The following is a 55,822-nucleotide window of genomic DNA, read 5'->3' as shown; positions in this document are numbered from 1 at the left end:
GAAGGAGGCCCAAGGGGCACGGCATCGTTCTGGGGCGTCAACAGTGCGCCGCCGAGCGGAAGCAGTCCGAAATCGAGGAGCGGCAAGAGGTCCGGCGGCCGATGTCCTCGAACCGCACTTCCTGATACCCGCGTCCTGCCAGCGTCCCGAATCTACGGTTCCGGGCGTCTGTTGGCCGCTCGCGGCGACTCACCTCGACAGTGGTTCGCGGTATCTGGGCAGGTCAGGCGAGTGTCAGGCGCTTGGCCCGCTCTGCAGTCGAACTCCCGAACAGCGGATTCGGTCCGTTGAACCGGAGTTGACGCTCCAACACCTCGGAAGGAACGTTTCCGCAGGTCAGGGCATGTCTGTTGTGGGGCGGGTGGGACTCGAACCCACGACCGACGGATTATGAGTCCGCTGCTCTAACCGGCTGAGCTACCGCCCCGTACGACAGTCTTACGCGCCGTCTGCCGCAGCATAGCCGCTCATACGATCTGTCGCCCTCGCGGGTCACAGACGCATCACTGAGTGGACTTCGATCAGGGGCCGGGTGGTTCCCGGAATGCGAAAGAGGACCCCAACGGGGTCCTCTTGTCGTTGGCTCCCCCGACTGGACTCGAACCAGTAACCCTCCGGTTAACAGCCGAATGCTCTGCCAATTGAGCTACAGGGGACCGCGCTCCCCCGACTGGACTCGAACCAGTAACCTGCCGGTTAACAGCCGGCTGCTCTGCCAATTGAGCTACAGGGGATTGCGCTGTGTGCATCGAGGAACGCCCACGTCCGGACCAACCGGACGGCGCGCGCTCGCTGCGAGACATACATTAGCGCAAGTGGGGGGGTGCTCCGCCAACCCCTATCGCCGGGGTTGTCGTCCGGCTACAGCGGGTAGGCGCGAAGCACAGTCCACAGGACGGCCCGCCGGGCCGGACTCGCTACGAGTACGAGGAAGGGTGGAGCCCATGCGCTACCGGCTGTCGTTCATCACCGGAGCCGTCGTCGGGTACGTGCTGGGAGCGCGGGCCGGGCGGGAGCGGTACGAGCAGCTGCGCAAGAGCGCCCAGCGGATCGCGCAGAACCCGGCGGTGCGCAACGCCGCCGAGAGCGCCGCCCAGACCGGCCGCGGGGTCGCGGTGAAGGCCGCCGACGCCGTCGGGTCCAAGGTCGGCGACAAGATGCCCGAGTCCGTGACCGCGCGGGTCAAGGCGCTGCGCGAGCGGGGTCACTCCGAGGACGACTGGGGTACCTCGAACACCTGACGGTGCCGTGCGGCATCATCTCCCCCTATGGGGAAAGTCGCGGGCATCGACAGCTCGACCGCAGGGACCACCGTCGTCGTGTGCGACACGGACACCGGTGAGGTGCTCCGGCAGGGGTACGCGCCCCATCCCGTCGAGGGCGAGGCCGCGACGTCGGGGAAACCGACCGAGAGCGACCCGCAGTCCTGGCTGCTGTCGCTCGGTGAGGCGGCCAAGGACGGCCTGCTCGAGGGTGTCCAGGCGATCGGTATATCCGGGCAGCAGCAGGGCCTGCTGGCGCTCGACGCCGGTGGGGTGCTGGTCCGCCCGGCGCTCCTGCGAGGTGACAAGCGGGCCCAGCCGCAGGCCGCGGATCTGACGGCGGAGCTCGGCGGGCCGGCGAAGTGGGCGCAAGCCGTCCAGTCGGTGCCGCAGGCCTCGTACCCGGTGGCGAAACTGCGCTGGCTGGCGCAGCACGAACCGGCGACGGCGCAGCGCACCGCCGAGGTGCTGCTGCCGCACGACTGGCTGGTCTGGCAGCTGCTGGGCCGGCCGCAGCGGCGCACGACCGACCGCGGTGACGTGTCCGGCACGGGGTACTGGTCGGCCGCGGCAGGGGAGTACCGGCACGATCTGGTGGAGCTGGCGCTCGGCCACCGGGTGGCACTGCCGCACGTACTGGGTCCGGCGGAGCCGGCCGGCCAGACCCCCGAGGGGCTGCTGATCTCGGCCGGGACCGGCGACACGATGGCGGCCGCGCTCGGCCTGGGCGTCGGCCCTGGTGACGCGGTGGTCTCGCTGGGCGCCGCCAGCACCGTCTTCGCGGTGCACGGCGAACCGCTGACGGACCTCTCCGGGACCATCACCTCCTTCGCGGACGCCACCGGGCGTCATCTTCCGCTGCTCAGGACCCGCAACGCGGTGCGCGTGCTGCGCGCGACCGCCGAGCTGCTCGGCACGGACCTCGCGGGCCTGTCGGACCTGGCCCTGAGCTCCACCCCGGGCGCGTACGGCCTGGTGCTGCTGCCGTACCTGGAGGGCGAGAGCACTCCGAACCTGCCGCACTCCGCCGGCACCCTGACCGGGCTGCGGCGCGAGAGCATGAAGCCGGAGCACCTGGCGCGGGCCGCGTTCGAGGGCATGCTGTGCGGGCTCGCGGACGCGCTGGACGTGCTGCGCGGGCGCGGGGTCGCGGTGCGGCGGGTCTTCCTGCTGGGAGCCGCCGCCGAGCTGCCCGCCGTGCGGGTGATCGCACCGGCGCTCTTCGAGGCGCAGGTGGTCGTGCCGGAGCCGGGGGACTACGCCGCGGTGGGCGCGGCCCGGCAGGCCGCGTGGTCGCTGGGCGTGGTGCTCGGCTCCGAGACGGCGCAGGCGCCGCCGGCCTGGCGCGGTGGCGCGCACCAGGTGCTGGAACCGGGCGACGACCAGCCCGTGGGGCAGGCGATACGCCAGCAGTACACAACTGTTCGGGAGCAGACCCACCCCGGGGCCTTTGCCGAGGTTTAAACGAATGCGGACGTCGGATGTCGGAAGATAGGATCGCTCGCCGATCAAGCCGACTCTGAGAGATTCCGTGTGCTGATCCGAATCCTGCGCAGTCATCTGCGCCCGTACCAGCGGCCCATCACCCTGCTCGTGCTGCTCCAGCTCGTGCAGACCATCGCCACGCTCTACCTCCCCACCCTCAACGCCGACATCATTGACAACGGTGTCGTCAAGGGCGATACCGGATACATCCTGCGGCTCGGCGGCATCATGATCGCGGTGACCGTGCTCCAGGTGGTGTGCGCGGTCGGCGCCGTGTTCTACGGCGCCAGGACGGCCATGGCCGTCGGGCGGGACCTCCGGGCGTCCATCTTCGACCGGGTGCAGAGCTTCTCCGCACGCGAGGTCGGGCACTTCGGCGCCCCCTCGCTGATCACCCGCACCACCAATGACGTCCAGCAGGTCCAGATGCTGGTGCTGATGACGTTCACCCTGATGGTGTCGGCGCCGATCATGTGCGTCGGCGGGATCATCATGGCGCTCGGCCAGGACGTGCCGCTGTCCTCACTGCTGCTGGCCGTGGTGCCGGTGCTCGGCGTCCTCATCGGGCTGATCGTCCGCCGGATGCGGCCGCTGTTCCGCACCATGCAGGTCCGCGTCGACACGGTGAACCGCGTACTGCGCGAGCAGATCACCGGCATCCGGGTGATCCGGGCGTTCGTGAAGGACGACTACGAGAAGCGGCGCTTCGCCGCCGCGAACGACGAGCTGACGGATGTGTCGCTGCAGACCGGACGGCTGATGGCACTGATGTTCCCCGTCGTCATGACGGTGGTGAACGTCTCCAGCGTCGCGGTGATGTGGTTCGGCGCACACCGGATCGCGAGCGGCAGCATGCAGATCGGCGCCCTGACCGCGTTCCTCAGCTATCTGATGCAGATCCTGATGTCCGTCATGATGGCCACCTTCATGTTCATGATGGTGCCGCGCGCCGAGGTCTGCGCCGAGCGCATCGAGGAGGTGCTCGCGACCGACTCCAGCGTCGTTCCGCCGCTCACCCCCGTGACGAAGCTGCTCCGGCACGGCCATCTGGAGCTGCGCGGCGCCGACTTCAGCTACCCGGGCGCCGAGGCGGCGGTGCTGCGCGGTGTCGACCTGGTCGCCAGGCCCGGGGAGACGACCGCGGTGATCGGGTCGACCGGCAGCGGCAAGAGCACCCTGCTGGGGCTCGTCCCACGGCTCTACGACGCGACCGGCGGCGAGGTGCTCGTCGACGGTGCTTCCGTCCGGGACCTGGCCCCGGCCCTGCTCGCCGAGACCGTCGGTCTCGTGCCGCAGCGGCCGTACCTGTTCTCCGGGACCGTCGCGAGCAACCTGCGCTACGGCAAGCCCGACGCGACCGACGAGGAGCTGTGGCACGCGCTGGAGGTCGCGCAGGCCCGCGACTTCGTGGAGAACCTGGACGGCGGCCTGGACGCCCCGATCGCGCAGGGCGGCACCAACGTCTCCGGCGGGCAGCGCCAACGGCTCGCCATCGCGCGGGTGCTGGTGCGCCGGCCCGAGATCTACCTCTTCGACGACTCCTTCTCCGCGCTCGACTACGCGACGGACGCGGCGCTGCGCGCGGCGCTCGGCCGGGAGACCGCCGAGGCCACCGTCGTGATCGTCGCGCAGCGGGTGAGCACCATCCGGGACGCCGACCGCATCATCGTCCTCGACGAGGGCCAGGTGGTGGGCACCGGAACGCACAGCGAACTCATGGCCGAGAACCCGACCTACCGGGAGATCGTGCTCTCCCAGCTCACCGAGCAGGAGGCAGCATGACCACCCCGGCGAAATCCGCGCCCCGCCGCGGTCCCGCCCCGATGGCCGGGCCCGCGCGCTTCATGGGCGGCGGGCCGGTCGAACGGTCGATGGACTTCAAGGGCTCGTTCCGGCGGCTGATCCGCCTGATGCGCCCGGACCGGCTCTTCCTCTCCCTGGTGCTGCTGCTGGGCACCGCGAGCGTGACGCTCTCCGTGCTGGGCCCCAAGATCCTGGGCCACGCCACCGACCTGATCTTCGCCGGGGTGATCGGCGAGCGGTACGAGGCCGGCACCACCAAGGCGCAGGCGATCGAGAACCTGCGGCAGCACGGCCAGGGCCAGGTCGCCGACCTGCTGTCGGCGGTGGACTTCACCCCGGGCCAGGGCATCGACTTCGGGGCGGTGGGCAGCGTGCTGCTGACCGTCCTGGGCATCTACGTGGCCGCGGGGCTCTTCAGCCTCGTGCAGATGCGCACCGCCACCGGCATCATCCAGCGCACCGTCTACCGGCTGCGCGAGGACATCGAGGCGAAGCTGTCGCGGCTGCCGCTGTCGTACTTCGACCAGCAGCCGCGCGGTGAGGTGCTCAGCCGGGCCACCAACGACATCGACAACATAGCTCAGACGCTGCAGCAGACCATGGGCCAGATCGTGAACTCGCTGCTCACCATCGTCGGTGTGCTGGTGATGATGTTCTGGATCTCGCCGCTGCTGGCGCTGGTCGCGCTGGTGACGGTGCCGGTCTCGGTGGTCGTGGCGACCGCGGTCGGCAAGCGCGCGCAGCCGCAGTTCGTCCAGCAGTGGAAGACCACCGGCAAACTCAACGCGCACATCGAGGAGATGTACACCGGCCACTCGCTGGTGAAGGTGTTCGGACGGCAGGACGAGTCGGCCGAGGCGTTCCGGGAGCAGAACGAGGCGCTCTACCGGACCGGTTTCAAGGCGCAGTTCATCAGCGGGATCATCCAGCCCGCGATGATGTTCATCGGGAACATCAACTACGTGCTGGTGGCGGTCGTCGGAGGGTTGCGGGTCGCGAGCGGGGCGCTGTCCATCGGCGACGTCCAGGCGTTCATCCAGTACTCCCGGCAGTTCAGCCAGCCGCTCACGCAGGTGGCGAGCATGTCCAACCTGGTGCAGTCCGGGGTCGCTTCGGCCGAGCGGGTCTTCGAACTGCTGGACGCGCCCGAGCAGGGCCCGGACCCGGTCGACGCCGTCCGGCCGGAGGAGCAGCTCGGCCGGGTCGCGCTGGAGAAGGTCGCCTTCCGGTACGAGCCGGACAAGCCGCTGATCGAGGACCTGTCGCTGTGCGTGGAGCCCGGCCACACCGTCGCGATCGTCGGTCCGACCGGCGCCGGCAAGACCACGCTGGTCAACCTGTTGATGCGGTTCTACGAGGTGACCTCCGGCCGGATCACCGTGGACGGGGTCGACATCGCCGCGATGTCCCGCGAGGACCTGCGCTCCGGCATCGGCATGGTGCTGCAGGACACCTGGCTCTTCGGCGGCACCATCGCGGAGAACATCGCCTACGGCTCCGAGGGCCGTACCCAGGAGCAGATCGAGGAGGCGGCGCGCGCCGCGCACGCCGACCGGTTCATCCGCACCCTCCCGGACGGCTACGACACGGTGATCGACGACGAGGGCTCGGGGGTCAGCGCGGGGGAGAAGCAGCTCATCACCATCGCGCGCGCGTTCCTGTCCGACCCGGTGATCCTCGTCCTGGACGAGGCGACCAGTTCGGTCGACACCCGTACCGAGGTGCTGATCCAGCGCGCCATGGCGACCTTGGCGCACGGCAGGACCAGCTTCGTCATCGCCCACCGGCTGTCCACGATCCGCGACGCGGACGTGATCCTGGTGATGGAGTCCGGCTCGATCGTGGAGCAGGGCACGCACAGTGAACTGCTGGCCGCCGAGGGCGCTTATGCGCGGTTGTACGCGGCGCAGTTCGCCCAGGCGGTGGCGGAGGTCGACTGACCCGGCACACCTCCGCAGGAGGGTCCGGTGTCCCGCCCGCGGCTGCCCGGTACCGGCCGGGCGGCCGCGAAGGGGACCGGATTGTCCGGCAACGCCCCTGCGGGGCCGCGATCTTCCCAGAAGTTTCACATGATCGCATTCACCCGTGACCTGTGGGCCGCATAACGTCCCAACCACAATGGACTACTGCTACTCATGCCGTCGGCACCTCAACGGCGCCCTGTCGTGTCCCGGGTGCGGCACCCCCGTGGACCAGCTCGCCGCCCCCGTGGAACCCGCGCCGGTGACGGGCGCACCGACCGCCCCGCCGGAGCCGGACGCCACGGGAGGCCGGGCAGCCCGCCGCCGGCCACCGCGCCGGGCGCGGCGGCGCGGCGGCAAGCGACTGGTGACGGGAGTCGGCGTCGGCATCGTCCTGATCGCCTGCACGGCCGCGGCCCTGGCGTCGGGGACCTTCGCGAGCGGTCCCGGGGCGGACACCGGACCGACGCGGGCGCCCGCCGCCGATTCCGCGCCGCAGGTCGCCGAGGCCAGCCCGACCCCGCGGCGCACCACCACCCGGCCCGCGCACTCGTCGCCGTCCACCACCGTGAGCACGTCCGGCACCCCCTCGGGTTCGCCGTCGGCGACCCCGTCGGGCTCCAGGACGCCGACGCGGTCGGCCTCGCCGACCACCCGGTCCCCGACGGCGCCGACGACCTCGAAACCACCCACGCCGACGAGGACGCCGAAGCCGTCGCACAGCCCGACCTGCAAGCCCGTCCTGTGGTGGTGCGAGTAACGCGCTTCGTGTGCGGGGCCGCCCGTCAGGTGAGCATGCGCTGGAGCAGATCGCGCAGCGAGGTGCGCTCCGCCTCGGACAGGCCGGCGAGCGGCGCGCGGGCGAAGTGGAGCGCACCACGCAGCCGGGCCGCCGTCTCGCGTCCCTCGTCGGTGGCCGCGGCCAGCTTGATGCGGCGGTCGGCCGGGTCGGTCCGGCGTTCCGCGAGTCCGCGGGCCTCCAGCCGGTCGACGATCCCGGTGACGTTGGAGGGCTCACACTTCAACTGCTGGGCGATGTGCCGCATGGGCAGCGGCTCACGGGACAGGAGCGCCAGAACGCGGGCCTGCGCGCCGGTGAGCTGGTGGCTGGCGGCGGCCTCCTCGTACTCCTCGTGATAGCGCGCCACCACGGTGGCTATGAGGTCGACCACCTCGAGGGTCAGGGGGTCGGTACGGTGCGGCGCGGATGGCGGCGTGGGGGACATGGAGACCAGCGTACCCCCGGTTACTTGACAACCTCAAACATCAAGGTCCATCGTTATTTGAGGAAATCAATCTTTGCCATAGTGAAGCTATGGCGGACGGAGGCATCCCTCATGCCGAAGAGCCGTGAATGGCACCTGGTGGCCCGCCCCCACGGGTGGCCGACCAACGACGACGTCGCCCTGCGCGAGGTCGGGACGGCGGAGCCGGGCCCCGGCCAGATCGTCGTCCGCAACCTGCACCTGTCGGTGGACCCGTACATGCGCGGCCGGATGAACGACGTGAAGTCGTACTCGCCGCCGTACGCCCTGAACGAGCCGATGGGCGGCGGCGCGGTCGGCCGCGTCACCGCTTCCAACGCCGACGGCTTCGCGGTCGGCGACCACGTGCTGCACTGGCTCGGCTGGCGCGAGTACGCGGTGCTGGACGCCAAGCACGCCGTCAAGGTCGACCCGGACGCGGCGCCGCTCAGCGCCTACCTGGGCGCGCTCGGCATGCCGGGCCTGACCGCCTACGCGGGCCTGCTGGAGGTCGCCTCGTTCACCGAGGGCGACGCGGTCTTCGTCTCGGGCGCGGCCGGCGCGGTCGGCAGCCAGGTGGGCCAGATCGCGAAGCTCAAGGGCGCCTCCCGGGTGATCGGCAGCGCCGGCTCGGACGAGAAGGTCAAGCTCCTCGTCGAGGAGTACGGCTTCGACGCCGCCTTCAACTACAAGAACGGCCCGGTGGCCGAGCAGCTGAAGAAGGCCGCCCCCGACGGCATCGACGTCTACTTCGACAACGTCGGCGGCGAGCACCTGGAAGCCGCGATCAGCTCCTTGAACCTGCGCGGGCGCGCGGTGCTGTGCGGCGCCATCGCCCAGTACAACGACACCGAGGCCTCGGGCGGCCCGCGCAACCTGGCGCAGATCATCGGCAAGCGGCTGCGGCTGCAGGGCATGCTCGTGGGCGACCACGCCGCGCTGCAGGGGCAGTTCGTGCAGGAGGTCGGCGGCTGGATCCGGGACGGCAAGCTGCACTACCGGGAGACGGTCGTCGAGGGCATCGAGAAGAACTTCGAGGCGTTCCTCGGCGTGCTGCGCGGCGACAACACCGGAAAGATGATCGTCACCCTCCCGGAGTAAGCTTCAACAAATTGTTGCGATCGTGGGCGCGAGTCGCGGCGATGCACGCCAGTGCACCTACCAGGAGGGGTTCTTTTCATGACCATCCAGTCCGTAGAGGTCCTGTACACCGCCGTCGCCACCGCCGAGAACGGCCGTGACGGCCGGGTCGCCACCGACGACGGCAAGCTCGACGTCGTCGTCAACCCGCCGAAGGAGCTGGGCGGCAACGGTGCGGGCACCAACCCGGAGCAGCTCTTCGCCGCCGGCTACAGCGCCTGCTTCCAGGGCGCCCTCGGTGTGGTGGCCCGCCAGGAGAAGGCGGACATCTCCGGCTCGCGGGTGACCGCCAAGGTCGGCCTCGGCAAGACCCCGGCCGGCGGCTTCGGCCTCAAGGTCGAGCTCGCGGTCTCGATACCGAACGTGGACGCGGCCACCGCGCAGTCGCTCGTGGAGAAGGCGCACCAGGTGTGCCCGTACTCCAACGCGACGCGCGGCAACATCGACGTGGCGCTGACGGTCGTCTGACCGCATCCTGATCGCCGTCTGACCGCCGTTCGTGAGGGCCGCACCCCTGGGGGGTGCGGCCCTCACGCGTTCAGCCGCTCTCCGGCGCCGTGCCGCCCACCAGGGCGACGAAGTCGCGGAACGCCGCCGCCATGTCCACCGCCTGCGGATCCAGCAGCCACTGCACCTGCAGCCCGTCCATGACGGCGACGAGCAGCGGGGCCGCCCGCTCCGGGGTGAGCCCGCCCGGCAGCCGGTCGCCGAACTCCGCGCGCAGCATGTCGACCGCGCCCGCGCGCACCCACCGGTAGCGCTCCTCGAAGTACGCGCGGGCCGGATGGCCCTCGGTGACGCTGTCGCCCGCGAGGACCGTGAAGGTCTGCACGATGCCGGGCCGGGTCGCGTTGTACTCCACCAGGGAGGTCAGCATCTCCAGCGGCCAGGCCGTCCCGTGCAGCGCCGTGGAGCCCACGTCCCACTGGTCGCGCGCCGCCAGCACCGCGACCAGCAGCGCCTCCTTCGTCGGGAAGTAGTGCAGCAGCCCCTGCTGGGTCAGCCCCACCCGCTCGGCCACCGAGCCGAGGGATGCCCCGCGGTAGCCGCGTTCGGCGATCACTTCCACCGCGGCCTGGATGATCTCCGCCCGCCGGTCCCCGGTCGTTCTGGACACCGTGCCCCCTTCGTTCGGCCGTGAGCCTAATCGAACCGGCCATCGGAAGATTTAGATAACGTATACATAACTTACCCTACCGATCTACAGGTAGGTGGCGCGAGGATGGGCGCGGGACGACACCGAGGGACGACAAGGAGCAGACGATGACGGAGACCGGGCGCACGGCCATCGAGGACGCGGTGGAGACCGCGCTGGGCAAGCTGGATCCGGACGCCAAGGCGCGGCTGCTGTCCGGACAGGACATGTGGACGCTGCCCGCGCTGCCGGAGATCGGCCTCGGCTCGCTGGTGATGTCGGACGGGCCGATCGGCGTGCGCGGGGTGCGGTGGAGCGCCGACGACCCGTCGGTCGCGCTGCCCAGCCCGACCGCGCTCGCCGCGACCTGGGACCCGGAGCTGGCCCGCAGGGCCGGCAACCTGCTCGCCCAGGAGGCCCGCCGCAAGGGCGTGCACGTACTGCTGGCGCCCACGGTGAACCTGCACCGCTCCCCGCTGGGCGGACGGCACTTCGAGGCGTACTCCGAGGACCCGTACCTCACCGGGGCGATCGGCACCGGCTACGTGGCGGGCGTCCAGGCCGGCGGCGTCGCCACCACGGTCAAGCACTTCGTGGGCAACGACGCCGAGACCGAGCGCTTCACCGTCGACAACGTGATCGGTGCACGGGCGCTGCGCGAGCTGTACCTGGCGCCGTTCGAGGCCATCGTCAAGAACGCCCACCCGTGGGGCATCATGTGCGCCTACAACCGCGTCAACGGCACCACGATGAGCGAGCACCAGTACCTGCAGAACGCGGTGCTGCGCGGTGAGTGGGGCTTCGACGGCTGCGTCGTCTCCGACTGGATGGCGGCCCGCGACACCGTCGGCACCATCAACGGCGGCATGGACGTGGCGATGCCCGGCCCGCGGACCGTCTACGGCGAGGCGCTGGCCGCCGCCGTCCGCGACGGCCGCGTCGAGGAGGCCGTGGTGGACGAGGCCGTCCGCAACGTGCTGCGGCTCGCCGCCCGCGTCGGCATCCTGGAGGGCGTCCCGGCCGCCGTCGCGGCCGCGGACCGCCCGGCCGGGATCGACGGCGACGCGCTGGCCCGCGAGCTCGCCCGCCGCGCCTTCGTCCTGGTGCGCAACGAGACCGTCGCAGGCGGCGGCCGCGCCCTGCCCGTCGACGCCTCGGCCGTCCGCTCCATCGCCCTGATCGGCGCCGCGGCCCGCGACGCCCGGGTGCTCGGCGGCGGCTCCGCGCAGGTCTTCCCCGACCACGTCGTCTCCCCGCTCGACGGCCTGCGCGCCGCGCTGCCCGAGGGCTGCGCGCTCAGCTACGCGGTCGGCGCCGACCCCAGCGACGAACTCTCCGTCGCCGGCCAGGGCTTCACCCTGCGCGCGGTCGCCCGCGACGCCGAGGGCCGTGAGCTCGGCTCCGAGCGGATGCCCAACGGCATGGTGCAGTGGCTCGGCGACCTGCCGGAGGGCGTCAGCTACGACGCGGTCACCACCGTCGAGGCCACCGGTACCTTCACCCCCCGCGAGAGCGGCGCGCACGCCTTCGGCACCCGCGGTCTGGGCGGCTTCCGGCTGGTCGTCGCCGGGACCGTGCTCTTCGACGGCGAGCAGTCCGCCGACCACGCCGACCCGTTCGAGGCGTTCTTCGGCTCCCCGGTGCCGCGCGGCACGGTGGAACTCGACGAAGGCCGGACCGTCGAGGTCAGCCTCACCTACACCGTCGCGAAGTTCGCCGACGCCCCGATCCAGGCGATCGGCTTCTCCCTCGTGCACGGCGAACCGGCGCGCGACCCCGGCCAGTTGATCGAGGAGGCCGTCGCGGCGGCCGCGGCGGCCGACACGGCGATCGTGGTGGTCGCGACGACCGAGCGTGTCGAGAGCGAGGGCTTCGACCGCACCGATCTGCGGCTGCCCGGCCGCCAGGACGAACTCGTCGCCCGGGTCGCCGCCGTGAACCCGCGCACCGTCGTCATCGTGAACTCCGGCTCCCCGGTGGAGATGCCGTGGCGCGAGGACGTCGCCGCGGTGCTGCTCGGCTGGGTCCCCGGCCAGGAGGCGGGCGCCGCGCTCGCCGACGTCCTGCTCGGCGACGAGGAGCCGGGCGGGCGGCTGCCGACCACCTGGCCGGTCGCCCTGGCGGACGTGCCCGTCACCCAGGTCACCCCGCAGGACGGCACGCTCTCCTACGACGAGGGCGTCTTCATCGGCTACCGCGCCTGGGACAAGGCCGGCGCCACCCCCGCGTACGCCTTCGGCCACGGCCTCGGATACACCGACTGGGCCTACGAATCGGCCGGGTTCGAGCGCGGTGAGGGCGAGGGCGACGCGCTGGGCACGCTCACCGTCCGCGTCCGCAACACCGGCTCGCGCGCCGGACGGGAAGTCGTCCAGGTCTATCTCGCGCCCGCCTCCGACGCCGTCGAGCGGCCCGCCCGATGGCTGGCCGGCTTCGCCACGGTCCAGGCGGGACCGGGGGAGAGCGTCGAGGCCGTCGTCGAACTCCCGCGCAGGGCCGCCGAGGTGTGGGACGAGGCGGCCGGCGACTGGCTGCTGGTCCCCGGCCACTACGGGATCGAGGCCGGCCGCTCGGTCGCCGACCTCCGGGTGAGCGCCCCGCTCGACCTCCCGTGACGCCTGAGCTGAACGGGACGGGAACCCCCTGACCGGGGGCGGGGCGCCCTGACGCGCCCCGCCCCCGCACCCCGTCCGGCCGAGTCGTTAAGGTGACGCCCATGCGTGATCTCACGACCGGCGTGAAGTACTTCCTCGAAGGCCAGCGCTGGGTGGCGCGGCACCGGAGGTGGTGGGGATTCGGGCTGCTGCCCGGCCTGATCGCCCTGGTCCTCTACATCGCCGCGCTCGTCGCCCTCGGCTACTGGGCGGACGACCTGTCGGCGTGGGCGACGCCGTTCGCGGACGACTGGAACGGCTCCTTCCGGACGCTGCTGCGCGGGACGCTGACCGCGATCGTCTTCTGTGGCGGGCTGCTGCTGGCGATGATCTCCTTCACCGCCGTGGCGCTGCTGATCGGTGACCCGTTCTACGAGTCGCTGTCGGAACGCATCGAGGAGATGGAAGGCGGCGCCCCGCCCAAGCCCGACATCCCGCTCTGGCGCGAGATCCTGACCTCGATCCGGGACAGCCTCTCCGTCCTGGTGCGGGTGGTGGCCTTCGGGTTGGTGCTCTTCGCCTGCGGTTTCATCCCGGTCGTCGGCCAGACCGTCGTCCCGGTCGTGGGCTTCTGCGTCTCCGGCTTCTTCCTCACCGCCGAGCTGACCTCGGTGGCCATGCAGCGCCGTTCGATCCCGCTGCGGACCCGGCTGCGGCTGCTGCGCGGCCGGCTCCCGCTGGCCCTGGGATTCGGCGTGCCGGTGGTCCTGCTGTTCCTGGTGCCGGTCGTCGCCGTCTTCGCGATGCCGGGCGCCGTCGCGGGCGCGACGCTGCTGGTGCGTGAACTCGTCCCGGTACCGGACCCCGGTCCGGAACCCGACGAGGAAATCGACGAGAACGAAGATGATGCGACGGGTGCGGCGGGAACCCTTCCGACCTCCTAGACAGCCGTGCGTGCCGGGCGGGCTGGAGGTTCCAGCCCGCCCGGCACGTGAGGACACGGTCGTTCAGACGAGCGCGAGCTCGCGGACGGCCGTCGCGTCCTCCTCCGGCGCCGCGCCGTCCTCCTCCGCGGAGCGGACCGTCCTCGGCAGGAAGAAGCCGAGCGCGAAGGCCAGCGCGATCAGGCCCACCGTGCACAGCGCGGTCGTCCCCGCGGCGTCCAGCGCGGCGTCGATGTGCCCGGCGGGACCCGGCCGGGCGTCGCTGAGGATGTTGAAGAAGACGGTGCCGAGCACGGCGAAGCCGAGCGTCATGCCGAGCTGTTGCAGCGCCTGCAGGGTGCCGGAGGCGGAGCCGATCTCGTGGCCGTCGACGCCGTTGAGGATGATGTCGAAGAGCGGGACGAAGATCATGCCCATCCCGGCGCCGCCGACCAGCAGCGGAGCGGCGAAGTCCCAGTCCGTGATGTCCGCGCCGGCCCACTGGAAGACGCCGTAGAGGGCGAGCAGTCCGCCGCCCATCAGGAGCAGGCCGAGGTGCAGGATGCGGCGGCCGAGCCGGGCCATCATGATGCCGCCGAACGCGGAGCCGAAGAGCGCGCCCAGCGCCCAGGGCGCCGTGGTCAGGCTGGAGTGCAGGGCCGTGTAGCCGAGGCCGAGTTGCAGGAAGATGCCGAGGGTCAGGATCATGCCGCCCATGGACGCGGTGAAGGCGATGGCGAACGCGACCCCGGAGACGTAGGCCCGCTTGCGGAAGACGCTCGGCTCCACCAGCGGCGTGCGGCCGGAGCGCTTGCGCACCACCTGGTAGCGGGCGAAGACGGCCAGCACCGGCAGCGAGGCGACGAGCATCACCAGCACCCAGGTGGGCCAGCCCAGTTCACGGCCCTGCACCAGGGGGAAGACCAGCAGGAAGGCGCCGGCTCCGGCGAGCAGCACCCCGGGGAGGTCGAGCCGCGCACCGCGGGCGGTCGGAACTGCGTCGTCCGGCAGGTACTTCCAGCCCATCACGAACGCGAACGCGCCGATCGGCAGGTTGATGCCGAAGATCATGCGCCAGCCGGTGCCGAAGAGGTCCGCGTGGATCAGCACGCCGGCGATGATCGGTCCCATCACCGCGGACAGTCCCATCAGCGGGCCGAAGATGCCCCACGCCTTCTTCATCTCGGCGGCGGGGAACAGGTCCCGGGTCAACCCGAAGCCCTGCGGCAGCATCACCGCGCCGCACACCCCCTGCGCGATCCGCGCCACGATCAGCATCTCCGGGGACTGCGCTGTCGCGCACAGCATGGAGGTGAGCGTGAACCCGGCGATCCCGGCCAGCAGGACCCGCTTGCGCCCGTACATGTCGCCCAGCCGCCCGCCGGTGAGCAGCGCGACCGCCATGGCGAGGGTGTAGCCCGCCGCGATCCACTGGAGGTCGGCGTACGAGCCGCCGAGTCCGGTGCGGATCGCGGGCGCCGCCACATTGGCGACGGTCGAGTCCAGCAGGTCCATGACGCTCGCCGCGAGGACGGCGGTGTACCCGAGCCAGCGGTACCGGTGAAGTGCGTTCTTCGTGTCCATGAGCAGTACGTTACGGACCCTTGCGGTCAGCTTCTGTCCGCAAGGAAACGTTGATTCCAGGGGGAGTTGGAGCCGTTTCCTAAGGCTTGGTGAAAGCCGCGGCGTAGAGGATCCGGGCGAGCTGCGCCTGGCCCTGGGCGTTGGGGTGGAACCAGTCCCAGCTGCTCAACTCGTTCGACGTGAAGCGGTAGTCGAAGACCGCTCCGCTGTCGTGGCGGCAGTGCTCGTACTTCGCGCAGACCTCCCTGAGGACCCGGTTGTACGCCACCACCCGCGTCCGGACCGCGTCCCGCCGGGTCTGCGCGCTCCGGCTCACCGAGTCCGGGTCGCGCAGCATCGAGGGGCAGATGCCGAGCTTCCAGATCTGCTTGCCCAGCGGGTTCTCCTTGCCCACCTCCCAGAGCCGCTTGAGGTCGGGGATGCTCGCCACGAACACCTGCGACTTCGGCAGCGCGGTGTGCAGTCCGGCCATCGCCCGGGTGAAGTCGGCGCGGAAGTCGGCCACCGGCGTCATGTCGTCGACGGAGTCCCGGCAGGCGTCGTTGGAGCCCATCAGGACCGTCACCAGCGACGGCTTCTTCGCGGCGGCGGCCGCCACCTGGCCGGGCAGGTCCGACATCCGGGCGCCGCTCTCGGCGAGGTTCCAGCTGTTGGCGGCGCCGGCGGCGGCCAGCACCCGCCCGGCGATGCTGTCCACTTGGGCGCGGGTGCCGGTGACCCAGGAGACCTCGGGGCAGTCCTTCAGCAGGGAACAGGCGTCGAAACCGCGGGTGATGGAATCACCCAGCGCGGCGATCGAGGCCGGGTGCGCGTTCCACGTGCGGGTCGGCGTGGGAGCGGGTGCGCGGCTCGCGGAGGCGGACGGGCCCGGGTGCGGCGCCGCCCCCTCGCCCGAGCATCCGGCCAGCAACAGGGAGGCGGCGGCAGCGGCCAGGCAGCCGCGCAGGAACGGTCGCATCCGGTGATCCCCTCCGACGAGTGGGTGACATCTGGTTCGAGCCCGACGGTACGTCACTCCTGTAGAGACGCCGCAGGGTAGCTTTTCCCTGACAGCCGGGAGAATCGTGGGAGGTTTACATAGGCCCAGTTGGCAGAAGTTCACTCTTGTCCTGTTTGTTATCAATGGTGCAGAATATCTAATGTTGCCCCGGAAGCAGCCGGTTCGGGCGTGAGGCCGCTGGGGAAGGCGAACCTCGTCCCACACTGGAGGTACCGGTGACGACACGTGGAGTTCTGTACGTTCACTCCGCACCGCGCGCGCTGTGCCCGCACGTCGAATGGGCCGTCGCGGGCGTCCTCGGCGTGCGCGTAAGCCTCGACTGGATCCGCCAGCCCGTCTCACCGGGCACCTGGCGGGCCGAGTTCTCCTGGCAGGGGGAGCCCGGCACGGCCTCGAAGCTCGCGTCCGCCCTGCGCGGCTGGCACCTGCTGCGCTTCGAAGTCACGGCCGAACCCTGCGCGGCCGCCGAAGGGGAGAGATACAGCTGCACCCCCGAACTCGGCATCTTCCACGCCGTCACGGGCATGCACGGCGACATCCTCATCCCCGAGGACCGGCTGCGCGCCGCGCTTCAGCGCGCCCGTACCGGTGAGGCCGATCTGGAGACCGAGGTCGCCAGACTGCTCGGCAAACCGTGGGACGACGAGCTCGAACCGTTCCGCTACGCGGGCGAGGGCGCGCCGGTGCGCTGGCTGCACCAGGTCGTCTGACGTCCGCTCACGCCGCTGCCCGCGCCCTTGCCGCGGGTCCCGTCGCGGGGACTAACGTGCCGGTATGGACGACACACTTTCCGTAGCGGTGCTCGGCACCGGCCTCATGGGCGCGGGCATGGCGCGCAACCTCGCCGGCGCCGGGTTCGCCGTGCGCGCCTGGAACCGCACCCTCGCCCGTGCCGAGCCGCTGGCCGCCGACGGCGTGCACGTGACCGGCGACGTGGTCGAGGCGGTCCGCGGCGCGGACGCCGTCGTCACCATGCTGCTCGACGGCCCGTCCGTGCTGCGGACGATGCGCGAGGCGTCCCCCGGGCTGCGCGAGGGGGTGGTGTGGACCCAGATGTGCACCGTCGGCCCGGACGCCCTGGCACCGCTGGCGGCGCTGGCCCGCGAACGCGGCGCGCACTTCGTCGACGCGCCGGTGCTCGGCACCCGGTCGGCGGCGGAGGCGGGCCAGTTGACGGTGCTGGCCGCCGGCCCCGAAGCCGCCCGGCCGGTGGCCGACCGGGTCTTCGACGCCGTCGGGCGCAAGGCGCTGTGGCTGGGTGACGACGGCGGACGGGGAACGGCGAGCAGCATCAAGCTCGTTCTCAACAGCTGGGTCCTGGCCGTCACCAACGGAGCTGCCGAGGCCATGGCGCTGGCCGGGGGCCTCGGCGTGGACCCGCAGCACTTCTTCGAGGCGCTCGACGGCGGCCCGCTCGACCTGCCCTACCTGCACCTGAAGTCCGAGGCGATCCTCAACGGCGACTTCGCACCGAACTTCACGGTCGACGGCGCGCTCAAGGACGCCCGCCTCATCGTCGCCGCGGGTGAGGCCCACGGCCTGCGCCTGGACATCGCCGCCGCCGGCGCGGAGCGCTTCAGCCGCGCGGCCGGCCTGGGCCACGGCGGCGAGGACATGGCGGCCACGTACTTCGCGAGCTTCGACACGTAACGGCCGGGCCCGGCCGGCACGCGCGAACGGCCCGCCCCCCGGTCGTCGAACCGAGGAGCGGGCCGTTGTGGCGCGGGGTGCGTCAGACGGTGCGGAACGCCAGGACGACGTTGTGGCCGCCGAAGCCGAACGAGTTGTTGAGGGCGATGACCGGGCCCTCCGGCAGCGGCTTCGCCTCGGTGGAGACCAGCTTCGCGTCGACCTCGTCGTCCAGATCGGTGATGTTGATGGTCGGCGGGGCGAGGCGGTGGTGGAGCGCGAGCACGGTGGCGACGGACTCGATGCCGCCCGCGCCGCCGAGCAGGTGCCCGGTCATCGACTTCGTGGCGGAGATCGCGATGTGCTCCAGCTCGTGGCCCAGCACCTTGGCGAGCGCCTTGACCTCGGCGACGTCACCCTGCGGGGTCGAGGTGGCGTGCGCGTTCAGGTGCGCGATCTCGGAGGTGTCCAGACCGGTGGAGGCGATCAGGTGCTCCAGCGCGGCGGAGATGCCGCGGCCGGTCGGCTCGGGCTGGGCGATGTGGTGGCTGTCCGCGGACAGGCCCTGGCCCAGCGCCTCGCAGTAGACCTTGGCGCCGCGCCGCTCGGCGTGCTCCGCCGACTCCAGGACGATGACGCCCGCGCCCTCACCGAGGACGAAGCCGTCACGGCCCTTGTCGTACGGGCGCGAAGCGCCCTGTGGGTCGTCGTTGTTCTTCGACATCGCCATCATGTTGGCGAAGGCGACGATCGGCAGCGGGTGGATGGCCGCCTCGGTGCCGCCCGCGACGACCACGTCGGCGCGGCCGGTGCGGATCATCTCGATGGCGTAGCCGACCGCCTCGGCGCCGGAGGCGCACGCGCTCACCAACGAGTGAACGCCGGCCCGCGCGTTGACCTCGAGGCCGACGTTGGCGGACGGGCTGTTCGGCATGAGCATGGGAACGGTGTGCGGGGATACCTTGCGGACGCCCTGCTCCTTGAGCACGTCGTACTGGCCCAGCAGCGTCGTGACGCCGCCGATGCCGGAGGCGACGACGGTGCCGAGCCGGTCCGGGTCGATCGAGGAGTCCTCGCCGGCCTTGGCGGTGAAGCCGGCGTCGGCCCACGCCTCACGGGCCGCGATCACGGCGAACTGCGCCGAGCGGTCCAGCTTGCGCAGCAGCGGGCGCGGCAGGATCTCCGAGGGTTCGACGGCGATCTGACCGGCGATGCGGACGGGCAGCTCAGCGGCCCAGTCCTGCTCCAGGGCGCTGATGCCGGACCGTCCGGCGACCAGGCCTTCCCAGGTCGACGCGCTGTCGCCACCCAGCGGTGTGGTTGCGCCGATACCGGTGACGACCACGGTGCGATTGGTCGAGTTCACAGGAATTGTCTCTCCACGTATAGAAGGGCGGGCGACAGACGCGTCGTCCCAGGGGGTGTGTCAGGCCTGGTTCTTGAGGATGTAGTCGACGGCGTCGCCGACGGTCTTCAGGTCCTTGACGGCGTCGTCCGGGATCTTGGTCTCGAAACGCTCTTCAGCGGCCACGACGACCTCGACCATGGACAGGGAGTCGACGTCCAGGTCGTCGGTGAAGGACTTCTCCGTCTGGACGTCCTCGACCGGGATGCCGGCGATCTCGTTCACGATCTCGGCGAGGCCTTCGAGGATCTCTGCCTGGGTGGCGGCCATTACGGCGCTCCTTATGTGTTGCGGGGGGTGCGGCGTGCGGGACTGCGGCGCCGCGAAGGGTTTGTGACTAGGGGAGAGTAACCACAGTTGCGGCGTACACGAGACCCGCCCCGAAGCCGATGAGCAGGGCGGTGTCGCCGCTCTTGGCCTGGCCGGTGGCCAGCAGCCGCTCCATCGCCAGCGGGATGGAGGCCGACGAGGTGTTGCCGGTGGTCTCGATGTCGCGGGCGATCGCGACGTGTTCCGGCAGCTTCAGCGCCTTGATCATCGAGTCGATGATGCGCATGTTCGCCTGGTGCGGGATGAAGACGTCGAGCTCCTGCGCGGTGATGCCCGCCGCGTCCAGCGCCTGCTGGGCCACCTTGGCCATCTCGAACACCGCCCAGCGGAAGACCGTCTGGCCCTCCTGGCGCAGCGCCGGGAACTTCCCCGTCTCCGGCTGGCCGCCCTCGCGGAAGACCTCCCACGAGTCGGTCTGGGCGATCACGTCGGACTTGTCGCCCTCCGAACCCCAGACCGCGGGGCCGATGGCGGGCACGTCGGACGGGCCGACGACGACCGCGCCGGCGCCGTCACCGAACAGGAAGGCGGTCGCCCGGTCGGTCAGGTCGGTCAGGTCGCTCAGCCGCTCGACCCCGATGACCAGCACGTTCTCGGCGCTGCCGTCGGTGACCATGCCCTTGGCGAGGGTCAGCCCGTAGGCGAAGCCGGCGCAGGCCGCGGAGATGTCGAACGCGGCGGCCTTGCCCGCGCCGAGCCGGAACGCGATCTCCGTCGCGATGGCCGGGGTCTGCTTGAAGTGTGAGACGGTCGCGACGACCACGGCGCCGATGTCGTCGGCCGTCAGGCCGGCGTCCGCGAGCGCCTTGCCGGACGCCTCGAGGGACATCTCGGCGACGGTCTCCGTCTCGTTCGCCCAGTGGCGCGTCGAGATGCCGGAGCGGGAGCGGATCCACTCGTCGCTGGAGTCGATGGTCTCCAGGATCACCTCGTTGGGGACCACCCGGGTCGGCCGGTAGCCGCCGACCCCGCGAATGCGCGCGTAGGGGGCACCCTGGCTGGGCTTGATCTTCGCCGTCATGTCTGGGATGACTCCTTGTCGGCCGCGGGATGGGTGAGCGCCGGGTCGCCGTGCTCGGCGACGATCGCGCGAGCCGCTTCGAGGTCGTCCGGGGTCTTCAGCGCGAGCGTCTTGACGCCCGGCAGCGCGCGCTTGGCCAGGCCGACCAGCGTGCCGGCCGGTGCCATCTCGATGATCGCGGTGACGCCGAGGTCCTTGAACGTCTCCATGCACAGGTCCCAGCGGACCGGGTTGGACACCTGCTGGACCAGCCGTCGGACGATCTCGTCGCCACTGCCGACGACCTGGCCGTCGGCGTTCGACACGTAGCGGATGCCCGGATCCCGCACGGTCACGCCGGGCACCAGCGCCTCCAGCGTGGACACCGCCGGAGCCATGTGGCGGGTGTGGAACGCGCCGGCCACCTTCAGGGCGATGACCCGGGCCTTCTCGGGCTTGTCCGCAGCCAGCGCGGCCAGCTGCTCCGCGGTGCCGGCGGCGACGATCTGCCCGCCGCCGTTGATGTTCGCCGGGGTCAGACCGAGCTTCTCCAGGTGCGCGAGGACCTCGTCCGGGTCCCCGCCGAGCACCGCGGACATGCCGGTGGTGGTGACGGCCGCGGCCTCGGCCATGGCCAGCCCGCGCTGCCGCACGAGCGCCATCGCCGCCTCCGCGGTGATCACTCCGGCACCGGCGGCGGCGGTGATCTCACCGACGCTGTGTCCGGCGACCGCGCCGACCGCGCGCCGGCCGTCGGACGGGTGCGGGAAGAGCGACAGGGCCGAGACCAGTCCGGCGGCCACCAGCAGCGGCTGCGCCACGGCGGTGTCGCGGATCTCGTCCGCGTCGGCCTTCGTGCCGTAGTGGACAAGGTCGAGCCCGGCCACCGCGGACCACCAGTGAAGGCGGTCTGCGACACCGGGGAGGTCGAGCCAAGGAGTCAGGAAGCCGGGCGTCTGGGCACCCTGGCCGGGAGCGACGAGTACGAGCACGTAAACACTCTCTCTCGCGGGTGGGTCTCACCGCCCGTGGGGACAGGGACGAAGAACTGCGGGACGATTTGTTGGTGTCCCACAAAAACTCAATGTGATTGATCGGCGGCGGACAGTCGTCCCAGGATGAGGGCGATGCGGAGCGTGAACGCCGACCGTACGTCGGAGGGTGACCATCCGGTGACATCCGTCACACGTCGCAGCCGGTAGCGGACGGTGTTTGGGTGAACGAACAACATGCGCGCCGCCCCTTCGAGCGACGAGGCCTGCTCGAGGTAGACACTCAGCGTTTCGAGGAGCGCGGAGCCCGCTTCCTCCAACGGTCTGTAGATCTCCTCCACCAACTGCTCCCGGGCGTACCGGTCGCCGGCCATCGCGCGCTCGGGCAGCAGATCGTCGGAGACGACCGGCCGGGGCGCGTCGGGCCAGGCGGCGCACGCCTTGAGACCGGCCGCCGCGGCCTGCGCGGAACGGGTGGCGGACAGCAGGTCCCCGACGACCGGGCCGGCCACCACGGGGCCCGCGGCGAACGGGGCGATCAGTGCCTTCGCGACCTTGATCGGCTCGCCCTCACCGCCGGCGACCACGACCAGCCGCTCACCGAGCACCCCGGTCAGCACCTGCAGTTTCGCGTGCCGCGCGGCCCGCCGGATGGCTTCCACCGTCAGCTCGCTGTCGCCGTTCGGCGCGGTCCCCAGCACCACCACGATCTTGTCGGGCGAGCTCCAGCCCAGCGCCGCCGCGCGCGACAGCACGCCCTCGTCCGCCTCGCCGGACAGCACCGCGTTCACGACCAGCGACTCCAGGCGCGCGTCCCACGCGCCCCGGGCCTCCGCGGCCTGCGCGTACACCTGGGCGGTGGCGAACGCGATCTCCCGGGCGTAGACCAGCAGCGCCTCGCGCAGCACGGACTCGTCGCCGGGCGCCGCCACCTCGTCGATGGCCGACTCCATGACCTCGATGGTGGTCCGCACCATCTCCACGGTCTGCCGCAGGGAGATCGCCCGGGTCAGCTCCCTGGGAGCGGTCCCGAACACGTCCGTGCTGATCGCCTGCGGCGCCTCGGGGTGCCGGAACCACTCGGTGAAGGCCGCGATGCCCGCCTGCGCCACCAGTCCGATCCAGGAACGGTTCTCCGGCGGCATCGCCCGGTACCACGGCAGCTGCTCATCCATTCGGGCGATGGCGTTCGCCGCGAGCCGGCCGGACGACTTCTCCAGTCGGCGCAGCGTCGCGGCGTGCTCAGCGCGGACGGGCTTTTTCGGGGGCTGCGGAGTGTCGGGCACGGGACAAGACTGCCTTATCCCCACGAGTGCCCGGCGCGCGGGTACACGCCCGGCGCCGGGAAAGGGCCCGATACGGTGGCGGGATGATCGATGTTCGGCGCGGTGGGCAGCGGTACGCCGGGGGCGATCCCGCCGCGGGGATCGAGACCCTGCACGCCTTCTCCTTCGGTTCGCACTACGACCCCGACAACCTGCGCTTCGGGCCGCTGATGGCGTGCAACGAGGAGCGGCTGGCACCCGGCGCCGGCTTCACGGAACACCCGCACGGGGGAGTCGAGATCGTGACGTGGGTGATCGAGGGGGAGCTGGGGCACCGGGACTCCGCGGGCCACGAGACGGTGGTGCGGGCCGGTGAGGCCCAACTGCTCAGCGCGGGCGACGGGGTCCGCCACGTCGAACGCAACGCCGGGGCAACCCCGCTGAGGTTCCTTCAGATGTGGCTGGAGCCGGCGGCGCCGGGCGGCGACCCGCGCTACGGCGTCGAACGCGGCACGCGCTTCCTCCCGTTCCGGCAGCCGCACGCGGTGCTGTCGGTCGCCCGTGGCCCGGGCGAACTGCCCACCGCGCCCTTCGTGTACGTGCACGTGGTGCGCGGCAGCCTCCGGCTGGGCGGCGAGACCCTCGAAGCGGGTGACGCTGCCCGCGCCACCGGCGAGCAGGGGCTGTGGGCGCACTCGGCCGAACCGGTGGAGTACCTCGTCTGGGAGATGCATCCGGTGCCGCGAGGCCTGCGGGACTAACCCCGCAGCTCCGCGAGGACCGCGTCCGTCAGGGCGGGCCACAGCGGGACCGCCCACTCGCCCCAGGCGCGGTCGGTGAGGCAGACGCACGCTGCGCCCGCGTCCGGGTCGACCCACAGGAAGGTCCCGGTCTGGCCGAAGTGGCCGAAGGTGCGCGGGCCGGAGGCGGAGCCGGTCCAGTGCGGGGTCTTGGAGTCGCGGATCTCGAAGCCCAGGCCCCAGTCGTTGGGGTTCTGGTGCCCGTAGCCGGGCAGCACGCCCTTGAGGCCGGGGAAGACGACGGAGGTGGCCTCGTCGAGGGTCGACGGGTGCAGGATGCGCGGCGCCTGCAGTTCGGCGGCGAAGCGGACGAGGTCCTCGACGGTGGAGACCCCGTCGGCGGCCGCCGAGCCGGGCAGCGTGGTGGCGGTCATCCCCAGCGGCTCCAGGACCGCCTGCCGCAGGTATTCGGGGAACGGGATGCCGGTCGCCTTGGCGATGTGGTCGGCGAGCACCTCGAAGCCGGCGTTGGAGTAGAGCCGGCGGTCGCCGGGGGGCGCCATCACGCGGTGCTGGTCGAAGGCGAGCCCCGAGGTGTGGGAGAGCAGATGGCGCACCGTCGAGCCCTCGGGTCCCGCCGGGTCGTCGAGTTCGAAGACGCCCTCCTCGCAGGCGACCAGCGCCGCGTAGGCTGTCAGCGGCTTGGTGACGGAGGCGAGCCGGAACGGATCGCCGACCGGGCCCTCGGACCCGGCCACCGTGCCGTCCCGGCGGACGACGGCCGCCGCTGCCGTGGGGACGGGCCAGTTCCGGATCTCGCGCAAGCTCTCCATGGGGCGAGCGTAACGCGGGCGGAAAAGATCTCCTGCGGCGCTTGCTTGGAGTGCACTCCAGGTCCGTAGCGTAGGGGCATGACCGTAACGCAGGCGGCTGTGACGCAGGTGGCGAGGACCAGGGGCGGCCGGATCGCCGGCTGTGAGGAGCCGACCTCGATCCTGCGGCCCGACGGGCAGGACCAGTACACGATCAGCGAAGTGGTCACGGTGACCGGGCTGAGCGCGCACACCCTGCGCTGGTACGAGCGGATCGGACTGATGCCGCACGTCGACCGCTCCCACACCGGGCAGCGCCGGTACACCAACCGCGATCTGCACTGGCTGGCCTTCGTCGGCAAGCTCCGGCTGACCGGGATGCCGGTCGCGGACATGGTCCGGTACGCGGAGATGGTCCGCGAGGGCGAGCAGACGTTCAGCGCGCGGCGGGAACTGCTCGTCGCGCACCGTGAGGACGTGCACCGGCGGATCGCCGAGCTGCAGGACACCCTCGTGGTACTGGACTACAAGATCGACATGTATGGAGGCGCCCAGCGGGCGCCGGAGAGGGCCTGACCCTGATGAGCGACAACGCGAGCACCGAGAAGATCGACACCGTACGGCTGGGCACGGACGGACCGCTGGTCGGCGTCCAGGGCCTGGGCTGCATGGGCATGAGCGAGTTCTACGGCGAGACCGACGTCGACGCGGCGCGCGCGACGCTGGAGGCGGCGCTGGAGGCGGGCGTCACGCTCTTCGACACGGCCGACATCTACGGCAACGGGGCCAACGAGGAGTTCATCGCCCCGTTCGTGAAGGCGCACCGGGACGAGATCACGCTGGCGACCAAGTTCGCCATCGAGCGCAGGGCGGACGATCCCACCTACCGGGCCGTCCGCAACGACCGGGCGTACATCCGGCAGGCCGTCGAGGCCAGCCTGCGCCGCCTGGGCACGGACGTCATCGACCTGTACTACATGCACCGCCGTGACCCGGCCGTCCCGCTCGCGGAGTCCGTCGGCGCGATGGCCGAGCTGGTGGCGGAGGGCAAGGTCCGCCACCTGGGCCTGTCCGAGGTGACGGGCGCGGAGCTGCGCGAGGCGCACGCCGTGCACCCGATCGCCGCGCTGCAGTCCGAGTGGTCGCTGTTCAGCCGCGATGTGGAACGCAGCGCCGTTCCGGCCGCCGCCGAGCTCGGGGTGGCCTTCGTGCCGTACTCACCGCTCGGCCGGGGCTTCCTGACCGGCTCGTTCCTGGACGCCAAGGCGGATCTGGCCGACGGCGACTTCCGGCGGGACCAGCCCCGGTTCACCGGCGAGAACGCCAAGCGGAACGCGGACCTGCTGGACCCGGTCCGCAAGGCCGCCAAGGCCCACGGGTCCACCCTGGGCCAGATCGCGCTCGCCTGGGTGCAGCAGCGGGCCGGGGCGCACCGGCTGGCCGTGGTGCCGATCCCGGGCACCCGCAAGGTGAGCCGCGTGCTGGAGAACACCGCGGCGACCCGGATCACCCTGGACCAGGTCGAACTGGAGTGGCTGGAACCGATCGCCGAGCACGTCGCCGGCGACCGCTACCCGGACATGAGCTCTACTTCCGCCGCGCGCGAGTAGCCGCCTGCACGGCGGCCAGCACGGACGCGGCGAACGGCAGCGACTCGTGCACCTGCCCGTAGCCGAGCCCGAAGACCACCGCGGCCGGGTTCTGGTCGGGGTCGCCGGAGCGCTCGGTGTCGTCGGCCGGCCGCAGCCGCAGATAGCCGTGCAGCAGCTCGGGGGAGCGCCAGTCGACGCCGGTCAGGTCGGCGACCGGGAAGTGCTGGTCGCCGGCCTTCCACTTGGCGGTCGAGGCGCCCGTCCAGAACCAGCGGAAGGACACCGTGCGGCCGTCGAAGGCGGCCCTGGCGTCGTACGCCTTGAACGACTGCGGCCCGGCGGGCGCGGCGACCAGGAAGCGGTCGGCCGGCTCGCCGGTGTCGTTGTCCGAGACCGCGACCCGTAGCTCGTCCGTGTAGTACTCGGCGAGGGTCTCGCGCTCGGCCGGCAGCACCAGCCGATAGGGGTCCGCGGAGTCCTTCAGCTGCCCGCCGGCCGCCTCCATCAGCGGATCGGCGCCCGGCCGGGGGAGGGCGCGCAGCACGACCGTGCCGCGCTTGCCCGGGACGAGCTCGACGCCGGTCAGCGCGGCGTGCGGGATCCGGCGCTCGCCGAGCGCCTGGAGCAGCTTCGAATTGCGCACCCCGCGCTCGTACCGGATGACCACGGCATCCGTGTCGAACTCCCACACGGCATTGGATCCGGCCAAAACGTCACCCATACGGCTCATCGTAGGGCCGAATGGGGGATCAACAGCCGAACCGACCGAAGAAACACGCGTGCGGTGGGTTCCGGGCCTGGGATCGTGGCCGGTACCGAGGCCCGGCGGGGGGCCGGCGGCCATCGGCCGGCCCCCGGGACGTCAGCTCTGTTCGAGGCCCGACGAGCAGTCCTCGCGGTTCGGCGCGCACCGCACGGCGCCGTACTGACCGAGGGCGATGTCGGTGAAGTTCGCCAGGCTCTCGGTGCCGGGCGCGAAGTAGCCGGGGTGGCCCAGCGCACCCTCGGTGCCCACCACCCGGGCCCCGAAGGACTCGGAGACCGGGTCGGCGCCGTGCCCGAGGCCCGCGATCTCCAGGTGCGGCACGCCGCCGATCCAGTCGCTCGGATCGCGGGCGGCCCACACATTGGCGGAGGTGTGCAGCTGTGTGGCACGGCTCACCCGCATCCCGGGGCTGCCGAAGACGGTGATGTCGGAGACCTTGTCCGTCGGCAGGCCGGGAGCGGCCACCCCGCACAGCACCGAGCCGTACGAGTGGCAGAAGAGCGAGAGGTGCGCCCGGGGCGGCAGCGCCTCGACCAGGGAGTTCAGCCGGACCGCGCCGTTCTCCGCCAGTTCGCCCGTGGAGGCGTCGAGACCGACCCCCGAAGGCGTCGTGTAGTTCGCCCAGGCGATCACCGCGGTGTGCGCGGTCGGGTCCTGGGCGCGCTCGGCGGAGTACAGGGCGCGCGCCATGCCCACCGGGGCGGCGTACGACTTGGCGGTGCGTTCGAACGTGCCGATGTCGGTGTCCACGCCCGGCACGACCACTGCCACCCGGTCGGCGGAGTCCAGATCGCCGAAGACCTCCGCGGCGCGGCCGGCTCCGGTCGGGTCGAAGGCGAGGATCTGCCGTCCGCCGTTCAGCAGGGAGGCGTAGCGGTGGGCCCGCATGTCGGCGTCCTCGCGGCCCGCGGGGGTGAGCAGGGAGCTGTGCGAGCGGGCGAGCTCCGTGACGCGTGTCCGGGCGAGCGCCACCCGGTTGGCCAGGTAGCGCACGCTGACCGGCGCGCCGTCCAGGTTGCCGACGACGAGCGGGTACTGGTTGGCGAGCTGCCGGGTCTGGCCCGCGGTGAGCGTCGCGAAGAAGCGCGCTATCGAGTCGACGCCGGCCGAGGTGCTGGGCAGCTTGTGCCCGGCCACCGAACCGTGCATCCATGACGCCAGTGCCGCCGCCCGCGGGTCCTCGGCGCCCTTGTGCGGGCGGATGGCGGTCCAGCCGGTGGTCGCGAGCATGACGAAGATGACGGCCAGGGCCAGCAGGGCCCGGATGGACGTTGCGTTGAAGCGCTCATCGAACGGGGTCACTCAGATTTGCCTCGCGAAATCGTCCCGGCCGCGCACGCCGACCCGGTCCGTCGGCAGGAGGTGCGCGGGGGGCGTCGTGGCCCCACTGGAGGTTTGCGGTATCACGAGCCAGCGTAGAAGACGCAGGGCCATGCCTGAGCCAAGGGTGACTCAAGTCACGTTTCGAAAGTGACTGTACGGGCCAGACGAATGGGTCGGGTGCTACCAGTGGGGCGGCGCGCGCACAATCCCCCTATCAGGAGGAACACGTCCGCTCGCTCTTGTGAGCGCCGCGCCGCCCGCACCAGCCTGAGCCGCATGAACACGATCCTCACCGCCGCCGCCCTGGCCGCCGCGCTCCTGTCCGCCACCGTCCCCGTTCCCGCCTCCGCTGCGTCGTCCAAGGCCGCCTGCGATCCCGGCCAGCTGTGCCTGTGGGGCAAGGCGGGCTACAGCGGCGCCCGGCAGAACCACGAACTCGCCGACACCGGCATCGACAACTGCGTGCCCCTCCCCGCGGGCACCCCGGCCCGGTCCTTCGTCAACCGTGTCGGCCGGCCGGTCACCACCTACCAGAGCGCTGAGTGCGCTACCGAGGCCGAGTTCGAGACCTACCCGACGGGCACCTGGGTGCCCGAATCCCGTTACACCGTCCGGGCGTTCAAGGTCTGGGAGAACTGACACCGCATGCGCGGCCGGGGCCGGGGAACACGAACGGCGAGCCCCGACACCTTACGGAGGGACGATGGCCACCCGAACCCGCACCCGTACCCGTATGCCTTTCCGCAGCCGATCCAACCGGTCCGGCAGGTCCGGCCGGTCCGACATCGGGACGATCGCCGTCATCGGCGCCGTCTGCGCCATCGTCGGATTCTTCGTCCTGGGGATCGTGCTCGGCCCCCTCGCGATCATCTTCGGCTGGCTGGCCATGGGCCGCAGCTGGCGTGGCGCCAAATCGATCCCCGCGGTCGTCGCCGTCATCCTCGGCGCCTTCGACACCGTGGTCGCCGTTCTCTGGCTGGCCCAGTAGCGGGCGGGCAACCCGCCGCACCACGCAGAACGCCGGGTCCGCACCACGAGAAGTGGTGCGGACCCGGCGTCAGGGTCGCTCAGGAGACGCCTCAGGCGTCGCCGCCCGCGGCGCCGGGATCGGCCGCCGCGACGTCGAGCAGCTGGTACCGGTCCACGGCCTGCTTCAGCACCGAACGGTCGACCTTGCCGTCACGGGCGAGCTCGGTGAGCACCGCCAGGACGATCGACTGCGCGTCGATGTGGAAGAAGCGGCGGGCCGCGCCACGGGTGTCGGCGAAACCGAAACCGTCGGCGCCCAGCGACTGGTACGTGCCCGGGACCCAGCGCGAGATCTGGTCCGGCACCGCCCGCATCCAGTCCGAGACCGCCACGAACGGGCCCTGCACACCGGCGAGCTTGCTCGTGATGTACGGGACGCGCTGCTCCTCCTCCGGGTGGAGCAGGTTGTGCTCCTCCACCGCGATGGCGTCGCGACGCAGCTCGTTCCACGAGGTGGCCGACCAGACGTCCGCCTTGACGCCCCAGTCCGCCGCGAGGATCCGCTGCGCCTCGACGGCCCACGGAACCGCCACACCGGACGCCAGGATCTGCGCCGGAACGGTGCCCTCGGTGCCCGGCGCGTACCGGTACAGGCCCTTGAGGATGCCCTCGGCATCCACGTCGGCCGGCTCGGCCGGGTGCTGGATCGGCTCGTTGTAGACGGTCAGGTAGTAGAAGACGTCCTCGGCGTTCTCGCCGTACATCCTCTTCAGACCGTCCTGCACGATGTGCGCGATCTCGAAACCGAACGCCGGGTCGTACGCGACGACGGCCGGGTTGGTCGAGGCGAGCAGCTGCGAGTGGCCGTCCGCGTGCTGCAGGCCCTCACCCGTAAGAGTGGTCCTGCCCGCGGTCGCGCCGAGCACGAAGCCGCGCGCCAGCTGGTCCGCCATCTGCCAGAACTGGTCACCGGTGCGCTGGAACCCGAACATCGAGTAGAAGACGTACACCGGGATCATCGGCTCGCCGTGCGTCGCGTAGGCGGAGCCCGCCGCGATCAGCGAGGCCGTACAGCCCGCCTCGGAGATGCCGTCGTGCAGCATCTGGCCGGTCGGCGACTCCTTGTACGCGAGGAGCAGCTCACGGTCGACGGACTCGTACTGCTGGCCCAGCGGGTTGTAGATCTTCGCCGACGGGAAGAACGCGTCCATACCGAAGGTGCGGTACTCGTCGGGGGCGATCAGCACGAAACGCTTGCCGATCTCCTTGTCCCGCATGAGCTCCTTGAGGATGCGGACGAACGCCATGGTGGTGGCGATCGACTGCTGCCCCGAGCCCTTCTTGGCCGGCGCGTACGCCTTGTCGCCCGGCAGCTCCAGCGGTTTCGCGCGCACCACACGGGTCGGCACGTAGCCGCCGCACGCCTTGCGGTGGTCGTGCATGTACTGGATCTCTTCGGAGTCGCGACCCGGGTGGTAGTACGGCGGGTAGCCCTCGTCGAGCTGCTTGTCCGTGATCGGGATGTGCAGCCGGTCGCGGAAGCGCTTGAGGTCCTCGGTCGTGAGCTTCTTCATCTGGTGGGTCGCGTTGCGGCCCTCGAAGTTCGGCCCGAGCGTCCAGCCCTTGATGGTCTGGGCGAGGATCACCGTCGGCTGGCCCTTGTGGGCCTTGGCCGCCGCGTACGCCGCGTAGACCTTCTTGTGGTCGTGTCCGCCACGGCCGAGGTGCAGGATCTGCTCGTCGGTCATGCCTTCGACCATCTTGCGCAGCCGCTGGTCGTCACCGAAGAAGTGCTCGCGGATGTAGCCGCCGGTCTCGGTGGCGTACGTCTGGAACTGACCGTCCGGCGTGGTGTTCATCTTGTTGACCAGCAGGCCGTCGCGGTCCTGGGCGAGCAGCGGGTCCCAGCTGCGGTCCCAGACCAGCTTGATGACGTTCCAGCCGGCACCGCGGAACTGCGACTCCAGCTCCTGGATGATCTTGCCGTTGCCGCGCACCGGACCGTCGAGGCGCTGCAGGTTGCAGTTGACGACGAACGTCAGGTTGTCCAGGCCCTCACGGGCGGCGATGGACAGCTGGCCGAGCGACTCGGGCTCGTCCATCTCCCCGTCGCCCAGGTACGCCCATACGTGCGACTTGGAGGTGTCGGCGATGCCGCGTGCCTCCATGTAGCGGTTCATCCGCGCCTGGTAGATCGCACCGAGCGGACCGAGGCCCATCGAGACGGTCGGGAACTCCCAGAAGTCCGGCATGAGCCGCGGGTGCGGGTAGCTGGACAGACCGTACGGGGCCTTCGACTTCTCCTGGCGGAACGCGTCGAGCTGTTGCTCGGAGAGCCGGTCCAGAAGGAAGGCGCGGGCGTAGATACCCGGGGAGGCATGCCCCTGGAAGAAGATCTGGTCGCCGCCGTCGCCCTCGTCCTTGCCCCGGAAGAAGTGGTTGAAGCCCACGTCGTAGAGGGAGGCGGAGGAGGCGAACGTGGCGATGTGGCCGCCCACGCCGATGCCCGGGCGCTGGGCGCGCGACACCATGACCGCCGCGTTCCAGCGAGTCGCGTTCAGGACCTTGCGCTCGATCTCCTCGTTGCCGGGGAAGAAGGGCTCGTCCTTGGTCGCGATGGTGTTGATGTAGTCCGTGCTGCGCATCTCAGGCACCGCGACACGCTTCTCGCGGGCGCGCTCGATGAGGCGGAGCATGAGGTAGCGGGCGCGCTCACGGCCGCGTTCGTCGATAGCCGCGTCGAGCGAGTCGAGCCATTCCGCCGTTTCCTCGGGATCAAAGTCCGGGACCTGGCTGGGAAGGCCGCCAATGATGATCGGGTTGCGATCGGATCCGGAAGCCACGCTGTTCCTTCGCTACTAGGTCTTGCTCTGCTGGGTCGCGCCGCCTCCATCGTGTACCGCGTCGCCAGAAACGTCATCTCTACTGAGCGGTAACTGCCACTCCGTGAGACGGAGAGGTGCGCAGCGAAGCAGGCCTTCGAGAGGCCAAATCGCAACTCTACGCCCACTCGGACGTACGACCGACCCCAGACTTCATTCGTGCACAACCCCGGCAAAGCGGCGTGATCTACGTCACGATTGGGCAGGCGGCTTGCGGTGACACGTCACCGTTTAGGCGGTCTCGGCGGCCGGGTACTTGCGCGATCCGCCGCGTCCGTGTGGACTACCGCCAATAACCCCGCACAGGCGCGGGGATTTTCCCCCCATGACAGGAGGCAAAGCGTGAGCGCGACCGCGGACCACGCGGAGGACCGGACCAACCCGGCTAGCCGGCTTGGATTCGAACCCGGACAGGTGGTCCAGGAACTCGGGTACGACGACGACTGCGACCAGGAGCTCCGAGAAGGTATCGAGGAGCTCACGGGCGAAGAGCTCGCCGATGAGGACTACGACGACGTGCCCGACGCCGTCCTGCTGTGGTTCAGGGAGGACGACGGCGACCTCACCGACACCTTGGTCGACGCCACGTCGACGATCGACGACGGCGCCCCGATCTGGCTGATGACCCCGAAGACCGGCCGTGAGGGCCACGTCGAGCCAAGCGAGATCGGCGAGGCCGCCCAGACCGCGGGACTGGCGCAGACCAGCACGGTCAACGCCGCCAAGGACTGGTCGGGCAGCCGTCTGGTCACCCCGAAGACGGCCAGGGCCGCCAAGCGGTAGCACTACCGGACCCCCACCGGACCCTCACCGTGCCCCCGGCGACCTCGGTCGCCGGGGGCCCGGTGCGTTCCGCCGATTCCTCCGCCGGGGCGCGGTGCGTTTCGCCGCCGGCGTGGGTGACAGACTGTCCGTGACCTTTCCGGTACCGAGACGAGGATGTGTCCGCATGGCGATCGAGGTCGGCAGCAAGGCCCCGGACTTCGAGCTGAAGAACCAGCACGGCCAGACCGTGCGGCTCTCCGACTTCCGGGGGGAGAAGAACGTCGTCCTGCTCTTCTACCCCTACGCGTTCACCGGCGTCTGCACCGGAGAGCTCTGCGCCCTGCGCGACGAGCTGCCGAGGTTCCAGAACGACGACGTCCAGCTCCTCGCCGTCTCCAATGACGCACCCTTCTCGCTGCGCGTCTTCTCCGACCAGGAGGGCTTCGGCTACCCCCTGCTCTCCGACTTCTGGCCGCACGGCGAGGCCTCCCGCGCCTACGGCGTCTTCGACGAGGAGAAGGGCTGCGCGGTCCGCGGCACCTTCGTCATCGACAAGGACGGCATCGTGCGCTGGACTGTCGTGAACGGCCTTCCGGACGCCCGGGACCTCAATGACTACGCAAAGGCCCTCGAAGTCCTGTAGCCGACGGGCTGCAGTCTTCGGGAACTGCTCACTAAGCTCAACGCGTTGATCTGTGTACCGCACGACGGGGGCGAGGGTTCTACCTGATACCCCACGACCGTAGGGGAGGACTCGTGGGAGTCAGTCTCAGCAAGGGTGGCAACGTCTCACTGACGAAGGAGGCGCCGAATCTCACGGCCGTCATCGTCGCTCTGGGATGGGACGCCCGGACCACCACAGGCGCCGATTTCGACCTGGACGCGAGCGCGCTGCTGGCCAGCCCCGAGGGCAAGGTCATCTCCGACGCTCACTTCGTCTTCTTCAACAACCTCAAGAGCCCGGACGGTTCGGTCGAGCACCTCGGTGACAACCTCACCGGCTCGGGCGACGGGGACGACGAGGTCATCAAGGTGAACCTGGCCGGCGTCCCGGCCGATGTCGCCAAGATCGTCTTCCCGGTCTCGATCTACGAGGCCGAGAGCCGTCAGCAGAGCTTCGGCCAGGTCCGCAACGCGTACATCCGCGTCGTGAACCAGGCCGACAACAACGAACTGGCGCGTTACGACCTCACCGAGGACGCCTCCACCGAGACCGCGATGGTCTTCGGCGAGCTCTACCGCAACGGCGCGGAGTGGAAGTTCCGCGCCATCGGCCAGGGCTACGCCTCCGGACTGCGCGGCATCGCGCACGACTTCGGCGTCAACGTCTGACCCGGTCACGGCGCCGCACACCCGCCCGGGCGGGCGGCGCCGCGCACGTACCGACCTCAGCACGCACGGGGAGGAAGCGAAAACCATGGGCGTCACGCTCGCCAAGGGGGGCAATGTCTCCCTCAGCAAAGCCGCACCGAATCTCACCCAGGTGATGATCGGGCTCGGCTGGGACGCGCGCTCCACCACAGGAGCGCCGTTCGACCTCGACGCCAGCGCCCTGCTGTGCGCCAACGGCCGGGTACTCAGCGACGAGCACTTCGTCTTCTACAACAACCTCAAGAGCCCCGAGGGCTCCGTGGAGCACACCGGTGACAACCTCACCGGCGAGGGCGAAGGGGACGACGAGGAGATCCTCGTCGATCTCACCAAGGTTCCCGAGCACGTCGACAAGGTCGTCTTCCCCGTCTCCATCCATGAGGCCGACAGCCGGGGCCAGACCTTCGGCCAGGTCAGCAACGCGTACATCCGCGTCGTCAACCAGTTCGACCAGGCCGAGTTGGCCCGCTACGACCTCTCCGAGGACGCCTCCAGCGAAACCGCGATGATCTTCGGAGAGCTCTACCGCTACAACGGCGAGTGGAAATTCCGTGCGGTGGGCCAGGGGTACGCGTCAGGACTGCGGGGCATCGCCCTCGACTTCGGGGTCAACGTTTCCTGACCCCTCCCCGCCGTGACCGACCGGGATTCCCCACCCTCGCGGGTGGGGTTTCTGCTTCCTCCGCCCCTGAGGGGGACCGAGGCCCGGGTTGTGGACCCTTCGGCAGGCGCCGAAAGCCGGCTCGGCGCGGGGCCCGATCCACCTGCCATGCCTCGCTTTCGATCGGACCGTACGAGCATCACTTCCTGTCCGACGACCGAATTGGCATGAAGTGACGGGAAGTTCGTCGTTTTTCGCATTAATGGTGATGCGTGTCCCGACCGGAGGTGATTCGGAAGGGGCGTACCGACTGGGTGGTGACGAAGCGGGTCGGTAGAGTCTTGGCAAAGCCGCGGACTACGCGGGGGATCTCTCGTAGAGAAGGACTGGGTAGCCCGTGCTCCTCAAGACATTCGGCTGGTCGTTCGGCATCACTGCCGCCGGTCTGGCCTTGGCGTACATCCTCTGGGGGTGGCAGGGGCTCGCGGTGGTCGCGATCCTGTCGGTCCTGGAGATCTCGCTGTCGTTCGACAACGCGGTGATCAACGCCGGGATCCTCCGGAAGATGAACGCCTTCTGGCAGAAGATGTTCCTTACCGTCGGCATCCTGATCGCCGTCTTCGGTATGCGACTGGTCTTCCCGGTCGTCATCGTCTCCATCACCGCCAAGCTCAACCCGGTCGAGGCGGTGGACGTTGCGATCAACGACCCCGACCGCTACGAGGCGCTGGTCACCGGCGCGCACCCGTCGATCGCGGCCTTCGGCGGGATGTTCCTGCTCATGATCTTCCTCGACTTCATTTTCGAGGAGCGGGACATCCGGTGGCTCGGCTGGCTGGAGAAGCCGCTCGGCAAGCTCGGCAAGCTGGACATGCTCTCCGTCGTGATCGCCCTGATCGTGCTGCTCATCGCCGCGACCACGGTCGCGACCAGCGTTCCGGTGCACGGCGGGGAAGGCACGATCGACAAGAGCGCGACGGTGATGCTGTCCGGGATCGCCGGGCTCATCACGTACCTGATCGTCGGCGGGATCTCGGGCTACTTCGAGGACCAGCTGGAGGAAGCCGAGGAGGAAGCGGACGCCGAACAGGCCGAGGCCTCCTCGAAGGGCGGCACGGGGACCGTCGTCGGACTGGCCGGCAAGGCCGCGTTCTTCATGTTCCTGTACCTCGAGGTCATCGACGCGTCGTTCTCGTTCGACGGTGTCATCGGCGCGTTCGCGATCACCAACGACATCTTCGAGATGGCGCTCGGCCTCGGCATCGGCGCCATGTACATCCGGTCGCTGACGGTCTTCCTGGTCCGCAAGGGCACCCTGGACGACTACGTGTACCTGGAGCACGGCGCGCACTACGCGATCGGCGCCCTGGCCGTCATCCTGCTCGTCACGATCAAGTACGAGATCAACGAGGTCATCACCGGCCTCGTCGGCGTCGTGCTGATCGCGGCTTCCTACTGGTCGTCGGTGGTGCGAAACCGGCGCAACGGGGAAAACTCAGAGGGGTCGAACGATACGGCGGAAGTCTCATCCGGGGTCTGACAGCTCTGACAGTCTGAGCCCCGGAGCGAGAAGTCCCGCCCCCCGCCGATCCGGCGGGGGGCGGTGTCCGTTCAGGGGAGGGGTAGTCATGGCCTGGTGGAAGTTCCTGCGGCCCAGTGGGGCCACGCAGTTCGACATGGCGAACGCGCACACCGTGGAGCTCACGAAACGGCACCCCATGGTCTCGCTGAGCAAGCAGGGCGCGGCCGTCGGCAACCTGCGGATCAACCTCAGCTGGGAAATGCGCACTTCGGACACGGGCGGCTGGAACAAGCAGGGCGGGGGCGGGCTGTCCATCCGCCGGATGAACCTGTTCAAGCCGGAGATCGTGCAGGCCGCGGGGCCGGCGATGGTCAACGTCGACCTGGACCTGGCGTGCATGTACGAGCTCGCCGACGGGACGAAGGGCGTCGTCCAGCCGCTCGGCAACTTCCTGGGGGACCTGAACGAGGCGCCGTACGTCAAGCTCAGCGGCGACGACCGGTTCGGCGGCACGTCGGGCGAGACCATGCACATCAACTTCGACAAGCGGGACGAGTTCGTCCGGCTGCTGGTGTTCGTCTACATCTACGACGGAACGCCCGCGTTCGACCGCACCCACGCCATGGTCACGCTCTACCCCAGCTCGGGTCCGCGGATCGAGATCCCGCTGAGCGAGCGCGAGCCGCAGGCGCGGTCCTGCGCGGTGGTGCTGATCGAGAACCGCAAGGGCGAGCTGATCGTGCGGCGCGAGGTGAAGTACGTCTACGGGTTCCAGGCCGAGATAGACCGGCTGTACGGCTGGGGCCTGCAGTGGGGCCGCGGCTACAAGACCAAGGTCTGACCGGCTGTCCACCCGCGGACGACAGGTCCTAAGTCGTGTCTTCAAATCCCCGTCGGCCCCGCCCTCCGGGCGGACGACGCCTATTTGAAGACACTCCCTAGCGGCGGCCCGGCTGGAACTGGGGGCCCTGGGGTGGCAGCACGAAGCCCGGGGGGCCCGCCACCGGCTGCGGGTACCCGTAGGCCGGTGCGGCCTGCTGGGGGCGCTGCTGGGGCGGCTGGGGGTACCCGTAGGCGGGCTGGGCCGGTACGTGGCCGGGAGCGGGCTCCGGGAGCGGGTAGCCGTACGCGGAGGTGGCCTCGGGCTCCGGGACGGCGGGCGGCGCGTGGGCGGGCTCGCGGGAGCCCGCGGCGGGGTCCTCGCCGGATTCCGCCTCGTCGTCGACGGCGATGCCGAATTCGGTGGCGAGGCCGACGAGGCCGGTCGCGTAGCCCTGTCCGAGCGCGCGGAACTTCCACGCCGTGCCGCGGCGGTACAGCTCGCCGCAGATCAGGGCGGTCTCGTCGCCGGTGTCGGGGGTGACGTCGAAGGTCGCCAGGGGGGCGGAGCCGACCGCCGCGCCCGTGTCGAAGAGCAGGACGTGCAGGTCAGGGACCTGGCCGAAGGAGCCGCCGTCGGCGGACGCGGCGATGACGACGCGGGCCACGGAGGCGTCCAGGGACGCCAGGTCCACCTCGACGGTGTCGGTGAGTCCTTCGGGGACGCGCTTCTTCGGCAGGTGCCGGGCGAGTCCCGAGGGATGCCTCGGTTCGTTGTAGAAGACGAAGTCCGCGTCCGAGCGGACCCGGCCGTCCGCGCCCAGCAGCAGGGCCGAGGCGTCGACGTCGGGGACGCCCACGCGGGGGCTCCAGCGCAGCACCGCCCTGATCCCCAGGACGTCCAGGGGGATGTTCGAGCCCTTCACCATCGCGTGCGTCATGGCGGTCATCCTGCCTTCCCTGGTGGGCGGGCCACAACGCAGGGGACTGGACGCGCCGGGAGCGGTCATACGACAGACGTGCGGGGGTTACCTGATTTTCACGCACGGGGGGAACGTCAGTCGTGTGAGCGCACGTACGATAATTCGCCAGATGCTATTCGGTCAGCCATGTATAAAAGGGGGCATATGCGCCACTTCGGACACCTTGCGACGGACGTACGGAACGAACTGTTCCACCGCGAGCCGCAGGAATTCACCGCGGACTCGTCCGCCCGAACGCTCTCCGTCGCCCTGGGCGCGACCCTCTACAGCCCGGCGACCCGGCCGCACCTGGCCGACGACGTGCTGAAGCAGGCCGCGCACGGTGTCGTGTCCATGGTGCTGTGCCTGGAGGACTCGATCGACGACCGCGAGGTGGTCGACGCCGAGGCGAATCTGGTCCGGCAGTTCGCCGACCTGGACCGGCGGCAGGGCGCGGGCGACCCGCCGCTGCTGTTCATCCGGGTCCGCACCCCGGCCCAGATCGTCGACCTGGTGGAGCGGCTCGGTGACACCGTGCGCCTGCTGGCCGGATTCGTACTGCCGAAGTTCACCGAGGAGAGCGGCGTCCCCTTCATGGAGGCGCTGGCCGGCGCGGAGGTCGCCTGCGGCCACCGGCTCTTCGCCATGCCGGTCCTGGAGTCCCCGCAGCTGATGCACCTGGAGAGCCGCGTCGAGACGCTCTCCGGGATCTACCGCACGGTCGACAAGTACCGGGACCGGGTGCTGGCCCTGCGACTGGGCGTGACGGACTTCTGCTCCTCGTACGCGCTGCGCAGGGCGCCCGCGATGACGGCGTACGACGTCCAGATCGTCGCCTCGGTCATCGCCGACGTCGTCAACGTCTTCGGGCGGGCCGACGGGACCGGGTTCACGGTGACCGGCCCGGTGTGGGAGTACTTCCGGCACCACGAGCGGATGTTCAAGCCGCAGCTGCGGCGCAGCCCCTTCACCCCGGAGGCGGAGGACCTGCGCACCGCGCTCATCGAGCACGACATGGACGGGCTGCTGCGTGAGATCGAGCTGGACCGGGCGAACGGCCTCCAGGGCAAGACGTGCATCCACCCCACCCACGTCTTCCCCGTGCACGCGCTGAACGTGGTCACGCACGAGGAGTACTGCGACGCCGCCGACATCCTGCACGAGGACCGCACCGGCGGCGGGGTCCTGCGCTCCGCCTACACGAACAAGATGAACGAGGTGAAGCCGCACCGGGCCTGGGCCGAGCGCACCATGCGCCGTGCCGAGATCTTCGGGGTGGCCCGCGCCGACATCGGGTTCGTGGAACTGCTCGCGGCCTGTCTGCCGTCCTGATCCACGCCGCGTCTGATCGACGCATCGACGCACAGAAGTGAGAAACACCGCATGGCAGCAACACCGACATGGTCCGGCCAGTGGGTCGCGGACCGGCTGGACATCGCCCTGGAGGGCGAGGGACTGACCGATCTGCTCGGGCTCGCGCTGCGGGACAACCCGAAGCGCGCGCACCTGCTGGTGTCGAACGTGCTGGGCAAGCACGTTCCGCGGCACCCCTCCGACGTCCACGCCGCCGGGTACGGGCTCGGCCGCCGGGTGCGGGAGCTGCTCGGTGACGAGGAGGCCGCGCGGGCCGTCGTCCTCGGCTACGCGGAGACCGCGACGGGCCTCGGGCACGCGGTGGCCGACGGGGTCGCCCTCGCGCCGTACCTGCACTCGACGCGGCGCGAGGTCGCCGGGGTCGCGGCGGCCGGCGGTTTCGAGGAGGAGCACAGCCACGCCACCGGCCACCTGCTGCTGCCCGAGGACCCGGAGCTGCTGACGGGGGACGGGCCCCTGGTGCTGGTCGACGACGAGTTCTCGACGGGCCAGACCGTCCTGAACACGATCAGGGACCTGCACGCCAGGCGCCCGCGCGCCCACTACGTCGTCGTCGCGCTCGTCGACATGCGCTCGGACGCGGACCGGGAGCGGCTGACGGCGTTCGCCGCCGGTCTCGGCGCGCGCATCGACCTGCTCTCGCTGGCGTCCGGCACGGTCCGGCTGCCGGAGGGCGTGCTGGAGCGCGGCCAGGCGCTCGTCAGGGCGAGCGTGACGCCGCCGCCCGCGCCCGCGCAGGCGTACGAGGCGGTCCGGGTGGACCTGGGCTGGCCCGAGGGGCTGCCGGACGGCGGACGGCACGGCTTCACGCCCGCACACCGCGAGCGGCTGGAGGCGGCGGTGCCGTCGATGGCCGAGGCGGTGCGCAAGGAGCTCCCGGCGGACGCGCGCCGCGTCCTCGTCCTCGGCAACGAGGAGCTGATGTACGCGCCGCTGCGGCTCGCCCGGGAGATCCAGTCGGCCACCGGCGCCGAGGTCCGCTTCTCCACCACCACCCGCTCACCCGTGCTGGCCGTGGACGACCCCGGCTACGCGATCCGCAGCCGGATCGTCTTCCCCGCCCACGACGACCCCTCCGACGGGCCGGGCCCGCGCTACGCCTACAACGTGGCGGGCGGCGGCTTCGACGTGATCGTCGCCGTCGTCGACTCGGCGGGGGACACCCCGGCGCTGCACGCGCCCGACGGGCTGCTCGCGCACCTCGCCGCCCACACCGGGCGGGTACTGCTCGCGGTCGTGCCCGCGTACCAACCGAACGGACAGGTTCAGCAGATGGCTCAGACCCCCGCACTCCCCTCCCCCCTGCGCGGTCCGGCGTTCTCGTCGTACGCGGCGGACGAGGTCGGGTGGCTGCTGAAGGACCTGTCGGGCGTCGAGCTGGAGGCGCCGACCGAGGAGCGCGAAGAGGCGATACAGAGCGGCGGTGCGCACTACGCGGAGTCGCTGCCGGTGGAGTACCAGCCGAGTGAGGCGTACCAGGCGCTGTTCCGGGCCGCGCTGGACACCTCCGCCGACCGGATCGCGCGGGCGGTGGGCGCCGTCACCGAGCTGGTGCTCGCCGAGCGCGGCCCGGACGCCGTCCTCGTCTCGCTGGCGCGGGCCGGCACCCCCGTCGGGGTGCTGATGCGCCGCTGGGCGCGGCACGCGCACGGCCTGGAGCTGCCGCACTACGCCGTCTCGATCGTGCGCGGCCGGGGCATCGACACCACCGCGCTGCGCTGGCTGGCCGAGCACCACGACCCGGAGCAGGTCGTCTTCGTCGACGGCTGGACCGGCAAGGGCGCGATCACCCGTGAACTGGCCGAGGCCGTCGAGCCGTTCGGGAACTTCAACCCGGACATCGCGGTGCTCGCCGACCCGGGAGGCTGCGTCGGCACCTACGGCACCCGGGACGACTTCCTGATCCCCTCCGCGTGCCTCAACTCCACCGTCTCGGGGCTCATCTCGCGCACCGTGCTGCGCGCGGACCTGATCGGGCCGAACGAGTTCCACGGCGGTAAGTTCTACCAGGAGCTGGCCGGCTCGGATGTCTCCGGGCTCTTCCTGGACACGGTGACGGCCCGCTTCGACGCGGTCGCCGACGCGGTCGCCGCGGACGTCAAGGAACTCCGGTCGCAGGACCGCAGCCCGACCTGGGAGGGCTGGGCCGCCGTCGAGCGGATCAGCGAGGAGTACGGCATCGGCGACGTGAACCTCGTCAAGCCCGGTGTCGGCGAGACGACCCGGGTGCTGCTGCGCCGCGTCCCGTGGAAGATCCTGGCGCAGCGCGGCGCCGGCGCGGACCTGGACCACGTGCGGCTGCTCGCCGAGCAGCGCGGGGTGCCGGTGGAGGAGGTGGACGGGCTGCCGTACTCCTGTGTCGGCCTGATCCACCCGCGCTTCACCCGAGGGGCCACCGGCGCCGACGGTCTGGCGGCCACCGCCACCGCTGCCACCGCCACCGACGGAAAGGCGGATGCCCGATGAGCGCCGCACGCCGTACCCTCGCCGCCAGCGACCTGGACCGGACGCTGATCTACTCCTCCGCCGCGCTCGCGCTCGGCATGCCCGACGAACACGCTCCACGGCTGCTCTGCGTCGAGGTGCACGAGGCGAAGCCGCTGTCGTTCATGACGGAGACGGCGGCCGGGCTGGTGCAGCGGCTGGCCGCCGAGGCGGAGTTCGTGCCGGCCACCACCCGTACCCGCAAGCAGTACCGGCGGATCAGCCTGCCGGGCCCGGTGCCGCGCTTCGCGATCTGCGCCAACGGCGGGCACCTGCTGGTCGACGGCCGTACCGACCAGGACTGGAACGCCGAGATGCGCCGCCGCCTCGCGGACGGTTCGGTGCCGCTGGCGGAGGTGCGCGCGCACCTGGCGCGGGTGACGGACCCGGCGTGGCTGCGCAAGGAGCGGGTGGCCGAGGACCTGTTCGCGTATCTCGTGGTGGAGCGGTCGCTGCTGCCGGAGAACTTCGTGAAGGACCTGACCGAGTGGGCCGACGGGCGCGGCTGGACGGTGTCGCTGCAGGGCCGGAAGATCTACACGGTCCCCAAGCCGCTGCGCAAGAGCGCGGCGCTCGAGGAGGTCGTGCGGCGTACCGGTGCCACCGAGGTGCTGGCCGCGGGCGACTCCCTGCTCGACGCCGACCTGCTGCTCGCCGCCGACCTCGGCTGGCAGCCGGGACACGGCGAGCTGGCGGACAGCGGCTGGACGGCGCCGCACGTGACGGCGCTGGCCACGCTGGGGGTCGCGGCGGGCGAGGAGATCCTGCGGCGGATGCTCGCGCGGGTGGCGGCCGGCGCGGAGGACGCTGCCGCGGCCGCGTGACGCCGGCGGGCGGCTGTCGGATGGCTGAGGGGTGACGGGGGGACCGACGGCGCCGGGCGCCGTCAGTCCCTGGTGGTCACCACGCGCGTGCAGTTGGCGCGGGCGGCCTCGACCCGGTCCGCGTTGGGGCGTTCGCTGGACGCTATGAAGGCGTGCGCCTCGGGCTCGCTGCGCCCGCCGCGGATGTGGCGGCGCAGCAGCCGCTGTTCGCGCACCGCCCGCGGGGCGTCGACGAACCACAGCTCGTCGAGCAGGTCGCGTACCGCCTCCCAGCCGGGCCCGTCGTCGGCGAGATAGTTCCCCTCCGTGACGACCAGCCGCACCCGCGGGAGCACGACGAGGCCGGCGGCGATCGGCTCCTCCAGCCGGCGGTCGAACTCGGGTGCGTAGACCGGGCGTTCGTGGTGGGACCGCAGCCGGCGCAGCAGGTGGACGTAGCCGTCCACGTCGAAGGTGTCGGGCGCGCCCTTGCGGTCGGACCGGCGCAGTCGCGCCAACTGGGCGTTGGACAGGTGGAAACCGTCCATCGGGACGTACGCGGCGGTGTCCGCGCCGAGCCGCGCGTTGACGCCGTCGACCAGTCGGCGGGCGAGGGTGGACTTGCCGGCGGCGGGCGCGCCCCCCATCCCCAGCAGGGCCCTGCGGCCTGGAATGCTGGGCACCAGGGCGACGGCATCATCGACGAGCATGCCCGTCACCCTACGGCCAGGTCAGGACGGCACGTCCATTCGAGGAGAAACCTTGTACGAGACGAAGAATCCGCAGCTCACCCCCGAGCTGTACGCGTATGTACTGGCGCACAACCCGCCGCTGGACCCGGTCCAGCGGGAACTGGTCGAGCTCACCCACACCCGGCTCGCCGATGTGTCGGGGCTGCAGACCGCCGAGGAGCAGGGCCCGCTGCTCGCCTTCCTGGTCCGGCTGATCGGGGCCCGCCGCATCGTCGAGGTCGGCACGTTCACCGGGTTCTCCACGCTGTCGATGGCCCAGGCGATGCCGGCGGACGGGCAGCTCATCGCCTGCGACGTCTCCGAGGAGTGGACGGCCGTCGGCCGCGAGGCCTGGGCGAAGGCGGGGGTCGCGGACCGGATCGACCTGCGGATCGCCCCGGCGCTGGACACGCTCCGCGCGCTGCCCGAGGGGCCGTGGATCGACTTCGTCTTCCTCGACGCGGACAAGGTCGGCTATCTCGCGTACTGGGAGGAGCTGGTGCCGCGAATGAGCCCCGGCGGCCTGTTCGTCGCCGACAACACCCTCTACCACGGTGCTGTGGCGGACCCGGCGGTCGAGGGGCCCGCTGCGGCGATCCGCGCCTTCAACGACCGGGTGCGGGAGGACGACCGGATGGACGACGTGCTGCTCACGGTCGCGGACGGGCTCACCGTCGCCCGCCGGCGGTAGGCCCCGGCGACCAGCTCCTGTTCTGAGGCAGCCCGCGAGGCGGGGTCCGGCGGGCGGCCACAGCCGCTCGTGCCGCCGCCTCGCGCGCCGCCGCTTCGGGGTGGCGCCGCTTCCAGTTCGGGTTGTCGTGCGGGAGGCCACCGGAGACGCGGCCGTACATGCCGAAGACGAGCAGCATCAGGCCGACCACGAAACTGAAGATCACGTTGGGCATCCGGAAGGCCAGGAAGTTGTGGCTGCTGTCCAGCAGGGCGAGGTTGACGAAGCCGCTGAGGATGAACAGGCCGCCCAGGACCATGTTCAGGGTCGAGGCGGTGTTCCCGCCGATGACCATGCCCGCGAAGAGCAGCAGCCCGACGGCGATCGACAGGACGCTCAGCGTGCCGTTGGTGTTCAGCCCCGCGACCTTGTCGCCGTGGGTGTCGAAGAGCGGGATCTGGTCGAGCAGCCCCAGGATGCCGAAGACCAGAAGGATCAGCCCCATCAGGCCCGCGCCGATGCGGTAGACCTGGTTCAGCCGGTGGTCGGCGGGCAGGTGATCGTCCAGCGATACGTCCATGGACACCTCCTCGACGGAAGCGCGGTAAACGGAACCACATACCCCGCTTATCTCAAGCATCCCTCCTGGGCGCCGCTTCCTCAACCGCTCCGCCCCTGGCCGCCCCGTCCCCGACGAGGGAGCGCAGCAGCGCGGGCCCCACCAGCTCCAGGCTGCGCAGCACCGTCCGCCCGGGGGCGGACGGGATCGGCACGACGGAGGGGACGGCCAGCACCCGGCACCCCGCGGCCTCGGCGGAGGCCACCCCGGTGGGGGTGTCCTCCACGGCCACGCAGTGGGCCGGCCGGACCCCGAGCAGCCGGGCCGCCGCCAGGTACGGGTCGGGCGCGGGTTTGGTGCGGGCGGTGTCGTCGGCGGTGACGGTGACCGCGAAGTTCTCCCGGCCGAGCACGTCGAGCACCAGGTCCACGACCCGCCGCGGCGAGGCCGAGACCAGCGCCGCCGTCACCCCCTCCGCGCGCAGCGCGGCCACCAGGGCGGTTGCGCCGGGGCGCGGACGTACCCCGCGGGCCACCAGCTCGGCGAAGCGGGCGTCCAGCTCCGCCGCCAGGTGCTCACGGGTGCGTCCGGTCCCGGTGACCGCCAGCAGATGGCCGGTGGTGTGGCCGACCGACCGGCCCAGCACGTCGGGGACGTCCGCCTCCGTCAGCGTGTGGCCGAGCGCGGACGCGGTCGCGGCGACCGCGTCCCACCACACGCCCTCCGTGTCGACGAGCGTGCCGTCCATGTCGAAGAGCACCGCTTCCAGCGTCACGCGGCGGGTCCGTCGACGAGCACCGGGCGCCGCGGAAGGGTCACGGTGACGGCCGCGCCGGCCGGCAGGGTGGCCGCCCGGTGGCTGGGCACGTCCGCCTTCACGGTCGCGCCGTCCGGCAGCGACAGCGTCAGACGGGTGATCGAGCCGTGGAAGGCGGCGGTCAGCACCCGGGAGCGGCCGTCGGCGTCCGCGGCGGCCTCCAGGGCCTCCGGGCGGACCAGGACGTCCACCGGGCCGTGTGCCGGGGCGGAACCGCGCACCGGCAGCCGCTGCCCGAGCACCTCCACGTCACCGTCGGCCATCACACCCGGCAGCCGGTTCATGGTGCCGACGAACTCGGCGACGAACGCGGTCGCGGGCGTGTCGTACAGCTCGGACGGCGCGGCGACCTGCTCCAGCCGGCCGTCGCGCATCACGGCGACCCGGTCGGCCGTCGACAGCGCCTCCTCCTGGTCGTGCGTGACGAAGACGGTGGTGATCCGCAGCTCCTGCTGCAGCCGCCTGATCTCCTCGCGCAGCGTCACCCGGACCTTGGCGTCCAGCGCCGACAGCGGCTCGTCCAGCAGCAGCACCTTGGGGCGCAGCGCCAGCGCGCGGGCCAGCGCCACCCGCTGCTGCTGGCCGCCGGAGAGCTGGTGCGGGAAGCGCTCGGCGTGCTGCGGCAGCCCGACCAGCTCCAGCAGCTCAGCGGCGCGCGAGCGGCGCTCGCGGGCCCCGGTCCGCCGCATCTTCAGCCCGAACGCGACGTTGTCGGCGGCCGTCAGATGCGGGAAGAGGCTGTAGGACTGGAAGACCATCCCGGCGTCGCGGCGGTGCGCGGGAACGCCGCTGATGTCCTGGCCGTCGACGAGGACCTGCCCGGAGTCGGGATGCTCGAAGCCGGCCAGCATCCGCAGCGCCGTGGTCTTGCCGCAGCCGGACGGGCCGAGCAGCGCGAGCAGCTCACCGGGGCGGGCGGTCAGATCCAGGCCGTCGAGCGCGACGGTGGCGCCGAACGCCTTGCGCAGCGCGCGGAACTCGACGGTCGTGGCCGATGTGGCGGGCGACGTGGCCTGCTCGGCCGTAGCGGCGGTCATGCCACCTCCTGTGCGAGGGGTGCGGGGGCGGCCGTGTCGCGGCCGGCCCGGCGGGACGTGTGGTTCAGGGAACGGGACCGGTCGCGGCCCAGCGCGGCGAACACCAGCAGGAGCAGCCAGGTGACCACCAGGCTCAGCACCGAGACGGCCACCGACAACTGCGCCTGGTCGCCTCCGGTGTTGACGATCCACACCGCGAACGGCTGGTACCCGAGCAGCGCGCCGACGGTGTACTCGCCCAGGACCAGCGCGAGGGTGAGGAAGGAGGCGTTCAGCAGAGCGCCGCGCATATTGGGCAGCACCACCTGAAGGACGGCGCGCGGTGCGCTCGCGCCGCAGCTGCGCGCGGCCTCCACCAGGACGCGGACGTCGACCGCGCGCAGCCCGGAGTCCAGGGCCCGGTACGCGAGCGGCAGCGCCATCACCGTGTAGGCGAGGACCAGGACGAACGGGAACCGCTTGTCCTGCACGGCGGTGAACGTCTGGAAGAGCGGGGTGCGCGACAGGTGCTCGGGGCCCCAGCGCAGCACGCTGCTGTAGCCGGAGACCAGCGCCACCGACGGGACCACCAGCGGCAGCGAGCAGATGATCTCCAGCACCGGCCGCAGCCGGGGGGCGCCGAGCCGCACCGCGACGAGTGCGGGGACCAGCAGCAGCATCACCAGGACGATGGTGGCCGCGGCGAGCTCCAGGGTGAGCAGCAGGCTGTCGGTGAATCCGTCCGCGCCGAGGATGCCGCCGTAGGCGTCCAGGGTGAGGCCCTGGCCCGGGACGTCCACGGTGAAGACCACCGAGGCGGCCACCGGGACCACGAAGTACAGGCCGGCCACCAGGCCGACGGCGCCGCGCCACAGCGGCCCGCGGGTCAGTCGAGCCATCGTGCGCTCCTTCGCTGGAGGGGGACGTAGACCGCCATGACGAGCCCGGCGACCACGACCATGTCCAGGCTGAGCGCGAGCGCGATGTTGCCCTGGCCGACCAGGACGTTGCCGGAGAGCGCGTCGGCGATCTGCACGGTGATCAGCGGCACCGAGCCGCTGCCCAGCGCCGCGGCCGTGGCGTAGGCGGCGAAGGCGCTGCCGAAGAGCAGCACGTAGCCGCCGAGCAGGGACGGGGCCAGCACCGGCAGCGCGACGTGCCGCCAGTACTGGAAGCCGGTGGCGCCGTTGTTCTGCGCGGCCTCGCGCCACTGCGTACGCAGGCCCTCCAGCGCCGGGGTGATGGCCAGGACCATCAGCGGCAGCAGGAAGTACAGGTAGACGGTGACCAGGCCCCAGAACGTGTACAGGCTCCAGCCGGCGCCGGTCAGGCCCAGGTGCTCGGTGAGGACGCCCGCGTTGCCGAGGGTGGCGATGAAGGCGAACGCGAGCGGTACCCCGCCGAAGTTGGCGAGCACACCGGACGCCGCGAGGACGCCCTCCCGCAGGGCGCGGTGACGGGACGTCACCACGGCCTGCGCGAGGGGGAGTCCGAGGACGGCGGCCAGCAGCGCGGACAGCGCCGACAGCTTGACGCTGCCGACCAGCCCGGTGAGGTAGGCGCCCTCCACGGAGTCCGTGAGGTTCGCCGTCGTCCACCGCGCGCCGCCCGGCGCGTCGTTCGGCGTACTGAAGGCACCGGTCAGCATGGCGGCGGCGGGCAGGCCGAACGCCACCAGCATGAACAGCAGGAGGGGCAGCGCCGCCAGCAGCCCGGCCGGCGCCCTGGTTTTCGAGGTCATCAGGAGACGGCCTTGGCCCAACCCTGGGTGACGGCCTTCTTGGCCGCGTCCACCTGCGCGGGTGTCGGGAACGCCGGGGTGCCGGCGACGGCGGGCAGCTTGGCCGCGGCGGCCGCGTCGAGCGTGCCGGCCTGCTTGAGGGCGTCCATCAGCACGGGACGCGCGTACCCCTTGAGCCACAGGTTCTGGCCCTCGGCGCTGTACAGGTACTCCTCCCACAGGCGGGCGGCGGCCGGGTGCGGCGCGTCCTTGTTCACGGCCTGCGCGTAGAACTGGGCGTAGACGCCGTCGCTGGGGATGGAGACCTTCCAGTCGACGTTCTTGCTCTTGAACTCGTCGGTGTAGCCGGCGTTGAGGTAGTCCCAGTCGATGCTGATCGGCGTCTCGCCCTTCTGGACGGTCGCCGGCGTCGACTCCACCGGGTTGTAGTTGCCCGACTTCTTCAGCTGCCCGAAGAAGTCCAGGCCGGGCTGGATGTCGGCGAAGGAGCCCTTGTTGGCGATGGCCGCCGCGTAGACGCCGCCGAAGGCCGAACCGGACTTCGTCGGGTTGCCGTTCAGCGCCACCTGGCCCTTGTACTGCGGCTTGAGGAGGTCCGCGAAGGTGGCGGGGCACTCCTTGACGCGCTTGGCGTCGCAGCCGATCGAGACGTAGCCGCCGTAGTCGTAGTACCAGCGCGCCTGCGCGTCCTTCTGGGCCGCCGGGATCTTCTCGTAGTCGGCGACCTTGTACGAGGCGAACAGGCCCTGCGCGGCGCCGCTCAGCGCGAAGGCGCTGCCGAGGTCGACGACGTCGGGGGCGCGGTCCTGGCCCTTGCGGGTGCTGATCGCGCTGAGCTCGATCTGGCTGGACGCGTCGGGGTTCTCGACCGCGACCTTGATGCCGTACTTCTTGCTGAAGCCGTCGATGATCGCGCCGTAGTTCGCCCAGTCGCGCGGCAGGGCGATCGCGTTGAGCGTGCCCTCCTTCTTCGCGGCGGCGACCAGGGCGTCCATTCCGCCCATCTCGGCGGCGGAAGTGGCGGTGGCGGCGCTCTTCTTGCCGTCGGCCGCGGTGCTTTCGGAGGGTGCGGCGCCGCAGGCACTGAGGCCGAGCGCCGCTATGGCGACGACACTTGCGAGGCCGGCGGCCCGGGGGCGGGGCAGGATCACGGGACTCTCCATGGACTGAGCCAGTGTTGGCTGTACAACTTGGCAACGCGCTCACAGTACGCCGGAGGCCGGTGGCCGGAAGGTGAACGGACCGCCTAGTCGCGGCGTCGGTCGCGAGAACGCCCCGATTCCCCCGGGGCCGGCGGTTAGGCTCGGTCGCCGGAGCAGGGATCGACGTGGGGGAGCAGCGTGACGGACGGCCGGCAGACGATGTACCGGAAGGTGGCCGCCGATCTGCGGCAGGCCATCGCCGACGGTGCCTACGGGTCGGGCGGCCGACTGCCCGCCGAGAGCGAACTCGCCACGCGCTACGGCGTCTCGCGCGGCACCGTGCGCCAGGCCCTGGCCGTACTGCGGGCCGACGGCCTGGTCACCTCCCGGCGCGGCACCCGCCGCGTCGTCCTGGGCACCGCCCGGGTCCAGAGCTTCGCGGAACTCCTCAGCTTCACGCGCTGGGCGCGCTCCATCGGCGAGGAGCCCGGCGGCCGCGTGGTGGAGATCGTCCGCGGCCCCGCCGACGAGGTCGAACGCGAACAGCTGCGCCTGGGGCCGGGCGCCGACGTCTACCGGGTACTGCGGGTGCGCACCCTCTCCGGCGTGCCGGTGATGGTGGAGCGGTCCGTCTATCCCGAGCGGGTGGGCGTCCTCGTCGAGGGGCTCGATCCGCACGCGGTCTCGCACACCGTCCCGCTCCAGGAGCAGGGCGTGCTGTTCACCGACGCGCACCACACCATCGACCTGGCCCTCGCGGACGCCGACGACGCCCGGCTGCTGGGCTGCGCGGTGGGCGATCCGCTGCTGCGCGAGCGGCGGCACACCACCGATCCGGCGGGCTCCCCGGTGGAGTGGTCGCAGGACCGGTACCTGCCGGGAACGGTGGCCTTCACCGTCCACAACTCGACGGCGGTCACCTCGCTCTCGCGCCGCACGGGAATCTGACGAAACGTCGGTCCCCGGTCTTCCTCTGTTCATGCGCGGCTGCCATCATCGCTACTCGTCAGTAACCCCGAGTAACGCCCTCGCTCCGCTCTGACCAGGAGGCACCGTGTCCGACCTCTCCGGCCTGCCCAGGCCCGGTATCTCCCGCCGCACGCTGCTGGGTTCGGCCGTCGCCACCGGCGCGGCCATCGGCGCCGGCGTCCTGCCCGCGGGTCTGCAGCAGGCGCTGGCCGAGCCCGCACGGCAGGGCACGCTGGACGATGTCGAACACGTCGTGGTCCTCATGCAGGAGAACCGCTCCTTCGACCACTACTTCGGCACCCTGAACGGTGTCCGAGGCTACGGCGACAGCTCGCTGCTCCGCTTCCCCAAGGGCTCCGACGTCCTGCGCCAGCGGCTGCTCGGCTCCGTCGGCGGCACCAGCCTGCTGCCCTGGCACCTGGACACCAGCACCTCCGACGCCCAGCGGATCTTCGACCTGGACCATTCCTGGGACGGCACCCACAGCGCCTGGGCCAACGGCCAGTACAACAACTGGATCCCCGCCAAGACCTGGTACACGATGGGCTACTACCGGCGCCAGGACATCCCCTTCCAGTACGCACTGGCCGACGCCTTCACCCTCTGCGACCAGTACTTCTGCTCCACCATGGCGTCCACCAACCCCAACCGCCTCTACCTGTGGTCGGGGACGGTCGACCCGCGCGGCACCGCCGGCGGCCCCGTCGTCGACAACAGCGAGAAGGGCTACACCTGGACGACGTACCCGGAGCGCCTGCAGGCCGCGGGCATCTCCTGGAAGGTCTACCAGCAGGAGGACAACTACGACGACAACGCCCTGGCCTGGTTCAAGCAGTACCAGAACGCCTCCAAGGACTCCCCGCTGCACGTCAACGGCATGGTCAAGCGGGGCGCCGACGACTTCGCCCAGGACGTGGCCAACGGGAAGCTGCCCGCGGTGAGTTGGGTGGTGGCCCCCACCGAGCAGTCGGAGCACCCCAACCACCCGCCGGCCCAGGGCGCGGACTTCACCTCCTCCTACGTGCTGGAAGCCCTCGCGGCCCACCCCGAGGTCTGGGCCAGGACCGTCGTCCTGCTCAACTACGACGAGAACGACGGCTTCTTCGACCACGTCATCCCGCCCGCCGCCCCCGACGGCACCCCCGACGAGTTCATCAACGGCGCGCCCATCGGTCTCGGCCCGCGCGTCCCGATGATCGTCATCTCCCCGTGGAGCCGGGGCGGCCGCGTCAACTCCGAGGTCTTCGACCACACGTCGGTGCTGCGCTTCCTGGAGAACTGGACGGGGGTGCGCGAGCCCAACATCTCCGCCTGGCGCCGCACCGTCTGCGGCGACCTGATGTCGGCGTTCGACTTCCGGACGTCCACGACGGCGTTCCCCGCCCTGCCCGACACCAAGAAGCTGCTGGCGGACCTGGCCGAGCAGCACAAGAAGGTCCTTCCGCCGCTCTTCCCGCCGCTGGTCCAGCACTTCCCGGAGGTGGAGCCGGGCGACCGCCCGGCGCTGCCCACCGGTTACCGATTCGGCTCGTCCTCGCGGACCGACGCGGCCAAGGGCCTGCTCTGGATCACCGTCGACAACCTGGGCACCCTCGGCGCGGGCCTGTCGATGTACACCGTCAACCACCGCAAGTTCGGCGCCTGGCGCTACACGCTGCCCGTCGGCGGCAGCGTCACCGAGTACTTCAGCGCCCAGTCCGTCAGCGGCGGCCCGTACGACATCGACACCCACGGCCCGGACGGATTCCTGCGCGGCTGCAAGGGCGACGTCCGCACCTGGACCGACCCGGCGAAGGCGCACCCGGAGGTGGCGGCGGCCGAGGCGCCGGACGGCGTCCACCTCACGCTCACCAACACGGGCGGCAGGCCCGCGGTGTTCACCTTCCCCGGCTCCCGGGTGACGGTCGCACCCGGCGGCTCGGCGACCGCGGTCGTCCCGTCCCTCGCCGCGGGCCGCTACGACTTCGCCGTGACGGCGGACACCGGCGACGGTTTCGAACGCCGCTTCGCGGGCCGCCTCCAGCCGTGACTCCCGGGCGGTCCCGCGCGATCTCGCCTCCGCGAGTTGTACAGCCAACTGGGAGCAGCCGCTAGCTGCAGCAGCCGCCTCCACAGCAGCCGCCGCCACCGCCGCCACCCGACGCGGGGGCGGCGGTGCTGCCGCCCACGGCGACGGCCGACAGCAGCTTCACCGTGTCGTCGTGCCCCTCCGGGCAGCTCGCGGGGTCGGAGGACTCGGCCATCGGCCGGTTCAGCTCGAAAGTGGTACCGCAGGACCGGCAGCGAAACTCGTATCGGGGCATGCTCGAAGAATAGCCGCGTCCCGCCGCGGGCCCTCCGCGAAGCGGCGGTGTTCTGCGCGGGTGAAGCCTCAGCGCCCCTGGGCGCGGTCCTCGCGGATGTTCGCGACCACCCGGTTCACGGTCTCCCGCACCGACGCCGTCTCCGTCAGGAAAGCCCAGTAGTCCGGGTGCCGGCCCTCCAGCGCGGCGAGCGCCCGGTCCAGCCGCGCCACCGCGTCGTCCAGCGGCCGGGCGTGCCGGGGCTCGGGAGTCGTACGGCCCTGCATCGCGAGCCGCTGCGCGTCCCGGATGGCGAACCGGGTCTTCTCCACCTCGGCCTTCGGATCCTTGCTGACCTCGTTCAGCCGGCGCAGCCGGTCACCGGCGGCGGACACCGACCCGTCCACGTCGTCCAGCAGCGCCCGCACCGTGCTCAGCCGGGACGTCGCGTCGGCCCAGCGCTGCTCGTCGCGCGCCTTGGTGGCCTCCGCGAGCTTGCCGAGCGCCTGCGCCACGGCGGTCTCCGCCTGCGCCGGCACCTGCTGCAGGTCCTGCCAGCACGCCAGCGAGAAGCGTCGCCGCAGCTCACTGAGGACCGGCTCGACGCCGGCCGCCCGGGTGGCCAGCGCCTCGACGCGGGTGCGCAGGCTGACCAGCCGCTTGTCGATCTCCTTCGCCTGCTCCGGCAGCCGTGACGCCTCCGCCCGGATCGCCTCCGCGCGGCGCTGCACCTCCTCCGCGCGCGCCAGCGTCTCCGGCACGCCGTGCGTGCCGGCCCCCTGGTTCAGCTTCGTCAGCTCCGGGGAGAGCGCCGCCAGCCGCGAGGCCAGCTCGTCCCCCTTGAGCCCGGCGGCCCGCACCGCGTCCAGCGCGTTGCTCGCCGCCAACAGCCCCTGGCGCGCCCGCTCGACCGCCGGCGCCAGCCGCGCCAGCTGTGTCTCGGCCTTCCCCAGCAGGGGAGCCAGGCTCGCGGCGAACCGGTCCAGGTCCGCCTTGGCCCGGTCGAGGTCGTCCTTCGCCTTCGCCAACTCGTTGCGGGCCCGCCCTGCGGCCGCCGCGTCCAGCTCGTCGTGGTCCAGGTCATGGGCGTCGACGGTGGCGATGTACGCCCCGCTGACCTGGTCGATCTGCTCCCCGAGCGCCCGGAACCCGGCCACCGCGCGCTGCGCGGCCGGCGAGTTGTCGACGGCGCTGATGGTCTCTATCGACAGGTCCAGGTCCCGCTGTGCGGTGTCCAGCTCGTAGAAGGCCTGGGAGGCGGCGTCCTTCGCGGCCTGGGCATCGGCGCGCAGGTTGTCGCCGCGCCGCCACCACGAGCGTGCCGTCGTCACAGTGACTCTCTCCCGCAGGTCCGCCGCTGGTGTCTGTCGGCTCCAGTCTCCCACCTGACCAAGACGAATACACGGCCCAGGCCGGTTGCACGGACACGTGACCGAACGCCGGGGGATGCTTTACCCGCCCTTGGTATCCGGTTGGGGAGCACAGGGTTCGGCGAGGTAACCTGTCACTTCACGTTCCGAGGGCGTGTAGCTCAGTGGTAGAGCAGCGCCTTTACACGGCGCTGGTCGGCGGTTCGAACCCGTCCACGCCCACCGCTCGATCTCTCCGGGAGCCCCCGGCCAGCAATGGCCGGGGGCTCCCGGCGTTTCCGGGGGCCGGAGGGCCCGCGACGGCGGTCGCCATTCGAACTGGTGCGGGGTTTAACGATCTTGCGTTGATTCGTTCGGGGGAACGGGCTCGAACCGGGTCATATCAATGGGACGCTGGGCCGCAAACTCTGTCCTGTGAGAAACCGGTGGGGAAGGGCCGCCCTGCGTGCGGCGGTCGTGGCGGCGGGAGCCGTCCTGTGCGGTTCGGGGTTGCTGGTACCGGCGGCGCGCGCCGACGAGGGGTGTCCCGGACCGGTCGTGGAGCAGGGCTCGGTGCACGTCTGCGTCCAGGCTCCGTACCCCCACGGACACGGTGACGAGGATGAGGACAGCCACGGCCACGGTCACGGCCACTGGCATCACCACCACCACTGCCACTGCTACTGGCACTGGCACCACGGCCATCCGTCCTGCCCCGAACCGACTCCGACGCCGACTCCGACTCCGACGCCGACCCCCACGCCGACGCCCACTCCCACGCCGACCCCCAGCCCCACCCCCACGCCCGTTCCCACCCCCGCACCGTCGCGCAGTGTGGTCGTCCCGCCCCCGCGGGCCACCCCGCCGCCCCGCGGCAGGCCGTCGCCGGCCCCGGCGCCGCCGAGCGAGCCGGCGCCCGTCGTCACCACCGCGCCGACCCCGTCCCCGCGGCACGCCCCACCCGCGCGCCCGGCCGTCCGCTGGCCGGCCCCCGTCGCGGCCCCGGCACCGCCCAAGCACCGGCGGCAGCCGCTGATGATGACGATGCTGCTCACGACGGTGCCGGGACTGCTCGCGGCGGCCGCGCTCAAACCGGGATCGAACGTGTACCGCAGGGGCCGTTGACGTCCTCGGACGTCCGGTGACCCGTAGACCCGCTGTCCGTTCCGTCAGCTAGGAGTTCGTCATGTCCCAGTGGATCGCCCTGGTGATCGCGATGGCCGCCGCCTGCGTGGTCGTCATCACCGTCGTGGTGCTCAAACAGCGGCGCGTCCCGGCGGACGACGATCCCTCCGAGACGCCCGATGTCATCGAGTACATGACGATGATGATCGGGGTGATCTACGCGATCGTCCTGGGCCTGGCGATCGCGGGCGTGTGGGAGGGCCAGGGCACGGCGCAGGACGGCGCGATGCGGGAGGCGCAGGCCCTGCACGAGGTCAGCACGCGCGTGCGGGTGTACCCGCCCGAGGTGCGGGACCGGATCCGTGCGGACGTCGACGCGTACGTCAGCTACGTGGTGCACAAGGAGTGGCCGTACATGGCCGACCACGGCGCCCTCTCCCCGAAGGGGACGGAACTGCTGTCGGCGATCCGCCGGGACGTGACGGACTACGTGCCCAAGGGCGACCTGGACGCACAGGCCTACCAGCCGGTGGTGGATCAGGTGGCGGTGGCCGACGAGGCGCGCACCGCACGCGGCCAGAACGCGAGCGCGACCATGCCGGGGATGGTGTGGTTCGGCCTCATCGGGGGCGCCCTGGTGACGGTGGGGCTGATCTTCACGCTGCAGATCCGGCGCTCGGGGCGGGAGTTGCTGCTGGCGGGCCTGTTCAGCGCGCTCATCGCGTTCCTGCTCTTCCTGATCTGGGACCTCGACGCCCCGTTCGGCCAGGGCATCTCGGTCGGTCCCGACGTCTTCCTCGAGCTGTTCCCCGCCCTCCAGTAGGCCTTGGACGGCGTGGTGCGGCGGAGCCGACGGAAAGGGCGGGGGGGGGGGGGGGCGGGGG

The 55,822-nt window shown here is 71.2% G+C and carries 53 protein-coding genes and 4 tRNA genes; 31 read left to right on the top strand and 26 right to left on the bottom strand.

Annotation, left to right across the window (positions count from 1 at the left end):
- Positions 1–353: 353 nt before the first annotated feature.
- From O3X23_RS18195 to O3X23_RS18185, 3 genes are all read right to left on the bottom strand, one after another.
- A tRNA-Ile gene (locus O3X23_RS18195) sits at positions 354–427 on the bottom strand.
- A 153-nt stretch (positions 428–580) separates the two neighbouring features.
- A tRNA-Asn gene (locus O3X23_RS18190) sits at positions 581–656 on the bottom strand.
- Positions 657–661: 5 nt separating this feature from the next.
- Positions 662–734: transfer RNA gene (locus O3X23_RS18185), tRNA-Asn, on the bottom strand.
- 210 nt (positions 735–944) lie between these two features.
- Here O3X23_RS18185 and O3X23_RS18180 point away from each other — a divergent pair.
- The 5 genes from O3X23_RS18180 (at position 945) to O3X23_RS44210 (ending at position 7,271) form a co-directional block, all read left to right on the top strand.
- The gene (locus O3X23_RS18180) at positions 945–1,241 is read left to right on the top strand and encodes a YtxH domain-containing protein (protein WP_269272461.1); all 297 of its coding nucleotides are present in this window, start codon (positions 945–947) and stop codon (positions 1,239–1,241) included.
- 27 nt (positions 1,242–1,268) lie between these two features.
- Positions 1,269–2,726: an FGGY family carbohydrate kinase gene (locus O3X23_RS18175; RefSeq protein ID WP_269272460.1), complete on the top strand. Its 1,458-nt coding sequence runs from the start codon at positions 1,269–1,271 to the stop codon at positions 2,724–2,726.
- 69 nt (positions 2,727–2,795) lie between these two features.
- Positions 2,796–4,529 (top strand): ABC transporter ATP-binding protein, encoded by a 1,734-nt coding sequence (locus O3X23_RS18170; RefSeq protein ID WP_269272459.1) that lies wholly within the window; start codon positions 2,796–2,798, stop codon positions 4,527–4,529.
- A gap of 41 nt (positions 4,530–4,570) precedes the next feature.
- Complete coding sequence (locus O3X23_RS18165; protein WP_269272572.1) at positions 4,571–6,490, top strand: ABC transporter ATP-binding protein; 1,920 nt, start codon at positions 4,571–4,573, stop codon at positions 6,488–6,490.
- A gap of 178 nt (positions 6,491–6,668) precedes the next feature.
- Complete coding sequence (locus O3X23_RS44210; protein ID WP_443047879.1) at positions 6,669–7,271, top strand: SCO2400 family protein; 603 nt, start codon at positions 6,669–6,671, stop codon at positions 7,269–7,271.
- A 25-nt stretch (positions 7,272–7,296) separates the two neighbouring features.
- Here the strand turns inward: O3X23_RS44210 and O3X23_RS18155 are convergent, their stop codons facing one another.
- On the bottom strand, positions 7,297–7,737 hold the full coding sequence (locus O3X23_RS18155) for a MarR family winged helix-turn-helix transcriptional regulator (RefSeq protein WP_269272457.1): 441 nt from the start codon (positions 7,735–7,737) through the stop codon (positions 7,297–7,299).
- A gap of 111 nt (positions 7,738–7,848) precedes the next feature.
- Between O3X23_RS18155 and O3X23_RS18150 the strand changes: the two genes are divergently transcribed.
- Together O3X23_RS18150 and O3X23_RS18145 are read left to right on the top strand one after the other, a co-directional pair.
- Complete coding sequence (locus O3X23_RS18150; protein WP_269272456.1) at positions 7,849–8,856, top strand: NADP-dependent oxidoreductase; 1,008 nt, start codon at positions 7,849–7,851, stop codon at positions 8,854–8,856.
- Positions 8,857–8,934: 78 nt separating this feature from the next.
- Positions 8,935–9,363 (top strand): organic hydroperoxide resistance protein, encoded by a 429-nt coding sequence (locus tag O3X23_RS18145; RefSeq protein WP_269272455.1) that lies wholly within the window; start codon positions 8,935–8,937, stop codon positions 9,361–9,363.
- Positions 9,364–9,433: 70 nt separating this feature from the next.
- On the opposite strand, the gene O3X23_RS18140 is transcribed toward O3X23_RS18145, so the two are convergent.
- Positions 9,434–10,012, bottom strand: coding sequence for a TetR/AcrR family transcriptional regulator (locus tag O3X23_RS18140; RefSeq protein ID WP_269272454.1), 579 nt, complete (start codon positions 10,010–10,012; stop codon positions 9,434–9,436).
- A 146-nt stretch (positions 10,013–10,158) separates the two neighbouring features.
- Here O3X23_RS18140 and O3X23_RS18135 point away from each other — a divergent pair, with 146 nt between their 5' ends.
- Both O3X23_RS18135 and O3X23_RS18130 read left to right on the top strand, forming a co-directional pair.
- Positions 10,159–12,645: a glycoside hydrolase family 3 protein gene (locus tag O3X23_RS18135; protein WP_269272453.1), complete on the top strand. Its 2,487-nt coding sequence runs from the start codon at positions 10,159–10,161 to the stop codon at positions 12,643–12,645.
- 101 nt (positions 12,646–12,746) lie between these two features.
- Entirely contained in the window at positions 12,747–13,568 is an 822-nt protein-coding gene (locus O3X23_RS18130) for an EI24 domain-containing protein (RefSeq protein ID WP_269272452.1), read from the top strand.
- 63 nt (positions 13,569–13,631) lie between these two features.
- Here O3X23_RS18130 and O3X23_RS18125 read toward each other — a convergent pair whose 3' ends face one another.
- Positions 13,632–15,131 carry an MFS transporter gene (locus O3X23_RS18125; RefSeq protein ID WP_269272451.1) on the bottom strand — a complete coding sequence of 500 codons (1,500 nt, stop codon included), beginning with the start codon at positions 15,129–15,131 and terminating at the stop codon, positions 13,632–13,634.
- Positions 15,132–15,210: 79 nt separating this feature from the next.
- Positions 15,211–16,089, bottom strand: coding sequence for an SGNH/GDSL hydrolase family protein (locus O3X23_RS18120; protein WP_269272450.1), 879 nt, complete (start codon positions 16,087–16,089; stop codon positions 15,211–15,213).
- A 257-nt stretch (positions 16,090–16,346) separates the two neighbouring features.
- Here O3X23_RS18120 and O3X23_RS18115 point away from each other — a divergent pair, with 257 nt between their 5' ends.
- The gene (locus tag O3X23_RS18115) at positions 16,347–16,841 is read left to right on the top strand and encodes a DUF3145 domain-containing protein (protein ID WP_269272449.1); all 495 of its coding nucleotides are present in this window, start codon (positions 16,347–16,349) and stop codon (positions 16,839–16,841) included.
- A 64-nt stretch (positions 16,842–16,905) separates the two neighbouring features.
- Entirely contained in the window at positions 16,906–17,781 is an 876-nt protein-coding gene (locus tag O3X23_RS18110) for an NAD(P)-dependent oxidoreductase (RefSeq protein ID WP_269272448.1), read from the top strand.
- Between the two features lie 82 nt (positions 17,782–17,863).
- On the opposite strand, the gene O3X23_RS18105 is transcribed toward O3X23_RS18110, so the two are convergent.
- The 5 genes from O3X23_RS18105 to O3X23_RS18085 form a co-directional block, all read right to left on the bottom strand.
- Positions 17,864–19,126: a beta-ketoacyl-[acyl-carrier-protein] synthase family protein gene (locus tag O3X23_RS18105; RefSeq protein WP_269272447.1), complete on the bottom strand. Its 1,263-nt coding sequence runs from the start codon at positions 19,124–19,126 to the stop codon at positions 17,864–17,866.
- Positions 19,127–19,186: 60 nt separating this feature from the next.
- On the bottom strand, positions 19,187–19,435 hold the full coding sequence (locus O3X23_RS18100; protein WP_138356760.1) for an acyl carrier protein: 249 nt from the start codon (positions 19,433–19,435) through the stop codon (positions 19,187–19,189).
- Positions 19,436–19,502: 67 nt separating this feature from the next.
- Entirely contained in the window at positions 19,503–20,516 is a 1,014-nt protein-coding gene (locus O3X23_RS18095) for a ketoacyl-ACP synthase III (protein ID WP_269272446.1), read from the bottom strand.
- Positions 20,513–21,487, bottom strand: a complete 975-nt coding sequence (locus O3X23_RS18090; RefSeq protein WP_269272445.1) for an ACP S-malonyltransferase — start codon at positions 21,485–21,487, stop codon at positions 20,513–20,515. The genes O3X23_RS18095 and O3X23_RS18090 overlap by 4 nt, the downstream gene beginning before the upstream one ends.
- An 89-nt stretch (positions 21,488–21,576) precedes the next feature.
- Entirely contained in the window at positions 21,577–22,791 is a 1,215-nt protein-coding gene (locus tag O3X23_RS18085) for a PucR family transcriptional regulator (protein ID WP_443047887.1), read from the bottom strand.
- 65 nt (positions 22,792–22,856) lie between these two features.
- Between O3X23_RS18085 and O3X23_RS18080 the strand changes: the two genes are divergently transcribed.
- On the top strand, positions 22,857–23,513 hold the full coding sequence (locus O3X23_RS18080; RefSeq protein ID WP_269272443.1) for a pirin family protein: 657 nt from the start codon (positions 22,857–22,859) through the stop codon (positions 23,511–23,513).
- On the opposite strand, the gene O3X23_RS18075 is transcribed toward O3X23_RS18080, so the two are convergent.
- Positions 23,510–24,325, bottom strand: coding sequence for a serine hydrolase domain-containing protein (locus O3X23_RS18075; RefSeq protein ID WP_269272442.1), 816 nt, complete (start codon positions 24,323–24,325; stop codon positions 23,510–23,512). The two genes, O3X23_RS18080 and O3X23_RS18075, sit on opposite strands and share 4 nt — an antisense overlap.
- 78 nt (positions 24,326–24,403) lie before the next feature.
- On the opposite strand from O3X23_RS18075, the gene O3X23_RS18070 reads away from it, so the two are divergent.
- Together O3X23_RS18070 and O3X23_RS18065 are read left to right on the top strand one after the other, a co-directional pair.
- The gene (locus O3X23_RS18070) at positions 24,404–24,880 is read left to right on the top strand and encodes a MerR family transcriptional regulator (protein ID WP_269272441.1); all 477 of its coding nucleotides are present in this window, start codon (positions 24,404–24,406) and stop codon (positions 24,878–24,880) included.
- Positions 24,881–24,885: 5 nt separating this feature from the next.
- Positions 24,886–25,914 carry an aldo/keto reductase gene (locus tag O3X23_RS18065; protein ID WP_269272440.1) on the top strand — a complete coding sequence of 343 codons (1,029 nt, stop codon included), beginning with the start codon at positions 24,886–24,888 and terminating at the stop codon, positions 25,912–25,914.
- Here O3X23_RS18065 and O3X23_RS18060 read toward each other — a convergent pair.
- Positions 25,892–26,626: a DUF4429 domain-containing protein gene (locus O3X23_RS18060; RefSeq protein ID WP_269272439.1), complete on the bottom strand. Its 735-nt coding sequence runs from the start codon at positions 26,624–26,626 to the stop codon at positions 25,892–25,894. The genes O3X23_RS18065 and O3X23_RS18060 overlap by 23 nt on opposite strands.
- A gap of 132 nt (positions 26,627–26,758) precedes the next feature.
- Positions 26,759–27,964 (bottom strand): alpha/beta hydrolase, encoded by a 1,206-nt coding sequence (locus O3X23_RS18055; protein ID WP_269272438.1) that lies wholly within the window; start codon positions 27,962–27,964, stop codon positions 26,759–26,761.
- A 297-nt stretch (positions 27,965–28,261) separates the two neighbouring features.
- Between O3X23_RS18055 and O3X23_RS18050 the strand changes: the two genes are divergently transcribed.
- A complete protein-coding gene (locus tag O3X23_RS18050; protein ID WP_269272437.1) occupies positions 28,262–28,624 on the top strand; it encodes a peptidase inhibitor family I36 protein in 363 nt (120 codons plus the stop codon).
- Positions 28,625–28,688: 64 nt separating this feature from the next.
- Positions 28,689–28,973, top strand: a complete 285-nt coding sequence (locus O3X23_RS18045) for a small hydrophobic protein (protein ID WP_443047876.1) — start codon at positions 28,689–28,691, stop codon at positions 28,971–28,973.
- A 91-nt stretch (positions 28,974–29,064) separates the two neighbouring features.
- Here O3X23_RS18045 and aceE read toward each other — a convergent pair whose 3' ends face one another.
- Positions 29,065–31,797, bottom strand: coding sequence for a pyruvate dehydrogenase (acetyl-transferring), homodimeric type (aceE, locus tag O3X23_RS18040; RefSeq protein ID WP_269272436.1), 2,733 nt, complete (start codon positions 31,795–31,797; stop codon positions 29,065–29,067).
- Between the two features lie 381 nt (positions 31,798–32,178).
- Here aceE and O3X23_RS18035 point away from each other — a divergent pair, with 381 nt between their 5' ends.
- The 6 genes from O3X23_RS18035 to O3X23_RS18010 all read left to right on the top strand — a co-directional run bounded on the left by O3X23_RS18035 (position 32,179) and on the right by O3X23_RS18010 (position 36,936).
- Positions 32,179–32,619 carry a DUF3052 domain-containing protein gene (locus O3X23_RS18035; RefSeq protein ID WP_138356772.1) on the top strand — a complete coding sequence of 147 codons (441 nt, stop codon included), beginning with the start codon at positions 32,179–32,181 and terminating at the stop codon, positions 32,617–32,619.
- Between the two features lie 166 nt (positions 32,620–32,785).
- Entirely contained in the window at positions 32,786–33,244 is a 459-nt protein-coding gene (locus O3X23_RS18030) for a peroxiredoxin (RefSeq protein ID WP_269272435.1), read from the top strand.
- Positions 33,245–33,357: 113 nt separating this feature from the next.
- Positions 33,358–33,933: a TerD family protein gene (locus O3X23_RS18025; protein WP_269272434.1), complete on the top strand. Its 576-nt coding sequence runs from the start codon at positions 33,358–33,360 to the stop codon at positions 33,931–33,933.
- Positions 33,934–34,018: 85 nt separating this feature from the next.
- Positions 34,019–34,594, top strand: coding sequence for a TerD family protein (locus O3X23_RS18020; RefSeq protein ID WP_269272433.1), 576 nt, complete (start codon positions 34,019–34,021; stop codon positions 34,592–34,594).
- A 376-nt stretch (positions 34,595–34,970) separates the two neighbouring features.
- The gene (locus O3X23_RS18015; protein WP_269272432.1) at positions 34,971–36,113 is read left to right on the top strand and encodes a DUF475 domain-containing protein; all 1,143 of its coding nucleotides are present in this window, start codon (positions 34,971–34,973) and stop codon (positions 36,111–36,113) included.
- A gap of 88 nt (positions 36,114–36,201) precedes the next feature.
- A complete protein-coding gene (locus tag O3X23_RS18010; RefSeq protein WP_269272431.1) occupies positions 36,202–36,936 on the top strand; it encodes a TerD family protein in 735 nt (244 codons plus the stop codon).
- A gap of 97 nt (positions 36,937–37,033) precedes the next feature.
- Here the strand turns inward: O3X23_RS18010 and O3X23_RS18005 are convergent, their stop codons facing one another.
- Positions 37,034–37,855: a TerD family protein gene (locus tag O3X23_RS18005; protein WP_269272570.1), complete on the bottom strand. Its 822-nt coding sequence runs from the start codon at positions 37,853–37,855 to the stop codon at positions 37,034–37,036.
- 186 nt (positions 37,856–38,041) lie between these two features.
- Here O3X23_RS18005 and O3X23_RS18000 point away from each other — a divergent pair, with 186 nt between their 5' ends.
- The 3 genes from O3X23_RS18000 to O3X23_RS17990 are packed head-to-tail and all read left to right on the top strand — an operon-like array spanning position 38,042 to position 42,558.
- Entirely contained in the window at positions 38,042–39,208 is a 1,167-nt protein-coding gene (locus O3X23_RS18000; protein WP_269272430.1) for an HpcH/HpaI aldolase/citrate lyase family protein, read from the top strand.
- A 51-nt stretch (positions 39,209–39,259) separates the two neighbouring features.
- On the top strand, positions 39,260–41,716 hold the full coding sequence (locus O3X23_RS17995) for a phosphoribosyltransferase (RefSeq protein WP_269272429.1): 2,457 nt from the start codon (positions 39,260–39,262) through the stop codon (positions 41,714–41,716).
- The gene (locus O3X23_RS17990; RefSeq protein WP_269272428.1) at positions 41,713–42,558 is read left to right on the top strand and encodes an HAD family hydrolase; all 846 of its coding nucleotides are present in this window, start codon (positions 41,713–41,715) and stop codon (positions 42,556–42,558) included. The genes O3X23_RS17995 and O3X23_RS17990 overlap by 4 nt, the downstream gene beginning before the upstream one ends.
- A gap of 62 nt (positions 42,559–42,620) precedes the next feature.
- Here O3X23_RS17990 and O3X23_RS17985 read toward each other — a convergent pair whose 3' ends face one another.
- The gene (locus O3X23_RS17985; RefSeq protein WP_269272427.1) at positions 42,621–43,247 is read right to left on the bottom strand and encodes a nucleoside/nucleotide kinase family protein; all 627 of its coding nucleotides are present in this window, start codon (positions 43,245–43,247) and stop codon (positions 42,621–42,623) included.
- Between the two features lie 52 nt (positions 43,248–43,299).
- Here O3X23_RS17985 and O3X23_RS17980 point away from each other — a divergent pair, with 52 nt between their 5' ends.
- On the top strand, positions 43,300–43,959 hold the full coding sequence (locus O3X23_RS17980; RefSeq protein WP_269272426.1) for an O-methyltransferase: 660 nt from the start codon (positions 43,300–43,302) through the stop codon (positions 43,957–43,959).
- Here the strand turns inward: O3X23_RS17980 and O3X23_RS17975 are convergent.
- Genes O3X23_RS17975 through O3X23_RS17950 form a run of 6 tightly spaced genes read right to left on the bottom strand, consistent with a single transcriptional unit; the run spans position 43,937 to position 49,234 of the window.
- Positions 43,937–44,518, bottom strand: coding sequence for a DUF4383 domain-containing protein (locus tag O3X23_RS17975; RefSeq protein WP_269272425.1), 582 nt, complete (start codon positions 44,516–44,518; stop codon positions 43,937–43,939). The genes O3X23_RS17980 and O3X23_RS17975 overlap by 23 nt on opposite strands.
- Before the next feature lie 52 nt (positions 44,519–44,570).
- Complete coding sequence (locus tag O3X23_RS17970) at positions 44,571–45,272, bottom strand: HAD family hydrolase (protein WP_269272424.1); 702 nt, start codon at positions 45,270–45,272, stop codon at positions 44,571–44,573.
- Entirely contained in the window at positions 45,269–46,351 is a 1,083-nt protein-coding gene (locus O3X23_RS17965; protein ID WP_269272423.1) for an ABC transporter ATP-binding protein, read from the bottom strand. Before O3X23_RS17965 ends, O3X23_RS17970 begins: the two co-directional genes overlap by 4 nt.
- A complete protein-coding gene (locus O3X23_RS17960; RefSeq protein ID WP_269272422.1) occupies positions 46,348–47,229 on the bottom strand; it encodes an ABC transporter permease in 882 nt (293 codons plus the stop codon). The genes O3X23_RS17965 and O3X23_RS17960 overlap by 4 nt, the downstream gene beginning before the upstream one ends.
- A complete protein-coding gene (locus tag O3X23_RS17955; RefSeq protein WP_269272421.1) occupies positions 47,217–48,071 on the bottom strand; it encodes an ABC transporter permease in 855 nt (284 codons plus the stop codon). The genes O3X23_RS17960 and O3X23_RS17955 overlap by 13 nt, the downstream gene beginning before the upstream one ends.
- On the bottom strand, positions 48,071–49,234 hold the full coding sequence (locus O3X23_RS17950; RefSeq protein WP_269272420.1) for an ABC transporter substrate-binding protein: 1,164 nt from the start codon (positions 49,232–49,234) through the stop codon (positions 48,071–48,073). The genes O3X23_RS17955 and O3X23_RS17950 overlap by 1 nt, the downstream gene beginning before the upstream one ends.
- 177 nt (positions 49,235–49,411) lie before the next feature.
- Here O3X23_RS17950 and O3X23_RS17945 point away from each other — a divergent pair, with 177 nt between their 5' ends.
- Entirely contained in the window at positions 49,412–50,161 is a 750-nt protein-coding gene (locus O3X23_RS17945) for a GntR family transcriptional regulator (protein WP_331283922.1), read from the top strand.
- A 106-nt stretch (positions 50,162–50,267) separates the two neighbouring features.
- Entirely contained in the window at positions 50,268–52,211 is a 1,944-nt protein-coding gene (locus O3X23_RS17940) for a phosphocholine-specific phospholipase C (protein ID WP_269272419.1), read from the top strand.
- Positions 52,212–52,272: 61 nt separating this feature from the next.
- On the opposite strand, the gene O3X23_RS17935 is transcribed toward O3X23_RS17940, so the two are convergent.
- Positions 52,273–52,485 (bottom strand): FmdB family zinc ribbon protein, encoded by a 213-nt coding sequence (locus O3X23_RS17935; protein WP_269272418.1) that lies wholly within the window; start codon positions 52,483–52,485, stop codon positions 52,273–52,275.
- A 68-nt stretch (positions 52,486–52,553) separates the two neighbouring features.
- A complete protein-coding gene (locus tag O3X23_RS17930) occupies positions 52,554–53,795 on the bottom strand; it encodes a hypothetical protein (RefSeq protein WP_269272417.1) in 1,242 nt (413 codons plus the stop codon).
- Between the two features lie 189 nt (positions 53,796–53,984).
- On the opposite strand from O3X23_RS17930, the gene O3X23_RS17925 reads away from it, so the two are divergent.
- The 3 genes from O3X23_RS17925 to O3X23_RS17915 all read left to right on the top strand — a co-directional run bounded on the left by O3X23_RS17925 (position 53,985) and on the right by O3X23_RS17915 (position 55,761).
- Positions 53,985–54,056 (top strand) — tRNA-Val (locus tag O3X23_RS17925).
- Between the two features lie 192 nt (positions 54,057–54,248).
- A complete protein-coding gene (locus tag O3X23_RS17920) occupies positions 54,249–54,938 on the top strand; it encodes a hypothetical protein (RefSeq protein ID WP_269272416.1) in 690 nt (229 codons plus the stop codon).
- Positions 54,939–54,999: 61 nt separating this feature from the next.
- Complete coding sequence (locus tag O3X23_RS17915; RefSeq protein ID WP_269272415.1) at positions 55,000–55,761, top strand: bestrophin-like domain; 762 nt, start codon at positions 55,000–55,002, stop codon at positions 55,759–55,761.
- Positions 55,762–55,822 lie beyond the last annotated feature (61 nt).

Origin of the sequence: Streptomyces sp. H39-S7, from assembly GCF_027158205.1 — a bacterium.
In the GTDB taxonomy this organism is placed as follows: Bacteria; Actinomycetota; Actinomycetes; order Streptomycetales; family Streptomycetaceae; genus Actinacidiphila.
Note: the sequence above shows the minus strand (reverse complement) of the source record. Positions and strands in the feature narration are given on the sequence as shown.

Excerpts from the sequence above, each read along its gene's own strand:
- O3X23_RS18180 (WP_269272461.1), top strand. The coding sequence starts at position 945 with ATGCGCTACCGGCTGTCGTTCATCACCGGAGCCGTCGTCGGGTACGTG.
- O3X23_RS18175 (WP_269272460.1), top strand. The coding sequence starts at position 1,269 with ATGGGGAAAGTCGCGGGCATCGACAGCTCGACCGCAGGGACCACCGTC.
- O3X23_RS18165 (WP_269272572.1), top strand. The coding sequence starts at position 4,571 with ATGGCCGGGCCCGCGCGCTTCATGGGCGGCGGGCCGGTCGAACGGTCG.
- O3X23_RS44210 (WP_443047879.1), top strand. The coding sequence starts at position 6,669 with ATGGACTACTGCTACTCATGCCGTCGGCACCTCAACGGCGCCCTGTCG.
- O3X23_RS18155 (WP_269272457.1), bottom strand. The coding sequence starts at position 7,737 with ATGTCCCCCACGCCGCCATCCGCGCCGCACCGTACCGACCCCCTGACC.
- O3X23_RS18150 (WP_269272456.1), top strand. The coding sequence starts at position 7,849 with ATGCCGAAGAGCCGTGAATGGCACCTGGTGGCCCGCCCCCACGGGTGG.
- O3X23_RS18145 (WP_269272455.1), top strand. The coding sequence starts at position 8,935 with ATGACCATCCAGTCCGTAGAGGTCCTGTACACCGCCGTCGCCACCGCC.
- O3X23_RS18135 (WP_269272453.1), top strand. The coding sequence starts at position 10,159 with ATGACGGAGACCGGGCGCACGGCCATCGAGGACGCGGTGGAGACCGCG.
- O3X23_RS18130 (WP_269272452.1), top strand. The coding sequence starts at position 12,747 with ATGCGTGATCTCACGACCGGCGTGAAGTACTTCCTCGAAGGCCAGCGC.
- O3X23_RS18125 (WP_269272451.1), bottom strand. The coding sequence starts at position 15,131 with ATGGACACGAAGAACGCACTTCACCGGTACCGCTGGCTCGGGTACACC.
- O3X23_RS18120 (WP_269272450.1), bottom strand. The coding sequence starts at position 16,089 with ATGCGACCGTTCCTGCGCGGCTGCCTGGCCGCTGCCGCCGCCTCCCTG.
- O3X23_RS18110 (WP_269272448.1), top strand. The coding sequence starts at position 16,906 with ATGGACGACACACTTTCCGTAGCGGTGCTCGGCACCGGCCTCATGGGC.
- O3X23_RS18100 (WP_138356760.1), bottom strand. The coding sequence starts at position 19,435 with ATGGCCGCCACCCAGGCAGAGATCCTCGAAGGCCTCGCCGAGATCGTG.
- O3X23_RS18095 (WP_269272446.1), bottom strand. The coding sequence starts at position 20,516 with ATGACGGCGAAGATCAAGCCCAGCCAGGGTGCCCCCTACGCGCGCATT.
- O3X23_RS18080 (WP_269272443.1), top strand. The coding sequence starts at position 22,857 with ATGATCGATGTTCGGCGCGGTGGGCAGCGGTACGCCGGGGGCGATCCC.
- O3X23_RS18075 (WP_269272442.1), bottom strand. The coding sequence starts at position 24,325 with ATGGAGAGCTTGCGCGAGATCCGGAACTGGCCCGTCCCCACGGCAGCG.
- O3X23_RS18070 (WP_269272441.1), top strand. The coding sequence starts at position 24,404 with ATGACCGTAACGCAGGCGGCTGTGACGCAGGTGGCGAGGACCAGGGGC.
- O3X23_RS18065 (WP_269272440.1), top strand. The coding sequence starts at position 24,886 with ATGAGCGACAACGCGAGCACCGAGAAGATCGACACCGTACGGCTGGGC.
- O3X23_RS18060 (WP_269272439.1), bottom strand. The coding sequence starts at position 26,626 with ATGAGCCGTATGGGTGACGTTTTGGCCGGATCCAATGCCGTGTGGGAG.
- O3X23_RS18050 (WP_269272437.1), top strand. The coding sequence starts at position 28,262 with ATGAACACGATCCTCACCGCCGCCGCCCTGGCCGCCGCGCTCCTGTCC.
- O3X23_RS18045 (WP_443047876.1), top strand. The coding sequence starts at position 28,689 with ATGGCCACCCGAACCCGCACCCGTACCCGTATGCCTTTCCGCAGCCGA.
- O3X23_RS18030 (WP_269272435.1), top strand. The coding sequence starts at position 32,786 with ATGGCGATCGAGGTCGGCAGCAAGGCCCCGGACTTCGAGCTGAAGAAC.
- O3X23_RS18020 (WP_269272433.1), top strand. The coding sequence starts at position 34,019 with ATGGGCGTCACGCTCGCCAAGGGGGGCAATGTCTCCCTCAGCAAAGCC.
- O3X23_RS18010 (WP_269272431.1), top strand. The coding sequence starts at position 36,202 with ATGGCCTGGTGGAAGTTCCTGCGGCCCAGTGGGGCCACGCAGTTCGAC.
- O3X23_RS18005 (WP_269272570.1), bottom strand. The coding sequence starts at position 37,855 with ATGACGCACGCGATGGTGAAGGGCTCGAACATCCCCCTGGACGTCCTG.
- O3X23_RS18000 (WP_269272430.1), top strand. The coding sequence starts at position 38,042 with ATGCGCCACTTCGGACACCTTGCGACGGACGTACGGAACGAACTGTTC.
- O3X23_RS17995 (WP_269272429.1), top strand. The coding sequence starts at position 39,260 with ATGGCAGCAACACCGACATGGTCCGGCCAGTGGGTCGCGGACCGGCTG.
- O3X23_RS17990 (WP_269272428.1), top strand. The coding sequence starts at position 41,713 with ATGAGCGCCGCACGCCGTACCCTCGCCGCCAGCGACCTGGACCGGACG.
- O3X23_RS17985 (WP_269272427.1), bottom strand. The coding sequence starts at position 43,247 with ATGCTCGTCGATGATGCCGTCGCCCTGGTGCCCAGCATTCCAGGCCGC.
- O3X23_RS17975 (WP_269272425.1), bottom strand. The coding sequence starts at position 44,518 with ATGGACGTATCGCTGGACGATCACCTGCCCGCCGACCACCGGCTGAAC.
- O3X23_RS17965 (WP_269272423.1), bottom strand. The coding sequence starts at position 46,351 with ATGACCGCCGCTACGGCCGAGCAGGCCACGTCGCCCGCCACATCGGCC.
- O3X23_RS17960 (WP_269272422.1), bottom strand. The coding sequence starts at position 47,229 with ATGGCTCGACTGACCCGCGGGCCGCTGTGGCGCGGCGCCGTCGGCCTG.
- O3X23_RS17955 (WP_269272421.1), bottom strand. The coding sequence starts at position 48,071 with ATGACCTCGAAAACCAGGGCGCCGGCCGGGCTGCTGGCGGCGCTGCCC.
- O3X23_RS17950 (WP_269272420.1), bottom strand. The coding sequence starts at position 49,234 with ATGGAGAGTCCCGTGATCCTGCCCCGCCCCCGGGCCGCCGGCCTCGCA.
- O3X23_RS17935 (WP_269272418.1), bottom strand. The coding sequence starts at position 52,485 with ATGCCCCGATACGAGTTTCGCTGCCGGTCCTGCGGTACCACTTTCGAG.
- O3X23_RS17915 (WP_269272415.1), top strand. The coding sequence starts at position 55,000 with ATGTCCCAGTGGATCGCCCTGGTGATCGCGATGGCCGCCGCCTGCGTG.